At 73.0% G+C, this 55,581-nt stretch carries 60 protein-coding genes (2 of these 60 running past the window's edge); 40 read left to right on the forward strand and 20 right to left on the reverse strand.

All coding sequences use genetic code 11. The features are described 5' to 3' along the window. The 3 genes from CKY47_RS33025 to zapE form a co-directional block, all read right to left on the reverse strand. Positions 1-809, reverse strand: partial view of an ABC-F family ATP-binding cassette domain-containing protein gene (locus CKY47_RS33025; RefSeq protein WP_306750275.1) — the start only. It extends 811 nt beyond the left edge of the window; the window shows 809 of its 1,620 coding nt (coding positions 1-809); the start codon lies at positions 807-809; its stop codon lies off the left edge, out of view. Between the two features lie 162 nt (positions 810-971). Then, positions 972-1,214 (reverse strand): DUF3040 domain-containing protein, encoded by a 243-nt coding sequence (locus CKY47_RS33030; RefSeq protein ID WP_306750276.1) that lies wholly within the window; start codon positions 1,212-1,214, stop codon positions 972-974. 100 nt (positions 1,215-1,314) lie between these two features. Beyond that, on the reverse strand, positions 1,315-2,325 hold the full coding sequence (zapE, locus tag CKY47_RS33035) for a cell division protein ZapE (RefSeq protein ID WP_306750277.1): 1,011 nt from the start codon (positions 2,323-2,325) through the stop codon (positions 1,315-1,317). A gap of 39 nt (positions 2,326-2,364) precedes the next feature. Here zapE and CKY47_RS33040 point away from each other — a divergent pair, with 39 nt between their 5' ends. From CKY47_RS33040 to CKY47_RS33050, 3 genes are all read left to right on the forward strand, one after another. Further along, complete coding sequence (locus CKY47_RS33040; protein ID WP_306750278.1) at positions 2,365-3,108, forward strand: pyrimidine reductase family protein; 744 nt, start codon at positions 2,365-2,367, stop codon at positions 3,106-3,108. Positions 3,109-3,201: 93 nt separating this feature from the next. Beyond that, the gene (locus tag CKY47_RS33045; RefSeq protein WP_306750279.1) at positions 3,202-4,275 is read left to right on the forward strand and encodes an ATP-dependent DNA ligase; all 1,074 of its coding nucleotides are present in this window, start codon (positions 3,202-3,204) and stop codon (positions 4,273-4,275) included. An 11-nt stretch (positions 4,276-4,286) separates the two neighbouring features. Next, positions 4,287-4,754: a hypothetical protein gene (locus CKY47_RS33050; protein WP_306750280.1), complete on the forward strand. Its 468-nt coding sequence runs from the start codon at positions 4,287-4,289 to the stop codon at positions 4,752-4,754. A gap of 19 nt (positions 4,755-4,773) precedes the next feature. Here CKY47_RS33050 and CKY47_RS33055 read toward each other — a convergent pair whose 3' ends face one another. Then, positions 4,774-5,679, reverse strand: coding sequence for an EamA family transporter (locus CKY47_RS33055; RefSeq protein WP_306750345.1), 906 nt, complete (start codon positions 5,677-5,679; stop codon positions 4,774-4,776). Between the two features lie 359 nt (positions 5,680-6,038). On the opposite strand from CKY47_RS33055, the gene CKY47_RS33060 reads away from it, so the two are divergent. Beyond that, entirely contained in the window at positions 6,039-7,556 is a 1,518-nt protein-coding gene (locus CKY47_RS33060) for an alpha/beta hydrolase (protein ID WP_306750281.1), read from the forward strand. A gap of 340 nt (positions 7,557-7,896) precedes the next feature. Here the strand turns inward: CKY47_RS33060 and CKY47_RS33065 are convergent, their stop codons facing one another. From CKY47_RS33065 to CKY47_RS33080, 4 genes are all read right to left on the reverse strand, one after another. Beyond that, positions 7,897-8,580, reverse strand: coding sequence for a DUF6319 family protein (locus CKY47_RS33065; RefSeq protein ID WP_306750282.1), 684 nt, complete (start codon positions 8,578-8,580; stop codon positions 7,897-7,899). Between the two features lie 245 nt (positions 8,581-8,825). Next, a complete protein-coding gene (locus tag CKY47_RS33070; RefSeq protein WP_306750283.1) occupies positions 8,826-9,770 on the reverse strand; it encodes a DUF1996 domain-containing protein in 945 nt (314 codons plus the stop codon). A 42-nt stretch (positions 9,771-9,812) separates the two neighbouring features. Beyond that, positions 9,813-12,539 carry a glycosyl hydrolase gene (locus tag CKY47_RS33075; protein WP_306750284.1) on the reverse strand — a complete coding sequence of 909 codons (2,727 nt, stop codon included), beginning with the start codon at positions 12,537-12,539 and terminating at the stop codon, positions 9,813-9,815. A 163-nt stretch (positions 12,540-12,702) separates the two neighbouring features. Beyond that, the gene (locus CKY47_RS33080) at positions 12,703-12,906 is read right to left on the reverse strand and encodes a DUF8847 domain-containing protein (protein ID WP_306750285.1); all 204 of its coding nucleotides are present in this window, start codon (positions 12,904-12,906) and stop codon (positions 12,703-12,705) included. Positions 12,907-13,190: 284 nt separating this feature from the next. On the opposite strand from CKY47_RS33080, the gene CKY47_RS33085 reads away from it, so the two are divergent. Both CKY47_RS33085 and CKY47_RS33090 read left to right on the forward strand, forming a co-directional pair. Beyond that, entirely contained in the window at positions 13,191-13,775 is a 585-nt protein-coding gene (locus tag CKY47_RS33085) for a hypothetical protein (RefSeq protein WP_306750286.1), read from the forward strand. Continuing rightward, complete coding sequence (locus tag CKY47_RS33090) at positions 13,772-14,062, forward strand: hypothetical protein (protein WP_306750287.1); 291 nt, start codon at positions 13,772-13,774, stop codon at positions 14,060-14,062. Before CKY47_RS33085 ends, CKY47_RS33090 begins: the two co-directional genes overlap by 4 nt. 2 nt (positions 14,063-14,064) lie before the next feature. Here CKY47_RS33090 and ligD read toward each other — a convergent pair whose 3' ends face one another. Then, positions 14,065-15,057 carry a non-homologous end-joining DNA ligase gene (ligD, locus tag CKY47_RS33095; protein WP_306750288.1) on the reverse strand — a complete coding sequence of 331 codons (993 nt, stop codon included), beginning with the start codon at positions 15,055-15,057 and terminating at the stop codon, positions 14,065-14,067. 478 nt (positions 15,058-15,535) lie between these two features. Here ligD and CKY47_RS33100 point away from each other — a divergent pair, with 478 nt between their 5' ends. Next, a complete protein-coding gene (locus CKY47_RS33100; RefSeq protein ID WP_306750289.1) occupies positions 15,536-15,886 on the forward strand; it encodes a hypothetical protein in 351 nt (116 codons plus the stop codon). Positions 15,887-15,895: 9 nt separating this feature from the next. Here the strand turns inward: CKY47_RS33100 and CKY47_RS33105 are convergent, their stop codons facing one another. Then, positions 15,896-16,522: a TetR/AcrR family transcriptional regulator C-terminal domain-containing protein gene (locus tag CKY47_RS33105; RefSeq protein WP_306750290.1), complete on the reverse strand. Its 627-nt coding sequence runs from the start codon at positions 16,520-16,522 to the stop codon at positions 15,896-15,898. Positions 16,523-16,597: 75 nt separating this feature from the next. Here CKY47_RS33105 and CKY47_RS33110 point away from each other — a divergent pair, with 75 nt between their 5' ends. Together CKY47_RS33110 and CKY47_RS33115 are read left to right on the forward strand one after the other, a co-directional pair. After that, entirely contained in the window at positions 16,598-17,752 is a 1,155-nt protein-coding gene (locus CKY47_RS33110; RefSeq protein ID WP_306750291.1) for an acyl-CoA dehydrogenase family protein, read from the forward strand. A 35-nt stretch (positions 17,753-17,787) separates the two neighbouring features. Continuing rightward, on the forward strand, positions 17,788-18,957 hold the full coding sequence (locus CKY47_RS33115; protein WP_306750292.1) for an acyl-CoA dehydrogenase family protein: 1,170 nt from the start codon (positions 17,788-17,790) through the stop codon (positions 18,955-18,957). Positions 18,958-19,053: 96 nt separating this feature from the next. Here CKY47_RS33115 and CKY47_RS33120 read toward each other — a convergent pair whose 3' ends face one another. Together CKY47_RS33120 and CKY47_RS33125 are read right to left on the reverse strand one after the other, a co-directional pair. Further along, a complete protein-coding gene (locus CKY47_RS33120) occupies positions 19,054-19,386 on the reverse strand; it encodes a nitroreductase/quinone reductase family protein (RefSeq protein ID WP_306750346.1) in 333 nt (110 codons plus the stop codon). 219 nt (positions 19,387-19,605) lie between these two features. Continuing rightward, a complete protein-coding gene (locus CKY47_RS33125; RefSeq protein WP_306750293.1) occupies positions 19,606-20,250 on the reverse strand; it encodes a GntR family transcriptional regulator in 645 nt (214 codons plus the stop codon). Between the two features lie 77 nt (positions 20,251-20,327). Between CKY47_RS33125 and CKY47_RS33130 the strand changes: the two genes are divergently transcribed. The 10 genes from CKY47_RS33130 (at position 20,328) to CKY47_RS33175 (ending at position 30,500) form a co-directional block, all read left to right on the forward strand. After that, the gene (locus CKY47_RS33130) at positions 20,328-21,275 is read left to right on the forward strand and encodes an asparaginase (protein WP_306750294.1); all 948 of its coding nucleotides are present in this window, start codon (positions 20,328-20,330) and stop codon (positions 21,273-21,275) included. Positions 21,276-21,297: 22 nt separating this feature from the next. Continuing rightward, positions 21,298-21,642, forward strand: coding sequence for a hypothetical protein (locus tag CKY47_RS33135; protein WP_306750295.1), 345 nt, complete (start codon positions 21,298-21,300; stop codon positions 21,640-21,642). A 20-nt stretch (positions 21,643-21,662) separates the two neighbouring features. Next, positions 21,663-22,100, forward strand: coding sequence for a peptide-methionine (R)-S-oxide reductase MsrB (gene msrB, locus CKY47_RS33140; protein ID WP_306750296.1), 438 nt, complete (start codon positions 21,663-21,665; stop codon positions 22,098-22,100). 258 nt (positions 22,101-22,358) lie between these two features. Beyond that, the gene (locus tag CKY47_RS33145; protein ID WP_306750297.1) at positions 22,359-23,234 is read left to right on the forward strand and encodes a TIGR04222 domain-containing membrane protein; all 876 of its coding nucleotides are present in this window, start codon (positions 22,359-22,361) and stop codon (positions 23,232-23,234) included. Positions 23,235-23,255: 21 nt separating this feature from the next. Beyond that, positions 23,256-24,173 (forward strand): TIGR04222 domain-containing membrane protein, encoded by a 918-nt coding sequence (locus CKY47_RS33150; protein ID WP_306750298.1) that lies wholly within the window; start codon positions 23,256-23,258, stop codon positions 24,171-24,173. Continuing rightward, on the forward strand, positions 24,121-24,972 hold the full coding sequence (locus CKY47_RS33155) for a TIGR04222 domain-containing membrane protein (RefSeq protein WP_306750299.1): 852 nt from the start codon (positions 24,121-24,123) through the stop codon (positions 24,970-24,972). Before CKY47_RS33150 ends, CKY47_RS33155 begins: the two co-directional genes overlap by 53 nt. A gap of 38 nt (positions 24,973-25,010) precedes the next feature. Next, positions 25,011-25,841, forward strand: coding sequence for an MbnB/TglH/ChrH family RiPP precursor modification enzyme (locus CKY47_RS33160; RefSeq protein WP_306750300.1), 831 nt, complete (start codon positions 25,011-25,013; stop codon positions 25,839-25,841). Then, the gene (locus tag CKY47_RS33165) at positions 25,838-26,212 is read left to right on the forward strand and encodes an SCO6045 C-terminal-like domain-containing protein (protein ID WP_306750301.1); all 375 of its coding nucleotides are present in this window, start codon (positions 25,838-25,840) and stop codon (positions 26,210-26,212) included. Before CKY47_RS33160 ends, CKY47_RS33165 begins: the two co-directional genes overlap by 4 nt. A gap of 38 nt (positions 26,213-26,250) precedes the next feature. After that, a complete protein-coding gene (locus tag CKY47_RS33170) occupies positions 26,251-26,730 on the forward strand; it encodes a hypothetical protein (protein WP_306750302.1) in 480 nt (159 codons plus the stop codon). Between the two features lie 527 nt (positions 26,731-27,257). After that, positions 27,258-30,500 carry a S8 family serine peptidase gene (locus CKY47_RS33175; RefSeq protein WP_306750303.1) on the forward strand — a complete coding sequence of 1,081 codons (3,243 nt, stop codon included), beginning with the start codon at positions 27,258-27,260 and terminating at the stop codon, positions 30,498-30,500. A 78-nt stretch (positions 30,501-30,578) separates the two neighbouring features. Here CKY47_RS33175 and hemQ read toward each other — a convergent pair whose 3' ends face one another. The 3 genes from hemQ to hemE are packed head-to-tail and all read right to left on the reverse strand — an operon-like array spanning position 30,579 to position 33,768. Next, positions 30,579-31,271, reverse strand: a complete 693-nt coding sequence (gene hemQ, locus CKY47_RS33180) for a hydrogen peroxide-dependent heme synthase (protein ID WP_306750304.1) — start codon at positions 31,269-31,271, stop codon at positions 30,579-30,581. Positions 31,272-31,297: 26 nt separating this feature from the next. Continuing rightward, positions 31,298-32,716 carry a protoporphyrinogen oxidase gene (gene hemG / locus CKY47_RS33185; protein WP_306750305.1) on the reverse strand — a complete coding sequence of 473 codons (1,419 nt, stop codon included), beginning with the start codon at positions 32,714-32,716 and terminating at the stop codon, positions 31,298-31,300. After that, the gene (gene hemE / locus CKY47_RS33190; protein ID WP_306750306.1) at positions 32,713-33,768 is read right to left on the reverse strand and encodes a uroporphyrinogen decarboxylase; all 1,056 of its coding nucleotides are present in this window, start codon (positions 33,766-33,768) and stop codon (positions 32,713-32,715) included. Before hemE ends, hemG begins: the two co-directional genes overlap by 4 nt. 99 nt (positions 33,769-33,867) lie before the next feature. On the opposite strand from hemE, the gene CKY47_RS33195 reads away from it, so the two are divergent. Beyond that, entirely contained in the window at positions 33,868-34,404 is a 537-nt protein-coding gene (locus CKY47_RS33195) for a DUF3000 domain-containing protein (RefSeq protein ID WP_306750307.1), read from the forward strand. A 58-nt stretch (positions 34,405-34,462) separates the two neighbouring features. Here CKY47_RS33195 and CKY47_RS33200 read toward each other — a convergent pair whose 3' ends face one another. Then, positions 34,463-35,620 carry a dipeptidase gene (locus CKY47_RS33200; RefSeq protein WP_306750308.1) on the reverse strand — a complete coding sequence of 386 codons (1,158 nt, stop codon included), beginning with the start codon at positions 35,618-35,620 and terminating at the stop codon, positions 34,463-34,465. Positions 35,621-35,874: 254 nt separating this feature from the next. On the opposite strand from CKY47_RS33200, the gene CKY47_RS33205 reads away from it, so the two are divergent. Next, positions 35,875-36,591 (forward strand): response regulator, encoded by a 717-nt coding sequence (locus CKY47_RS33205; RefSeq protein WP_015099292.1) that lies wholly within the window; start codon positions 35,875-35,877, stop codon positions 36,589-36,591. 68 nt (positions 36,592-36,659) lie between these two features. Beyond that, a complete protein-coding gene (locus tag CKY47_RS33210) occupies positions 36,660-37,907 on the forward strand; it encodes a ribonuclease D (RefSeq protein WP_306750309.1) in 1,248 nt (415 codons plus the stop codon). 131 nt (positions 37,908-38,038) lie between these two features. Here the strand turns inward: CKY47_RS33210 and CKY47_RS33215 are convergent, their stop codons facing one another. Continuing rightward, the gene (locus CKY47_RS33215) at positions 38,039-38,674 is read right to left on the reverse strand and encodes a MerR family transcriptional regulator (RefSeq protein WP_306750310.1); all 636 of its coding nucleotides are present in this window, start codon (positions 38,672-38,674) and stop codon (positions 38,039-38,041) included. A 91-nt stretch (positions 38,675-38,765) separates the two neighbouring features. On the opposite strand from CKY47_RS33215, the gene CKY47_RS33220 reads away from it, so the two are divergent. The 6 genes from CKY47_RS33220 (at position 38,766) to CKY47_RS33245 (ending at position 44,929) form a co-directional block, all read left to right on the forward strand. Next, entirely contained in the window at positions 38,766-39,683 is a 918-nt protein-coding gene (locus tag CKY47_RS33220; RefSeq protein ID WP_306750311.1) for a hypothetical protein, read from the forward strand. Next, positions 39,680-40,129 carry an ABA4-like family protein gene (locus CKY47_RS33225; protein ID WP_306750312.1) on the forward strand — a complete coding sequence of 150 codons (450 nt, stop codon included), beginning with the start codon at positions 39,680-39,682 and terminating at the stop codon, positions 40,127-40,129. Before CKY47_RS33220 ends, CKY47_RS33225 begins: the two co-directional genes overlap by 4 nt. 44 nt (positions 40,130-40,173) lie before the next feature. Then, the gene (locus CKY47_RS33230) at positions 40,174-41,394 is read left to right on the forward strand and encodes a thiolase family protein (protein ID WP_306750313.1); all 1,221 of its coding nucleotides are present in this window, start codon (positions 40,174-40,176) and stop codon (positions 41,392-41,394) included. Then, complete coding sequence (locus tag CKY47_RS33235) at positions 41,391-43,502, forward strand: 3-hydroxyacyl-CoA dehydrogenase NAD-binding domain-containing protein (protein WP_306750314.1); 2,112 nt, start codon at positions 41,391-41,393, stop codon at positions 43,500-43,502. The genes CKY47_RS33230 and CKY47_RS33235 overlap by 4 nt, the downstream gene beginning before the upstream one ends. A gap of 210 nt (positions 43,503-43,712) precedes the next feature. After that, entirely contained in the window at positions 43,713-44,165 is a 453-nt protein-coding gene (locus CKY47_RS33240) for a hypothetical protein (RefSeq protein WP_306750315.1), read from the forward strand. Positions 44,166-44,167: 2 nt separating this feature from the next. After that, on the forward strand, positions 44,168-44,929 hold the full coding sequence (locus tag CKY47_RS33245) for a DUF72 domain-containing protein (protein WP_306750316.1): 762 nt from the start codon (positions 44,168-44,170) through the stop codon (positions 44,927-44,929). Here the strand turns inward: CKY47_RS33245 and CKY47_RS33250 are convergent. Continuing rightward, the gene (locus tag CKY47_RS33250; protein ID WP_306750317.1) at positions 44,914-45,654 is read right to left on the reverse strand and encodes an arylamine N-acetyltransferase family protein; all 741 of its coding nucleotides are present in this window, start codon (positions 45,652-45,654) and stop codon (positions 44,914-44,916) included. The two genes, CKY47_RS33245 and CKY47_RS33250, sit on opposite strands and share 16 nt — an antisense overlap. Positions 45,655-45,687: 33 nt before the next feature. Continuing rightward, a complete protein-coding gene (locus CKY47_RS33255) occupies positions 45,688-46,386 on the reverse strand; it encodes a hypothetical protein (protein WP_306750318.1) in 699 nt (232 codons plus the stop codon). A 28-nt stretch (positions 46,387-46,414) separates the two neighbouring features. On the opposite strand from CKY47_RS33255, the gene CKY47_RS33260 reads away from it, so the two are divergent. From CKY47_RS33260 to CKY47_RS33300, 9 genes are all read left to right on the forward strand, one after another. Continuing rightward, positions 46,415-47,242: a DUF72 domain-containing protein gene (locus CKY47_RS33260; protein ID WP_306750319.1), complete on the forward strand. Its 828-nt coding sequence runs from the start codon at positions 46,415-46,417 to the stop codon at positions 47,240-47,242. Beyond that, entirely contained in the window at positions 47,235-47,615 is a 381-nt protein-coding gene (locus tag CKY47_RS33265; RefSeq protein ID WP_306750320.1) for an HNH endonuclease, read from the forward strand. The genes CKY47_RS33260 and CKY47_RS33265 overlap by 8 nt, the downstream gene beginning before the upstream one ends. 42 nt (positions 47,616-47,657) lie before the next feature. Beyond that, positions 47,658-48,008: a peptidase inhibitor family I36 protein gene (locus tag CKY47_RS33270; RefSeq protein WP_306750321.1), complete on the forward strand. Its 351-nt coding sequence runs from the start codon at positions 47,658-47,660 to the stop codon at positions 48,006-48,008. Between the two features lie 87 nt (positions 48,009-48,095). Beyond that, a complete protein-coding gene (locus CKY47_RS33275; protein WP_306750322.1) occupies positions 48,096-48,587 on the forward strand; it encodes a hypothetical protein in 492 nt (163 codons plus the stop codon). 35 nt (positions 48,588-48,622) lie between these two features. Next, a complete protein-coding gene (locus CKY47_RS33280; protein ID WP_306750323.1) occupies positions 48,623-50,014 on the forward strand; it encodes a plasmid pRiA4b ORF-3 family protein in 1,392 nt (463 codons plus the stop codon). A 558-nt stretch (positions 50,015-50,572) separates the two neighbouring features. Continuing rightward, the gene (locus CKY47_RS33285; RefSeq protein ID WP_306750324.1) at positions 50,573-50,938 is read left to right on the forward strand and encodes a PE domain-containing protein; all 366 of its coding nucleotides are present in this window, start codon (positions 50,573-50,575) and stop codon (positions 50,936-50,938) included. A 5-nt stretch (positions 50,939-50,943) separates the two neighbouring features. After that, positions 50,944-51,507 carry a DUF3558 domain-containing protein gene (locus tag CKY47_RS33290; protein ID WP_306750325.1) on the forward strand — a complete coding sequence of 188 codons (564 nt, stop codon included), beginning with the start codon at positions 50,944-50,946 and terminating at the stop codon, positions 51,505-51,507. Between the two features lie 12 nt (positions 51,508-51,519). Further along, positions 51,520-52,824 (forward strand): PPE family protein, encoded by a 1,305-nt coding sequence (locus CKY47_RS33295; RefSeq protein ID WP_306750326.1) that lies wholly within the window; start codon positions 51,520-51,522, stop codon positions 52,822-52,824. Beyond that, positions 52,821-53,600, forward strand: coding sequence for an ESX secretion-associated protein EspG (locus CKY47_RS33300; protein WP_306750327.1), 780 nt, complete (start codon positions 52,821-52,823; stop codon positions 53,598-53,600). Before CKY47_RS33295 ends, CKY47_RS33300 begins: the two co-directional genes overlap by 4 nt. Positions 53,601-53,693: 93 nt before the next feature. Here the strand turns inward: CKY47_RS33300 and CKY47_RS33305 are convergent, their stop codons facing one another. Continuing rightward, entirely contained in the window at positions 53,694-53,954 is a 261-nt protein-coding gene (locus CKY47_RS33305; protein ID WP_306750328.1) for a hypothetical protein, read from the reverse strand. Positions 53,955-54,102: 148 nt separating this feature from the next. Between CKY47_RS33305 and CKY47_RS33310 the strand changes: the two genes are divergently transcribed. The 3 genes from CKY47_RS33310 to CKY47_RS33320 all read left to right on the forward strand — a co-directional run. Continuing rightward, positions 54,103-54,951, forward strand: a complete 849-nt coding sequence (locus CKY47_RS33310) for a helix-turn-helix domain-containing protein (protein ID WP_306750329.1) — start codon at positions 54,103-54,105, stop codon at positions 54,949-54,951. A 10-nt stretch (positions 54,952-54,961) separates the two neighbouring features. Beyond that, positions 54,962-55,138, forward strand: coding sequence for a DUF397 domain-containing protein (locus CKY47_RS33315; RefSeq protein WP_306750330.1), 177 nt, complete (start codon positions 54,962-54,964; stop codon positions 55,136-55,138). 125 nt (positions 55,139-55,263) lie between these two features. Further along, a protein-coding gene (locus CKY47_RS33320) for a hypothetical protein (RefSeq protein ID WP_306750331.1) crosses the window boundary here: on the forward strand, positions 55,264-55,581 show its start. Its footprint extends 369 nt past the window's final position; only the first 318 of its 687 coding nucleotides appear in the window; it begins with the start codon at positions 55,264-55,266; its stop codon lies beyond the right edge, outside the window.

Below are 55,581 nucleotides of genomic sequence, written 5' to 3' on the forward strand. Positions count from 1 at the left end.
TCGTGCTCCTCGTCCCAGCGGCGGTGCTGCTCGGCGAGGCGGGCGATCCGGGCGGTGCGGGCGGCGTGCCACGTGCCGAACGACCCGGCGTGCGTCCACGCCGAGTGCGCCTCGACCGTCACGACCTGCGTCGCGGCGACGTTCAGCAGCTCCCGGTCGTGGCTGACCAGCAGCACGGCCTTCCCGGCGGACCGCAGCCGCTCCTCCAGCCACCTCTTTCCCGGCACGTCGAGGTAGTTGTCCGGCTCGTCCAGCAGCAGCACCTGCTCGGGGCCGCGCAGCAGCGCCTCCAGCACCAGCCGCTTCTGCTCGCCACCGGAGAGGGTGCGGACCTCGCGGAAGCGCGCCCGGTCGAACGGCACGCCCAGCGCGGCGACCGTCACCGTGTCCCACAGCACCTCGGCGTCGTAGCCGCCGACCTCGCCCCACGCGGTGAGCGCGTCGGCGTAGCGCATCTGGGTGGGCTCGTCGTCGGTCTCCATCATGGCCAGCTCGACGGCGTCCAGTTCGGCGGCGGCGGCGCGCAGCGGCGCCGGGGAGGCCGCGAGCAGCAGGTCGCGCACCAGGGAGGCGTCGCGCACGGAACCGACGAACTGGGGCATCACGCCGAGGCCGCCCTGCACGCGGACGCTGCCCGCCGTCGGGTCCAGCTCGCCGGACAGGATGCGCAGCAGGGTCGTCTTGCCCACGCCGTTCGCGCCCACGAGGGCGACCACGTCGGTGCCGCCCACCTTGAACGACACGTCGCGGAACAGCTCGCGGCCGTCGGGCAGGCGGAAGGCGAGGCCGTTGGCGTCCAGGAATCCCACGGTGGCATGGTGGGTGACGGACGGTCCCGGTGGCCAGCGGGTTTCCGGGTTCGGGGTGAAACGGGTCCGGGTCGTGACCGGCCGCGCGCGGGATGAGCGCCGCCGCGGCGGTCAGGACCGGTGTCGGTGCCGGTGTCGGTGTCGGTGTCGGCGAGGTGCGGGCTAGCGCCAGCTGTAGCCCTTCATGAGCAGCAGCAGTGCGCCGAAGCCGAGCGACGCCAGCGCGGGGCCGAAGGACCCGAGGGTCAACAGCAGCACGCCCAGGCCGGCGAACACGGCCACGAGGGCATGGCTGAGCACGGGGTGCCGGGCCTTCCCGGCGACGAGGGCCGTGGCCAGGGCCGGCTCCTCGACCATCAGTCTGGACTCGATCTCGCTGAGGGTGCGGCGTTCCGCTTCGCTCATCACCAGCACCGGATACCCGGCGCGAACCCCGCAAAACCGGCCCCGAACGGAGTCCGCGATCCTCCCCGTTCGGGCTATCGACCCTGGTCAGGGACGGTGATCAACGGGAGAGGGCGACGAGTCGCGACACCGCCCGCAGGTACTTCTTCCGGTATCCGCCGCGCAGCATCTCGGCGGTGAACAACTCGGAGAGCGGCTCGCCGGAGACGGCCACCGGGATGTCGCGGTCGTAGAGGCGGTCGCCGAGCGCGACGAGGCGCAGCGCGACGGCCTGGTCGGGCGCGGGCCGCACGCCCCGCAGGTGCACGGCGGTGACGCCGTCGACGAGCCGGCCGTAGCTCGACGGGTGGATCTTCGCCAGCGCCGCGCACAGGTCGGCGAAGTCGTCCAGCGTGCTGCCGGGGGTGCCCTCGGACTTGGCGACCAGGTCGTCGTCGCTCATCGGGGGCGGCGCGTCGGGCAGGCCGCGGTGCCGGTAGTCGGGGCCGTCGACCCGGACCACGGTGAACCTCGCCGACATGGCCTGGATCTCGCGCAGGAAGTCGGCGGCGGCGAACCGGCCCTCGCCGAGCTTGTCCGGCAGCGTGTTGGACGTGGCCGCGATCGACACGCCCGCCGCGGTCAGCTCCTTGATCAGGCGGGTCACCAGCATCGTGTCCCCCGGGTCGTCCAGCTCGAACTCGTCGATCGCGAGCAACCGGTGCCCGGACAGCCGGGCGACGGTCTCCGGGAACCCGAGCGCGCCGACGAGGTTGGTCAGCTCGACGAACGTGCCGTACGCCCTGGGGCCGGGCACGGCGTGCCAGATCGAGGCCAGCAGGTGGGTCTTGCCGACGCCGAAGCCGCCGTCGAGGTAGAGGCCGGGCTTGGCGTCGTCCGGCTGCGACCGCTTGAACAGCGACCCGAGCCACCCCCGGTCGCCGCCCCCGGAGACCCGTTCGGCGAACTCCCGGCACGCGGTGACGGCCGCGGCCTGGCTGGGCTCGTCGGGGTTGGGGAGGTAGGTGTCGAACCGCACGCCGTCGAACCTCGGCGGCGGGACCATCGCCCCGACCAGCTCGTCCGCCTCGACGTGCGGGGTGCGGTCGGACAGGCGCGGTGGGGCGGACATGCCCGAAGCCTAACGGCGTGCTGGGATGTGGTGGTGCGGATGTTGTGGCCACCACGCGGGGACGGGATCACCGACGCGGACCTGGAGCGGCTCTACGCCTACCCGGACGACCTCGACCGGCCGTTCGTGCAGGTCAACTTCGTGTCCAGCGCGGACGGGGCGGTGTCCGTCGACGGGCGGTCCGGCGGGTTGGGCAACGCCGCCGACAAGAAGGTGTTCGCGCTGGGCCGCGACCTGTGCGACGTGGTGCTGGTGGGCGCCGGGACGGCCCGCGCGGAGGGCTACCGCGGGGTGAGGGCGACGGAGGTGCGCGCCGAGCGGCGGTCCCGGCTGGGGCTCTCGCCCGTGCCGCCGATCGCGGTGGTCACCGCGCGGTGCTCGATCGAGCCGTCGTCGCCGCTGGTCGCGGACACCGCCGTGCCGACGATCGTGCTGACCGCAGGGTCCGCGCCCCGGGAACGGCGCGACGCGCTGGCCGACGCGGGCGCGGACGTGGTGGTCGCGGGCGACGGGTCGGTGGACCCGGCGGCGGCGCTGCGGGCGCTGGACGAGCGGGGCCTGCGCCGCGTCGACTGCGAGGGCGGGCCCGGCCTGTTCGGCTCGCTGATCGCGGCGGACCTGGTGGACGTGCTGTGCGTGACGTTCTCGCCGCTGCTCGTCGGCGGCGACGCGGGGCGCATCGCGCACGGCCCGCTGCCGGAGGCGCCCCGGTCGCTGGAGCTGGCGTCGGTGCTGCACGCCGACAGCGCGCTGCTGCTGCGCTACCGCCGGACGCGCGCGTGACCCCGGGCCGGGACCGCGCCGGACCCGTCCCCGCTGGACCCGTCCCCGCCGAACCGGGTGCGCCGACCGGGGTCGACGGGGCAGGATGACCGCGTGGCGCTCCCGCTGACCCCTCCCGTGCAGCCGATGCTGGCCAACACCGCGGACACGATCCCCACCGGCTCCGACCTGCTGTTCGAGCCCAAGTTCGACGGCTACCGCGTCCTGGTGTTCCGCGACGGGGACGAGGTGCTCCTCCAGTCGCGCAGCGGCAAGCCGCTCAACCGCTACTTCCCCGAGGCCGAGGCGGCGCTGCGGCGCACCCTGCCGCCGAGGGTCGTGCTGGACGGCGAGCTGGTCGTCGCCAAGGACGGCAAGCTCGACTTCGACGCGCTGTCCGAGCGCATCCACCCGGCCGCCAGCCGCATCGCCCTGCTGTCCGAGCGGACGCCCGCCGGGTTCGTGGCGTTCGACCTGCTCGCGCTGGGCGACGACGTGCTGATGGAGGAGCCGACGACCGCGCGCCGGGCACGCCTCGAAGCCCTGGTCACGCCCGGTGACGGGCTGTACCTGACGCCCGCGACGGCCGACGCGTCGCTGGCCGGGCAGTGGTTCGAGCTGTTCGAGGGCGCGGGCCTGGACGGCGTGATCGGCAAGCCCGCCGACGCGGCGTACGAGCCGGGCAAGCGCGTCATGGTGAAGGTGAAGCACCAGCGCACCGCCGACTGCGTCGTCGCGGGCCTGCGCTGGCACAAGGACACCGAGCCCGGCACCGCCGTCGGCTCGCTGCTGCTCGGCCTGCACGACGAGCGGGGCGTGCTGCACCACGTGGGCGTCGTCGGCTCGTTCAAGGCCGCCGAACGGCGCAAGCTGGCCGAGGAGTTCGCGCCGCTGATCACGTCCGGGGACCACCCGTGGCTGGTGGAGCCGGACGGCCGCCGGCTGCCCGGCGAGATCAACCGGTGGCGCGGCAAGCACGCCGAGTGGGTGCCGCTGCGCCCGGAGCGGGTGCTGGAGATCGCCTACTCGCAGACCGAGGGCGCGGCGCCGGCCCGGCTGCGGCACAACGGCCAGTTCCGCCGCTGGCGACCCGACCGCGAACCCTCCTCGTGCGGCTACGACCAGCTGGAGCAGCCCGCCCGCTACGACGTGGAGTCGGTCCTGCGCGGCGAGGTGCGGCCCGCGTAGCCTGCTCGGTCGTGGGGGACGTGGAGAAGCTGGTCCAAGAGCTGGACGACCGGATGCTGCGCGACTGCCGGCGGCTGTCGCTGTGGCGGGTGGTGCACCGCGGCACCGGCATGGCCTACACGGTCGTGCTGATCCTCGTGCCCGCCGTGCTGGCGGTGGGGTTCACCTCGTCGGAGACGGTGCTCGGCAAGGTGCTGCTGCTCGCGGCGGCCGTGGTGGGCGGGCTGAACGTGACGTTCAAGCCGTACCTGCACAGCCGCAAGCGCCGCAACGACGTGAACGCCGTGCGGTTGATGCGCGACGAGTTCCGGGCCGAGGTGGCGGCGGGCGGCGACGTGCTCGCCACGTACCGGCGGTACTCGGCCGCCTACGCGGCGGAGTTCGAGAAGCGCGGCGGCGAGCTGCTCGACGGCACGCTGGGCGTCGAGCAGCCGGCACCGGCACCCGGTGCCCCCGGTTCCCCGCCCGAGCGGTCCTGACCGCCGCCCGACACCGCGGCTACCCCTCCGGTCTCGCCGTGCGGGTCGCCCCGACCGAGGCCAGGACGACGCAGAACACCGCGGCCCACTGCGCCGGGTGCAGGGCCTCGTGGAGCACCACCAGACCGGCCAGCGCGGCGACCGCCGGTTCGAGGCTCATCAGGATGCCGAACACGCGCGGCGGGATGCGGCGCAGCGCCTCCAGCTCCAGCGAGTAGGGCACCACCGACGACAGCAGCGCCACCGCGCCGCCCACGACCAGCACCGCCGGGTCGAGCAGCGCCGTGCCCGCCTCGGCCACGCCGAACGGCAGTGCGAGCACCGCGCCGAACACCATCGCGAGCGCGAGCCCGCCGCCGTCGGAGGTCCGGCTGCCCAGGGCCGCGGCCATCAGGATGTACCCGGCCCAGCACGCCGCCGCGCACAGCGCGAACAGCACGCCGGGCAGCGCGAGGCCACCGTCCACCCTGGTCAGCAGCAGCACGCCGGCCGCGGCGAGCAGCGCCCACGCGCCGTCCAGCCAGCGCCGGGAACCGAGCACGGCCACCGCCAGCGGCCCGAGGAACTCGATCGTGACGGCCGCGCCCAGCGGGATGTGCTTGATCGCCTGGTAGAAGGTGAGGTTCATCGCGCCCAGCACCAGGCCGTAGCCGGCGACGACGAGCCACGTCCGGGCGTCCATGCGCAGCGAGGGCCGCCAGATGAGCAGCAGCACCGCCGCGGCCAGCACCAGCCGCAACGTCACCGTGCCCGCGGCCCCGGCGGTGGCGAACAGCTGCTTGGCCACGGCCGCGCCCACCTGCACGCTCACGATGCCGAGCAGGACCAGCGCCGGCGGGGGTATGGCCCCGTACGCCCGGGCCGCTGCCGAGAGCGGAGCCGCCCACCGGCCCTGGCCGCGTTCCGGGAAACCTTCGACGTGCACCGTCACCACGGGGCCATCCTGCACGCCGGTGCCGCCGCGAACCGCACGCCGACCGGCCCCGGTGACCCACGTCTCACCACTCGTGCCCGACGGCGGGCACGCCCGCGGTCACGGCTCCCGCCGCCGCGACCGGTCGCCTGCCGCCCCGATCCCCCGCACGCGCACGCCGCCCACGCTCCGCCGCGAACCCGTCGCACGCTGCGCGGAGGTCCCCGCCAGGGGGTCCCCTGCTTTCATTCTGCCGGACATCACCGACACTCCCCGCTCACCGAAGTCTCACCTGGACTGTGTGAGGCTGGGCCAACGCTGTTGGGAGAGAGCGAGGGACCGCTGTGCCGCGTCGGCGTCACGCCGCCTTGATGCTGGTGGCTTTGAGCGCGCTGGCCGCGTGCAGCGCGGGCCCGTCGACCCGTCCGGTGATCGCCGTGCACGGCGACGGCGGCGACCAGCCCCCCGTCGTGGTGCCGTCCGGCCCCCGCGAGGTGCCGCCGCTGGCGGAGGGCGACGAGGTCGGTCTGTCGTGGAGCGGCTGCACGGGTTCGACCCTCGACCGGATGGGTGACACGGCCCCCGCCGGCAACCGGGAGTACGAGTGCGCCCAGCTGACCGTGCGGCTGGACGCGCCGAACCGGCCCGGCCGGGGCAGCCTCGGCCTCGGGTTGCTGCGCGTCGGCACGGGTGGCAGCCCGCTCGTGGTGGTGGGTGACGCGGACGGCGAGCCGGGCAGCCTCAAGGCGGCGCGGTTGGCCGCGTCGCTGCCCGCGGACGTGCTGAGCACCTTCACCCTGATCGGCGTGGACCGGCGCGGCACCGGGCAGTCCGACGGGGTGCAGTGCGTGCCGGACGTCGCGCGCGCCGGGATCGTCGAGTCCGACCCGGCCGAGGAGACGCAGGACGACCTGCTGGAGGCCGTCGGCCGGGCCAGCCAGGAGTGCGTGCTCGACCTGGAGAACCGGCTGCCGGCGGTCGACTCGTGGCGCGCCTCCGCCGACCTGGAGCAGCTGCGCGAGGCGTTGGGCGTGCCCCACCTCAACGCGATCGGGGTGGGCGACGGCTCGAAGGTGCTGACCCTGTACGCGAGCCGCTTCCCGGACCGGATCGGCCGGATGGTGTTCGACGGCGCACCGGACCCGACGCTGGACGTGCAGGGCGTGACCGAGGCGCGCGCGGTGGCGGCGGAGGCCGCGTTCGCCGCGTTCCAGGCCGACTGCGCGGTGCGCGGCTGCCCGCTGGGCGCGGCGGCGACGGACCGGTTCAAGGCCCTGCTGGGGACGTTGCGCACCGCCCCGATCCGCGGTGAGGACGTCGACCTGACGCCGGGCACGGCGACGGTGGCCGTGCTGGCGGGCCTCGCGGACCGCCCGCGGTGGCCCGCGCTGGCCGACGCGCTGGTGGCGGCGGAGGGCGGTGACGGGACGAAGCTCACGTCGTTCGTCGAACCGCTGCTGCTGGACTCGGACGACAACCCGCCGTGGCTGGACGCGGGCATCGTCACGGGCTGCAACGACACCACGACCCGCATCCCGCCCGAGCGGGTGGCGGGGTTGACCGAGGACTGGCGCGGCAAGCACCCGCTGTTCGGCGCCTACTTCGCCCGCAAGCTGCTCACCTGCGGCCCGTTCCCGGTGCCGCAGCCGGCGACGGTGCCGAAGCTCGTCGGCGCTCCCCCGATCGTGGTGCTGACGTCGGCGGCCGACCCGGTGACGCCTGCGGCCGGTGGCGAGCGGGCGGCGCAGGCCCTCCCGGCGGGTGTGCTCATCGGGTGGCAGGGCGCCGGGCACGGCGCGCTGGGCAACTCGTCGTGCGCGACGACGGCGGCGCGGGACTTCCTGGTGGACGCGAAGGTCCCGACGTCCGGGACCGTCTGCCCGCCCTGAGCCGCCCGACTTGGGCCTGCCCGACCCCGCGGCCTGCCCGACCCCGGCGCGCTGGGGCGGCCGGGGCCGGGGCTACCGGCGTGGTCTAGCAGCTCGAACAGCAGCCGCAGCCCGGCCCCGTGCAGCCGGTGCAGCAACTGCAGCCGTCGAGCCGGACCTGCTCCGCAGTCGTGACCTCTACCGCCATGGTGTGCCTCCCCGTGGTCGAACGCGGACAATCGAACGCGGACATCCGAACCGAACCTAGGTCGACCTCACCGTCCGCCCTACCGCTGGGCGTGGGAAGTCCCTTCACTCGATCGCGGAACACCAATCATCAAGATGTTGCAATACGTGGTTGTCAGCCCGTGAGCTCGTCCAACGCGCGCTGCGCGGCCTCCAGCTCGGCGCGCAACTGCTCCACCCGTGCGAGGTGGCGTTCCCGCGCCGCGCTGAGCACGCTCTCCACCGCCTCGTCGACCTCGGCGGGCAGCAGCTTCGCCGCCGCGGCCACCGCCGACGCGGCCACGGGCGCGGCCTTCAGCGTCCGCTTCGCGCCCCACTGCACGTCGACGGTCCACTCGCCCTCGGCCGTGGACACCAGCGTCACGGTCACCTCGGCCGGCTTGGCCTGCTTGCGCGACGCCGACGGCTTGGCGGCGGGCTTGGCCGCGGCGGCCGCGGGGGGCGCCGGGGCGACCTTGGGCTTCGCGGGAGGTGGCGCGGGCGTGTAGATGTGCTCGACCGGCGCGGGCGCGGGCGGTTCGGGCTCCTTCGCGGGCGGGGGCGTCCGCTTGCGCGGCGCGGGCTTCTCCACGGTGAGCTCGGCGGGCGAGAACGACAGCTCGTCCTTGTCCCCCGTCGGCCGCACCTGGATGAAGTCGCCCTCGGCGGGCTCGGTGAACGCCACGACCTTCGCCGAGCGCCCCGCCTCCACGCCGACCGCGGCGGAGGTGAACCAGACCTGGGCCGGGCGGCCCGCGGCCAGCTCCCCGCGCAAAAAGTCGATGTCCTCCTCGGACAACGAGTTCTTCGCCTTCGCCATCTCGGTTACCTCCACGACTTGCACAAGACCTGTCGGGGTGAAGCTTGCCCTACGGCACCGACATTCCCGCGAGCCGCCGGTCGTGGAGGCTGCGCGGCGTCCCCGCGCGGCGGCGGAACAGGCGGTCGCGGTCGTCGCGGTCCTGGTGGTCGTGGTCGTCCCGCGACGGCGTGCCCCGGCAGGCGACAGGGAGTCCACAGAGGACGGACGCCGGGCGGTGGGGACACCACCGCCCGGCGCGTCGATCAGATCGGCCGGCCGTTCGTGCCGCAGATGCGGCCGGCGTTCACGCAGTCGCGCACCCGCTGTTGCAGGTCCGGCTGGTTCCACGCGTTCATGAAGTCACCGTGGAAGGTGTACCCCGGCGCGGTGGTCACGTTGACCCCGTTCACCGTCCCGCCGAGCGACAGGCCGCCGCCGTTGACCGGGTAGGTGATCAGGAACTCCAGCCTGGGCAGGACCGTGTTGTGCGTCGACGGGCACGACCCGTTCCAGAACACGACGTGGTCCTTGTGGTTGGCGCTGTCCAGGTCCCGACCGTTCCAGCAGGTCGGGAAGTCCAGGTAGGTCTCCAGCTTCGTGCCCGCCGGGCAGTTCATGAAGTCCCGGCTGGACGGCGACTGCGTGGTGCACGACCACCGCGCGGACGGGTTCTGGTCCGGGCTCGTCGCCCGCGCGTTGCCGACCACGTACCGGAAGTCCGGCGGGTGCGGCACCGCGCGCTGCATGTCGTGGATGCCCTGGTAGTACACCGTGACGCTCTCCGGGGCGACCGGCTGCCCGTTCTTGTAGAGGGTGGGCACCCAGTAGGCGGACAGGTCGATCGCCGGGTCGCAGGTGGTGCTCGCGGCCTTGAGCGAGGTGTAGGTGGACGAGGCGTTGGTCGACCGGTTGCCGAAGAACTCGTGCACGTGCGAGGCGCCGGTCCGGTCGGGGTAGATGATGGGGTCGTCGCCGCTCCGGTGGCTGGCGCGGCAGTTGGCGCGGAACTCCGAGGCGGCCCGGATGCCGGGTTGCGCCTCGATGGCCTCCGCTTGCCGCGCGTCGGGCGCGGCGGGGTGGTTGCCGTGGTCGACGTGGTTTTCCTGTGGGCCCGCGCCCGCCGGCTGGTGGCTGACCACCGACCCGATCAGGGCCAGTGCCAGCGCGGCGGACGCGGCTCCGATGACACCTCTCATCCTCGCGTTCATCTCGCAGTCTCCTTTGACTGGCGTGATGCGGCGGCGGGAGTTCTAGGACCCGAAGGTGATCCAGTTGACGTTGACGAAGTCGGCGGGCTGGCCGCTGGTGAACGTCAGGTAGACGTCCTGGCGGCCGGTGAGGCCGGTGATGTTGGCGGGCACGGTGCGCCACGACTGCCAGCCGCCGGTGTTGGCGAGGGCGAAGCTGCCGACGGGGGTGGCGGTGGGGCTGCCGACGCGGACCTCGACGAGGCCGCTGACGCCGCCGCCGGCGCCGCTGGCGACCCGGGCGGTGAACTGGCGGCCGGTGCGGCTGCCGAAGTCGACGCCCCGGTACAGCGCCCAGTCGCCGTTGCGGATGGCCGCGATGTTCTGCCCGCCGCCGGTGTCGGTGGTGGTCTCCTTGATCAGGCCGTTGTGCTGGTCGTAGGACTCGGCCTGGATGGTGGAGAACGCGTCGCGGCTGGTCGGCGGCGGCGTGGTCGTCGTGGTCGTGGTGGTGGTCGTCGTCGTGGACGTGGTCGTGGTGGTCGTCGGGGTGACGCCACCGGTACCCGAGTCGACGCCGCTGCCCGCCGGGCCACGCCACGCCGTGGACGACGCCGGGACGTTCAGCGTCTGGCCGTCGGAGAACGTGACGGTGGCCGCCGCGGCTCCCGGGTTGTAGGCGACGTAGGTGCGGGCGCCGTTCTTGCTCAGCACGGCGTGCGTGGGCACGTTCGCCGTCACCGAGGTGTCGGGCGTGCCGTAGGTGTCGAGCGAGGTGAGCCAGTGGTAGGCGTGCGCCCGGGAGTCACCGCTCTCCGGCTCCAGGCCCGAGCCGTACTGGGCGAGTGCCTGCGCCGGGTCGGCCAGCGCCAGGAACTGGGTGATGACGTCCTTCCACTCGACCTCGGTGCCGCCGTTGTTGGCCCGCAGCTCGTTGATGTTCTGGAGGATGTCGGCCTTGTAGTCGGCGTGGTAGAGCGAGCCGCCGGTGATCGGCAGCATGTTGATGCCGTGGATCTCCTCCGGGTTGGCGGTCCACCACGTGCTGTAGCTGGCGCCCGCGCCCCACACCATGCCGACGGTGCCGTGCCGGAAGTTCGACGGGAACACCGCGTCGTCCTTGTCGAACCAGTACTGGGCGATCGTGCTCTCCTGCGTGGTGTGCAGGTAGATGCCCATGTCGCGCATCGCGGTGTCGCCGGTCGCCTGGCCGAGCAGCACGGCGGCGGTGGCGAACATCATGCCCTCGGAGGAGGACTCCTCGTTGTTGCCGTGCGCGAAGCCCGCGTGGCCGGACGCCCAGCCGTGGCCCGCGTAGGCGTCGAAGTTGCGCAGGAACGGGAAGCGCGTCTCGCCGCGGTCGTAGTTGTTGGCGTCCTTCACCAGCAGCTTGAGCATGCCGCCGTAGCGGGCGTCGGACGCCCACGCCGGGTCGTGCTGGGCGACGATCGCCGCGGCCAGCGCGTAGTAGCCGTAGTGGAAGTGGTGGTCGTTCAGCTCGGCGTCGGTGCCGTAACCCGCCGGGTAGCCGATCAGCGTGCCCCACGCCGAGTCGTAGGCGAAGTGCCGGCCGGCCTCGCCCGGCGACGCGGTGAGCCAGTCGGTGAGCCGGTCGCGCACCAGGGCGATGAGCCGGTCGCGGCCCGCCGTGTAGTTGATCTGGTTCGCGACGCGGACCAGCGCGGCGAGCCGCCACAGCGCCTTGCCCGTCCAGTACGTGTCGTTCGCGCCCTTCCACGGGTCGGCCGCGTTCAGCTCCTGGTCGATCTCCGCGCGCAGGCGGTTCCGGTCGGCTGCCGACGACAGGGGCAGGGCCGGCAGGACGCCGTTGAAGGTGCTGCGCGTGGTGAACGACGCGCCTTCGCGCAACCGCATCTCGCCGCGTGGCGAGGCGTAGCGGTAGGCGGTGGTCGTGTCGGTGGAGTTGAGCCACTGGTGCCGGTACAGCGCCTGGAGCGTGCCGGTCTGCGTCCCCTGGCGGGGGGTCGTCGTCGCCGTGTACGTGGCGACGAGCTGCGCGTTGGCCGCGTTGTAGGTCCAGGAGACCTTCGTGTCGGTGACGAACGAGAACGCGTACTTCTGGAACAGGCCCAGCGCGTCGCGCGACGGCAGGACGGCGACCGAGAAGAACGCCGCGTTCGACGTCGCCTCGGCGGTGCCCACGACGTTCCAGTTGCTCGGCGAGAACAGGGCGTAGTCGCGGCCGTTGACCGAGACGCCGAGCGTGCTGCCGGTGTTGCTCCAGATCGTCGTGGAGCCGTTGAACCCGACGCGCGCCGCGCCGCCGGTGGCCTCCGCGTAGACGTAGGGCGAGCCGTGGCCGATGGTCGTGCGCAGGGTGCGCGCCCCGTCGGTCCACAGAGGACTCACGGTCCAGTCGGACCAGCCGTCGACCTGGGTGCGCGGCGCGTTGAGTCCGCTGACGCCCACGAACAGGTCGTCCTGGTGCATGAACTCGTAGAAGCGCCCGTCGGGCGTGATGTTCGGGCTCGTCGGGTAGCCGACGCCCAGGCCCTGACCCGCCGCGTGGAACGTGAACGGGTGGGCGTACATGTTCTCGGAGTACGGGTTGCCGGGGTAGCGCTGGAAGGCCAGCGACGACCACCAGTCGTTGGTCGGGACCGGCTTGCCGGCCATCCGGGAGGTGACCTTGGGCGTCAGGGGTGCGCCGTTCTGGTCTGACGGGCCGACGGTGCCGGCCGGCCGGGTGGCGGCGTAACTCCCGGCTCCGACCGTGACGGCGTTGGCCGTCCCGGGCAGGGCGAGGGGTATCGCGGCAACCGCGGCCACGGCGACCACGGCGGTCGCCACATGGGGGCGGATCGAACGCACAGGGACCTCCAGCAGGGACTCACAGCAGTGTGAGAGCGCTCTCACGGAGACGGTAAACCGGACATCGCCCGGATGTCTACAGGTGAGGGCTTCTGACCCTGTCAAGAAGCGTCGAAGACGGCTACGCGCCGTCCTCGACGCGCAGGTGGTACTCGCAGCCGTACTCGACGGCGTACTGGAGGTCGTAGTGGTGCACGATCTTGGGACCGCCGTGCAGGTGGACGTGGGTGACGGTCGGCCTGGGCGCCTCGGGCGCCCGCGCGTGCGAGTCGACCCTCCCGTCGAGGGGGCCGCCGACGAACCGCACCACGTACGTCTGGGTCATCGCCTGCTCCCTCTCTTCGGCGTCGGCCCCCATGGTACGAGCAGCCCAGCGGGTTCGCGGTTGGTCCGGGGCCCGGACCAACCGGTTGCACTAGTGGAACAACGGCACGGGCGGTCGGCCGGTCCGATCCGCGGCGGCACTTCTCGCGAGCACGGGGTTCGCTCGATCGGGCGAACGAATTGCGACTCGCTCCATGTACTTCCTGAATATTCCAATGCGATCGACCGGATTGAACTTCGCACGTTTCCCCGGTTCGGTGCGGAACACCGGCGAAAGGAGCCGCGGTGCCCACCGGATTCGTCTCGTTCCTCGACGACCACCTGGCCGATCGAGGTGTCCGCGGCCTGCTCGACAGCGCCCTGGGCATCCTGGCCTTCGGCGGAGTGCTCGGCGCGGCAATCGGTTCCACCGGCCTGAAGACGGCTGGGCTGACCATCACGGCGCTGTACGTCCTCGGCACCCTCGTGATCCTGGCGCGTCGACACGTGGCATTGCGCCGGCAGGTGCAAGAGCACGAGGCGCTACTCGCGCGGTACCCGGACCTCATCCACGAGAAGTACGGGCCGCTGTGGCGCATCGACCGCTGGGAAGAAGAACTCGACATCGCCCAGAACGGCGACACCATCGGCAGCATCACCGTGCACGTGGTGGCCCAGGAGGAAGAATTGTGGTTCGTCCGCCCGCGCATCGGCCCGAGGTGGGACCAACCGATCCGGATGCGGCGAAAAGTGCGCGTCCGCGTCGGCAGCGTCGAGACCGACGGCGTCGGGGCACCCGGTACCGGCACACGTCCACGTGGCTGCCCGACGGCAGGGTGGACATCGTCGTCCACTTCACGCACCCCCCGCTCCGCAGAGGTGACGGGGTGAGGCTCCGCCTGGACGTCGACTGGCCCGGCAAGGCGGCCCCGCTGATGCGCTTCGGCGAGCCGGACGAGTTCATCATGCGCATGGTGAACCCCTTGGTCTACGCCGGTTACCGCGTGGTCCTCCCCTCCGGGCTCAAGGCTCGGTACGACCCGATCGGGCTGCACTGCGGCGTCGACCGGTTCACCCTGACGACGTCCACCGCCGGCGGCGGCAGGTCGGTGGTCCACCTCCAGGCGCACGACATCCCCGCCGACCGCCGGTTCGGCATGCGCCTCGACCTGAAGTGAGGTCAGCCCCGCTTCCGCGACGGCTGCACGCGCGGCGGCTCGCCGGGCATCTTCGGGTAGTCGGGCGGGTACGGCAGCTCGCCCCGCTCGTCGTTCGCGTACCAGTCGAGCAGCGTCTCCAACCCGAACGCCTCGCCGTCGAGGTCCGCGTGCGGGTCGCCGTGCTCGGCCAGGTACCCCGGTACGGTCAGCACGTCGAAGTCGTCCGGGTCCACCGCGGACAGCCGCTCCCACGTGACCGGCGTGGAGACCGTCGCGCGCGGGGTGCCGCGGACCGACCACGCGGACGCGATGGTGCGGTCGCGGGCGGCCTGGTTGAAGTCGAGGAACACGCGTTCGCCGCGCTCCTCCTTCCACCACGACGTGGTCGCCCGGTCCGGCACGCGCCGCTCCACCTCGCGGGCGAGCGCGATCACCGCGTGCCGCACGTCGACGAAGTCCCACTCCGGGCGGATGCGGACGGCGACGTGCACGCCGCGCCCGCCCGACGTCTTCGGGTAGCCCGTCATGCCCAGCTCGTCGAGGACCCCGCGCAGCACCAGCGCCACCTCGACGGCGTCGCGGAAGTCGGTGCCCGGCTGCGGGTCGAGGTCGACGCGCAGCTCGTCCGGGTGGTCGGTGTCGGCCCGCCGCACGGGCCACGGGTGGAAGTCGAACGTGCCGAGGTTCGCCGCCCACGCCAGCACCGCCGGCTCCGTCGGGCACACCTCGTCCGCGGGCCGCCCCGACGGGAACCTCACCCGCGCCGTGCCCACCCACTCGGGCGCGCCCTTGGGCAGCCGCTTCTGGTAGAACGCCTCACCGGTGACGCCGTCCACGTACCGCTTCAGCGTCGTCGGCCGGTCCCGCAGCACGCCCAGCAGCGGCTCGGCGACCGCCAGGTAGTACTCGACGACCTGGAGCTTGGTGATCCCCCGTTCCGGGAAGTAGACCTTGCCCGGGTTCGACACCCGCACCGCGCGTTCGCCCACCGTGAGTTCCACCGCTTCGGCCACGCGGGCGAGCCTACCGACACCCACCGACACGCGACGCGATCGTGTTTGCCGGGGTCGCACCCCCTGTTCCCCGAGGCTGCCTCGCGGCACGAGCGACGAGGACCTGGACCGGATCGGGGCGGACGTCGTGGAACCGGCCGCGTGGTGGCCCGACGACACGACCCGTGCCGCGCTCGCGGAGGTGGGGACGTTCGCCCGCGGGTTGAGCCGATCGGCTTTTCCGCCACCGCAAGACGTCCCACCGTCGGGTGGTCGCCGGGCTGCTCGCCGATCACACCGGGCTGGTGCGCCGGCTCGGTCAGGCGCTCGCGTCGCGAGGTCGGTGACGGACGGGGCGCCACGCCCCCGCGGCTCCGCGGCGGTGCGGATCGTGTTGGTCCGATGGGGTTGGAGTGGTCCCGGCGATCTCCCCCGGTCACGCCCCCGCGCTACTGTCCTCGATCGATACGCACAGCGCACCGGGGAGGGTTCGCCTGTGGTGGACGACGACGAGGACGCACCCGCGGAGGACCCCGCGTCGCCGGGGTCGGGGTGGTGGGGTCTCTTCGGGGCCGGGGTGGTCGACCTGGTGGCGGCCACCAGGGCGCTGGCCGCCTCCGACGACGCACGCGGGCCGCGCGTCGACCCGGCCGTGGTCGAGTCGATGGCGCGCAAGCTCGGCGACGTGCGGGTCGCGCTGGACGAGGCCGGCCCGGAGATCTGCGGGCTCGTGGGCACCGACGTCGTGCCCGGTCTGGACCGGGCGCTGCGGGACCTGGAGGCCCAGTTGCGCCGCACGTGCGCGCTGCGCGGCGGGCTCGCCGACACCCGCGGCCCGGACCTGCCGTGACCGGTTCCCTCAGTCGACCGCGCCGGCGCGCTCCCGCACGGCCAGGCCGGTGACGAACGCCTCCAGCGCCAGCTCGAAGCTGTCGCGGTCCAGCTCGCGCGCCACCGACGGCAGCAGGTGCGCCTTGTCCAGGTTCGGGTAGCGGTCGCGGTAGAGGGCCTGGTCCTCGGAGAACCCGCTGGAGAACGAGCTGAGCGCCGCGCCGAACACCAGGTACATGAGGGACGCGGCGATCATCGTCGCCTCGCGCCGCGACCAGCCGGCCGACACCAGCCCGCCGTGCACGAGGTCCAGCCGGCGCAGCGACGCCTCGCGGTGCGCGGGGCCGTAGGCGAGGAACGGCACGATGTTCGGGTGCGCGGCCAGCGCCGCGCGGTACGAGCGGGCCGCGCTGACCAGGCCGTGCCGCCAGTCGCCGCCCGCGAACCCGGACACGTCGACCTCCGCCAGGATCTCGGCGGCCACCTCGTGCAGCAGGTCGTCCTTCGTGTCCACGTGCCCGTAGAGGGAGGCGGCCTGAACGCCCAGCTCAGCGGCCAGCTTGCGCATCGAGAGGCCGTCGAGGCCGTCACGGTCGATGATGTGGAGGGCGACGGTCCTGATGCGCGAGGCACTCAGGATCGGGTTCCTCGGCATGTCGTCCCCTTGCCTGTGGTCGAATCCGCGCCTAGGTTAGATAACCTAACAGCGTTCGGTTAGGAGGTCACCCCGGTGGATCTGCGCATCTCCGACGAGCACCGGCAGCTCCGGGAGCTGGCACACAGGTTCACCGAGGAGCGGATCATCCCGCACGCCGCGCGGTGGGACCGGGAGGAGGCCATCGACCGCGACCTCGTGCCCGCGCTCGGCGACGTGGGCTTCCTCGGCCTCGGCGTCGACGAGGAGCACGGCGGTTCCGGCGGCGACAACCTCGCGTACTGCCTCGTGCTGGAGGAGGTCGCCCGCGGCGACTCGGCCGTGCGCGGCATCATCTCCGTCTCCCTCGGGCTCGTCGCCAAGACCATCGCCAAGCACGGCTCCGACGAGCAGAAGCGGCGGTGGCTGCCCGGCCTGTGCTCCGGGCGGCAGGTCGGGTGCTTCGGGCTCACCGAACCCGGCACCGGCTCCGACGCCGCGTCCCTCACCACCCGCGCCGAGCGCGTCGGCGACTCCGACTGGCTCATCACCGGCGACAAGGTGTTCATCACCAACGGAACGTGGGCCGACGTCGCCCTCGTCTTCGCACGAACGGGTGGTCCCGGGCCGCGTGGCATCACCGCGTTCCTCGTGCCCACCGACACGCCAGGCTTCACCGCCACCGAGATCCGCGGCAAGCTCGGCATGCGCGGGCAGGCCACCGCCTCGCTGAGGTTCGACGGCGTGCGCGTCCCCGACTCCGCCCGCCTCGGCGACCCGGGCACCGGCTTCACGCTGGCGATGGCCGCCCTCGACCGCGGCCGCATGTCGGTGGCCGCCGGGTGCGTCGGCGCGGCCCGCGGCGCGCTGGAGGCGGCCCTGGAGTACGCGGGTGAGCGCGAGCAGTTCGGCAAGCCCATCGCCGGGTTCCAGCTCGTGCAGGAACTGCTGGCGGACATGGCCGTCGAGACCGACGCCGCGCGCCTGCTCACGTGGCGCTGCGCCGACCTCGCCGACCGCGGCGAGCCGTTCGGGACCGAGGCGTCCATGGCGAAGCTGTACGCCTCCGAGGCCGCCGTGCGGGTCGCCAACAACGCCATCCAGGTGTTCGGCGGGTACGGCTACGTCGACGAGTACCCCGTCGGGAAGTACCTGCGCGACACCCGCGTGACCACCCTCTACGAGGGCACCAGCCAGATCCAGAAGTTGCTCATCGGCCGGGCGCTGACGGGCGTCAACGCGTTCGCGTAGCCCGCGGGCGCGGTTCGCAGAGGGAGGACACGGACATGGACTTCACGCTCGACGACGAGCAGAAGGAGATCCGCGAGTGGGTGCGGACCTTCGTGCGCAAGGAGGTCACCCCGCTCGAACCCGAGGTGCTGCGCCGCGAGCGCGAGGGCCTGCCCGGCCTGGCCCGCGACGAGCTCAAGGAACTCCAGGACAAGGCCAAGGCCGCCGGGTTCTTCGGCGTCCTCACACCCCAGGAGTACGGCGGCATGGGGCTGGGCGCGCTGATGACGGCCCTGGTCGAGGCCGAGCTGGGCCGCAGCTTCGTGCCGTTCCGGTTCGGCGGGTACGCCGACAACATCCTGTTCCACGGCAACGAGGAGCAGAAGCGGCGGTACCTGCTGCCGACGATCTCCGGTGAGCGCGTGTCGTGCTTCGCGATCACCGAGCCGGGCGCCGGGTCCGACGCGAAGGCGATCCGCACGTCCGCCCGCAAGGACGGCGGCGACTGGGTCGTCAACGGCGAGAAGACGTTCATCACGCAGGGCAACGAGGCCGACTTCGTGATGGTGTTCGCCGTGACCGACCGCGAGAAGGGCGCCGACGGCGGCGTCACGTGCTTCCTCGTCGACCGCGACATGGGCTGGAAGTCCGAGCCCATCCCGACGATGGGCCAGTGGGGGCCGGCCGCGCTCGTGTTCGACGACGTGCGCGTGCCCGAGGAGAACGTGCTCGGCGAGGTCGGCCGCGGTTTCCACCTCGCCATGCAGTGGATCGGCCAGGGCCGCTACCTGCTCCCGGCGCGGGCGCTCGGGTCGTGCGAGCGGCTGGTCGAGATGGCGGTGGAGCAGGCGAAGAACCGGGTGACGTTCGGGCAGCCGATCGCCGAGTACCAGGCCATCCAGTGGATGCTCGCCGACTCGGCGGTCGAGATCGAGGCGCTGCGCTGGCTGGTCCTGCACGCCGCGTGGTTGGTGGACCAGGGCGCCGACTCCCGGCAGGCCCAGTCGATGGCCAAGCTGTACGGCGGGATCAAGGCCAACGAGATCGTCGACCGGGTGCTCCAGATCCACGGCGGCATGGGGTACACGCGCGAACTGCCGATCGAGCGCTGGTACCGCGAACTCCGCCTGCTGCGCATCTACGAGGGGACGGACGAGATCCAGCGCCGCACCATCGCCCGCAACCTGCTCAAGGGCCACGCGAAGGTGACCGGCACGCTGGGCTGACCCCCCGCCGCCCGGCTGCCCCGTCGCACGCCGCACTCCGGTCGCACGCCCACCCGCGGCGCCGGCCGGAGTGCGGTACCGGTCACGCGCGGCCCGTCAGCCGGATTCGCCGTCCAGTCGCACGGTGACGGTGACCCGCCCCTTGCCGTCCCGCCGCGCGACGGCGTGACCGGAGCGGTCGACGCCGCCCAAGCGCAACGACAAGGCTCCACCGGCACCGGTGAAGTTCCGCCACCACGTCTTGGCTTCGGGCAGCACCACCCTGATCGTGACGTCGTCCCCCTTCCGCCGGTAGCCGACGGGCGTGCTGAACGTCCGTCCCGAACGCCGCCCCGTGTAGGTGACGACGGTGAGGTACCGGCTGACCACCCGCCCCCACCGAGGGGACGACCACAACGCCACGACCCGGCCGTTGAAGACCTTCACCATCCGCTTCGCCGGCGTCCCCGCCCCTGCACGTCGCACGGAACCTCCCTGACCTCGTCCGGTCCCGACACTAACCAGCCGAGTGGGCGCGGCCGGCCGCCCGGCTCGAAGTGAGGGAGAACCACACCCCGGCGTCTCGCATCGGACACCTCGGAACGCCTCGCACGGGCATCGCGCACCGGCCGGCGCGCGCGGCGGCGGACGCGGGCAAGAGCCCGGCGGTCAGGCGAGGCTGGTCAGCATCTGCGCGCACACCCGTGCCAGGTGCTTGCGCATCACCTCCGACGCCCGCGCCGGTTCTCCCGCCGCCACGGCCGCGACCAGCTTGTCGTGGTCGTCCAGCGAGGCGTGCTGGTGCGGTGGGTCGTCGCGCAGCCCGCTCCTGAGGAGCACCACGCGCTGCTGCACCAACCTGACCTGCTCGGCGATCCGCGGGCTCCGCGCCGCGTCCAGCAACGCCTGGTGGAAGGCCAGGTCCAGCCGGTACGGGAAGGGCTCCCCCGCCGAGTAGGCCCTGCGCGACTCCTCGCACACCGCGCGCAGGCGCACGACGTCCGCTTCCGTGCGCCGCGACGCGGCCAGGTCGGCCGCCGCGCACTCCAGGGCCGCGCGCAGCTCGAACAGCGCCTGCACGTCGGCCGCGTCGGCGGTGGGCACGGACGCGCCGCGGTGGGGCACCAGGACCAGCAGACCCTCGGACGCCAGGTGGCGGATCGCTTCGCGCAGCGGCCCCCGGGAAATGCCCAGGCGCTGGGCCAGCTCCACCTCGTTCACGCGGGCGCCCGCCGGGATCTCCCCCGTCAGCACCAGCTCGCGCAGCGCGTCCACGGCCTGACCGGCCAGGCTCATGTGCAGCGGTGGTGTCACGAACGTCTCCTAGCGCCGGACGACAGCCGCCATGTTAACTGTCGACAGTCGACAGCGGACGGGGAGGAGCCCGGGACATGGCCCACGAACTGGTCGCCGAGGTGTGGCGGGGCGACTTCCTCGAATCGGTCCACCACGGTTCGGTGGTCGCGCTCGCCGCCGACGGCCGCCGGGTGCTCGCGGTGGGCCGCCCGGACGACACCACCTACCCGCGCTCGTCGAACAAGCCGGTGCAGGCGCTGGCCATGCTCCGCCACGGGCTGGACCTCGACGGCGAGCTGCTCGCGCTGGCCTGCGCCAGCCACTCCGGCGAGGACTTCCACGTCGAGGGCGTGACCGCGATCCTCGAACGGCACGGCCTGCCGCTCTCCGCGCTCCAGTGCACGCCCGACCTGCCGATCGGCGAGGACGCCCTCAAGGCCCACCTGGCCCGGGGCCTCGGCAAGGCCCCCCGGTACATGAACTGCTCGGGCAAGCACGCCGCGATGCTGGCGACCTGCGTCGTCAACGGCTGGTCGACGCACGACTACCTCGACCCGGCCCACCCGCTCCAGGGCGCGATCCGCGACACCCTGGAGGAGCTGGCGGGCGAGCGGATCGGCGCGGAGGGGGTCGACGGGTGCGGCGCGCCGCTGCTCGGTATCAGCCTCACCGGCCTGGCCAGGGCTTTCGGTTCCCTCGCGAACGCGCGCGACGGCCACGAGCTGCGCGTCGCCCGGGCGATGAGCGCCCACCCGGAGTGGGTCGGCGGCACGGACCGCGACGTCACGAAGCTCATGCGGGCGATCCCCGGCGCGGTGGCGAAGGACGGGGCGGAGGGCGTGTACGCGATCGGCCTGCCGTCGGGCGAGGCGGTGGCGTGCAAGATCGCGGACGGGTCGAGCCGGGCGCGGGCGGTCGTGCTGGTGGCGGCCCTGCGGCGGCTGGGGGTGGCGGGCGCGCCGGACGAGCTGGCGACGTTCCCGGTGCTGGGGCACGGTCGGGCGGTGGGCGCGATCCGGCCTTCTCCCGTGCTCGCGGGTTGAACCGCCCATTACGCTTCGTGGCATGGCCAGTGCCGGTGCCGCAGACCTCCCGGACGACCGTTCGCGCGACGGGCGCGACCGGGGTGACGACGACCTCGTCGACCTCGACGACGAACTGATCGGGCTCGACCCGGACGACCCGGAGACGCGGGCGTTCGCCGAGCACCTCGACCGCATGAAGCGACACCCGCCGAACTTCACGGTGGAGGGGTCGCTGGCGGCGGTCGAGCAGTTCGCCGACTCGGCGAACCGGGCGGCCGGGTTGCGCAGGCTCACGGCGGTGATCCTGGTGTCGCTGATCCTGCTGGGCGTGGGTGTGAGCCTGTGGTACTACCTCGGCGACCTGCTGACCGTCTTCTTCGATTAGTTTCGACTAACGTGGAAGGCATGGAACCTGTCGTCGGCGCCACCCCGAAGGTGGTCCACTCCGAGCTCGAGTGGCGGGAGATCCTCACGCCCAAGGAGTACGCGGTGCTGCGCGGTGCGGGCACCGAGCCCGCGTGGACGGGCGAGTACACCGACACCAAGAGCGAGGGCGTGTACGAGTGCCGCGCCTGCGGCGCCGAGCTGTTCCGCAGTGACACGAAGTTCGACTCGCACTGCGGTTGGCCGTCGTTCTTCTCGCCGCTCGCGGGTGACGCGGTGATCCTCCGGGAGGACCGGACCCTCGGGATGGTGCGCACGGAGGTGCTGTGCGCCACGTGCCACAGCCACCTCGGGCACGTCTTCGAGGGCGAGGGCTACGACAACCCCACGGATCAGCGCTACTGCATCAACTCCATCAGCTTGCGCCTGGTCGAGGACGGCACCCGTCGAGCAGACTGAGGGTGCTGCTCCGAACGACGACGTAGTCCACACCGGGAGGAAACATGCGCAGGATCAAGGGCACGGACGGCGAGGGCTCCGGCGGCGTCGACGGCGCTTCGTCGTCCTGACGGGGGCCCGCCGGCGGGGCTCGGGGGCCGATGGGGTGTCGCAACCCTAAGGTTTGCCCAAGCCCCCTTGCCGGGGTGTGGCCCGGAGCACACGATGAGCTCCTGTTGGCGGGACCCGGTTCCCGCCGAGGCCCGCAGGGGGTGGACCGTGGAGCGACCGTGGGGGCTTTCGGGCCCGGAATTCCTGGAGTTGTACTGGATCGCGCTGGCGTTGTCGTCGGCGTTCGCGATCCTCGTCCGAGTGCGCCTGCGGGGGTCGCGGGGAGGCGTCCCCGCAGGCGTGCTCGGCGTGGCGGAGATCGCCTACCTGACCGGTGGTCCGCGGCGCGTGGTCGAGGCGTCGCTGGCCGGCCTGCTGGCCGCGGGCGCCCTGGTGCCCGCGCGCAACGGCTCGGTGCGGTTGAACGGGTCGCCGAACGCCGACCACCCGGTGGACCGGGCGGTGCTGGCCGACGCCGGGCGCCACCGCTACCGGACGATGACGTTGCTCGTGACCGCGGTGTCCGAGCAGGACGCGCCGCGCGAGGTCGGCCGTCGGCTGTCCCACGAGGGCTACGTGGTGCCCGCCGACGTGGTGCGCTCCCGCCTGCGGCTGGGTGTCGTGCCGCTGGCGCTGCTGTTCGCGGTCGGCGTGGCGCGGTGGGTGAACGGGATCGCGATCGGCGCGCCCGTGGGGTGGTTGACGTTGCAACTGGTGCTGACCGGGGTGCTGGTGTGGCCGCTGCTCAAGGCGCGCGAGGTGACGCGCACCGCCAAGGGGGACGCGGCGGTGGCGGGCGCCCGCGCGAGCCGGTCGGGCCGCGACGAGGAACTGGTCGCGCTCGACGGGTTCGCCGTCCACCCGAACGTGGTGCTGCGGGCCGCGGTGCGCCCCGCCGGGGCGGGGCGGCGCGGGTCGGGCGGGCCGTACGTGGCGGGGTACGCGACCACGGGTTCGGTCGGGGGCTGCGGGGGTTCCTCGTCGTCGGACGGCGGGGGCGGCGGGTCGAGCTGCGGCGGCGGCTGCGGCGGCGGTGGCGGCTGAGTCCCGTCTAGGTTGGCGGCCATGGGGTTCCTGTGGTGGTACGGCGCGGCGCTGCTGGCCGCGGTGGTCGTGGGCCTGCGCCTGAAGCGGGTGACGGGTGCCGCGCCGTCCCGTCCGCTGTCGTTCGAGGAGGTCGGCTACCTCGGGGGTGGGCCGGTGCGGGCGGTCGAGGTGGCGCTGTCGGGGCTGGTGGCGGAGAACCTGGCCCGCGTGTCGGGGTCGCTGGTCAGCGCGGTCCCGGAGCAGGAGGGGCGGCCTTCGTCGGCGTTGCAGGCCGTGCTGCTGGCGGGGCTGCGCGGGCCGCGCGACCTGGACGAGCTGGTGGTGTCGGCGTCGACCGCCGGTCCCGCCCGGCAGCTCGGGCGGCGGCTGGTCGCCGAGGGGTTGCTGGTGGCGCCGGGGCGCCGGTTGGCGCGGGCGGCGCTCGCCGTCGCGCCGTTGGCGCCGGTCGCGGCGTTGGCCGTGGTCGCGGGTCCGGGCGGGTGGGAGTCGGTCGCCGCGCTGTCCGTCACCGGCGCGCTCGCGGTCCTGCTGCTGCTGGGTCCGCCGCCCGTCCTGACCGGGTGGGGCGCGCGGGCGTTCGCGGGGGCCACCGCGGGTCTCGCGCCGGTCGACCCGGCCGAGATCACCGCGCGGTACGGCCTCGCGCGGGCCGCCGTCGTCCCGTCCGCGCCGCGCGAGGGGGCGGCGCGGGCGGAGACGGCGGTGTTCGACGGCGAACGCGCGGAACCGATCGCACCTGCGGAAACGTCCCAGGGTCCGCTACCGCGGCGCAGGCGCGCCGCGGTGGTCGAGCCGCAGCGCTGGCAGCGCCGCAACGGGTGGCTGGTGGCCGGTGGGTGGTTCGCGGGTGGGTGGTTGGCCGCGCAGTGGTTGGAGGGTGATGATGGCGAGTTCCTGGACGCCGACTTCGGCGGGTACGGCGGGTTCGACGCCTGAGCTCCGGCCCGAGGAGCAGGCGTTCCTGGCCGGTGGGCCGGGGCGGGCCGCCGAGGTGGCGGTGGTGTCGCTGGTCGAGGCGGGCGCGGTGCGGGTCTCGCGCGGCGGCCTGGTCAGCGCGGTGCGCCTGCCGGGGCGCGCGTGGAGCCCGTTGCAGGCGAACGTGCTGCACGCGCTGCCGCAGCCGCTCGGTGGCGTGATCGGGCAGGCGGCGGGGAGCGCCGAGGCGCGGGCGTTGCGGGAGCAGCTGGTCTCGCGGGGGTTCATCACGTCGCCGCGACGGCGTTCGGCGTGGTCGGCGGTGCGGCTGGTGGGGTTCGCGGTGTTCGTGGGCAGCCTGTTCGCGGTCGGTTTCGCGGGGTGGTCGGTGGCGCTGCCGGTCCTGCTCGTGCCGCTGCTCGTGGTGCTGACCGTGGTCGCGGCGCTCGCGCGGCGACCGCTGACGCGGGCCGGGCGGCGGGCGGTGCGGCGGCTGCGCCGCGGGGTGACCACGTCCGACCGGCTGGGCCTGGTGGCGTGCCACGGGTTGCTGGGCCGCGCGCACGGACGGGTCGTGTGGTCGGACTGGTTGGGGATCGCGCCCGCGGCGGGTGCCACGTTGCGCCGGCGGCCGCGGCGCCGCGGGTCGTCCGGGTCGTCCGGGTCGAGCGGCGCGGGGGGCTGCGGCAGCGGGTGCGGGAGCTGCGGGAGCAGCTGCGGCGGCGGCGGGTCGAGCTCGGGCTCGTCGTGCGGGGGCGGCAGCAGTAGCAGCAGCTGTGGCGGGGGCGGCGGCGGTTGCGGCGGGGGCGGCGGGGACTGAGTCGGGCGGGTCGACGGCGGACGGAGGCGGGTGGCGCGGTGTTCGGGTTGGGCGTGGGGATCGGGTGGCGGGCGGAGATCGACCTGACCGTCGAGGGGCTGCCGGTCGACTTCGTGGAGGTCGTGGCCGAGAACCTGCACGTGGGGTCGCTGCCGGAGTCGGTGACGGTCCTCCGGGAACGCGGGACGCCCGTCCTGCCGCACGCGGTGTCCCTGTCGCTGGGCGGCGCCGAGCCCGTCGACGCGGCCCGGGTGGCGCACCTGGGCGCGTTGGCGGAGGCGCTCGACGCGCCCTTCGTGAGCGACCACGTGTGCTTCGTGCGGGCGGGCGGGTTGGACTCCGGGCACCTGATGCCGCTGCCGCGCACCCGGGACGCGCTGGACGTGCTGGTGGCCAACGTGAAGGCCGTGCAGGCCGACCTGCCGGTGCCGCTGGCGCTGGAGAACGTGGCCGCCCTGCTGGAGTGGCCGGACGGGGAGCTGACCGAGGGGCGGTTCCTGGCCGAACTGGTCGAGCGCACCGACTGCCACCTGCTCGTGGACGTCGCCAACCTCTACGCCAACGCCCGCAACCTCGGCACCGACGTGGACCGCTTCCTCGACGAGATCCCGCTGGAGCGCCTCGCCTACGTGCACGTCGCGGGCGGCGTGGAGCAGCAGGGCGTCTACCACGACACGCACGCCCACGCCGTGCTGCCGGAGGTCCTGGAGGTCCTGGACCGGCTGTGCGAGCGGACCGACCCACCCGGCGTGCTGCTGGAACGGGACGACGACTACCCCTCCGACGACGAACTGCGGGCCGAGCTCGCCGCGATCCGCGAGGTCGTCGGGAAGCGGAGGGCGGCGCGGGCGGCGGGGGCGCGGAGGTGACGGGGCCGCAGCGCGAGCGGTTGGGGGCGGCGCAGGCGGAGCTGCTCCGGGCGCTGCTGGCGGACGGCGCGGCGCCCGCCGGGTTCGACGAGCGCATGGTGCGGGCGGAGAAGCGGGCGCTGCTGAACAAGCGGCGCGGGATCGTGGGGTCGCTGCGGCCGGACGTGGCCGCGGAGCTGGGCGAGCGGTTCCGGCCGCTGTTCGACGAGTACGCCGCGGGCAACCCCCGGCGGGCGGGCAGCCGGTTCCGGGAGGACGCCGCCGCGTTCGCCGCGTGGGCGGTCGAACGCGGCGAGCTGGAGCCGCCCCGACAGGGGAAGTGGTTCATGGGGAAGTGGTTCCCGAAGCCGTGGCGGCGGCGGGCAACCTGAGGCGTGCCGGTTTCCGTCACCGGGGCATGTGGAGACGGATGGTGCCGCTGACCGCCCTGCTGCTCGCGACGGCGTGCGGCGCGGTCACCGCGGGCGGGCACGCGGAGTGCACGGAGATCGGCACGCCGGTGGGCATCCGCGTGGACGTCGGGCACCCCGACGTGACCGCGGTCGAGATCGAGGTTTGCCGGGACGGCTCCTGTGCGACCCCGGCGGTGGAGCTGCGCCCGGCGAGCCGGGCGGTCGAGTCGACGTGCACCGGCACCGGGCGGGACGACTCGTGCAGCGCGAGGTCGGAGCCGACGGGTGGCAGGCACGGGTTCGCCGACGTCCCCGGGTTGCCGACCACGCCGGTCGCGGTGACCGCGCGCCTGCTGGACCAATCCGGATCCGTGCTGGTCGAGCGCGAAATCCGGGTCACCCCCGACATGGCCTACCCCAACGGTCCGGACTGCCCAGCGGGTGGGCCGCAAGCAGGCATCTCAGTTGGTGCCGACGGGTCAATCACCGAGCAGTAGGGAACCGCTCACTCGGCTGGATTGGTCAAGAACCAACCGACCACTCAGCGGCTGCCCACCCCTCCCGCCCCCTTCACCGTCGGCGGGGTCGAGGGCGACGTCACTCCCGGTACACCGGCCGCCCCCGGGTAGCACAGCCCTTCCGGCCGTGCGCCCCCGCGGTGCGCGGCACCCCATCGGGAGGTACGGCCTGTGAAGAGCACACGTTGGCGCGGCACGACGTGGGGAGCCGCGCTGGTCGCGGTGACCGTGACGGCGAGCGGCCTGGCACCGGGCGCGGGTGGAGGCCGTCGACAGCGACGGCAACGAGGTGGAGCACACCGTCGTCCGGGCCTTCAAGGTCGCCTGACGCGGCGCGTGGGCGGGGCTCGCGACCGCCCCGCCCACGCGGCACCGGCCACCTGAGACGAATCGCCGCCCGCTGGGCCGCACGGCGGCGAACCGCGCGGCGTTCCAGTGGCTGAACCGGTCCTCCGCCCTGGTTAGCGTCAGGAGCACGCAACCAGATCAGGGAGGTATCTGTGTTGATGTCCCGATCACGCACGCGCTGGGGGGTCGCGCTGGCCGTCGCGGGCCTCGTGGCCGGCGGCACGTCCGCCACCGCCGCTCCGGCACCCACCGCCGCACCACCCACCACCGCCGCCTTACCCACCGCTCCACCGCCCACCACCGGGACGCCGGGCGGCGACCTGCCCCGCACCGTCACCCTCGTCACCGGCGACCGGGTCGTCGTGGCCGGCGACCGGCTCGTGTCGGTGACCCCCGGCCCCGGCCGGGAAGACCTCGTGTTCCACCGGTTCCACCGCGACGGGCACCTGCACGTGGTGCCGCGCGACGCCGCCCGGCCGCTCGCCGAGGACCGGCTCGACCTGCGCCTGTTCGACGTCACCGGCCTGGTGGAGGCCGGCTACGACGACGCGCGGCGCGACACCGTGCCGCTGATCGTCACCGGGACCTCCGCGTCCGGCGCGCGGGTCACCCGCTCGCTGGCCGCGCTGGGCGCGGTGGCCGCCGAGGCGCCCAAGTCCGCGACCGCGCTGCCCGCGCTGCTCGCCGACCCCGGCGTCACCAAGGTGTGGCTGGACGGCAAGCGCGAGCCGACGCTGGACCGCTCCACCGCGCAGATCGGCGCGCCCACCGCGTGGGCCGCCGGGTACACCGGCGCCGGCGTGAAGGTCGCCGTGGTGGACAGCGGCGTCGACCAGGACCACCCGGACCTGGTGGGCAGGCAGGTCGCCGAGCGCAACTTCACCGGCGACCCGGACGCCACCGACCTGGTGGGCCACGGCACGCACGTCGCCTCGACCGTCGCGAGCACCCGCGCGCCCCACCGGGGCGTCGCGCCGGACGCGCAGATCATCGACGCCAAGGTGTGCTCGGTGGCGGCCTGCCAGGAGTCCTGGATCGTCGACGGCATGACGTGGGCGGTCGAGCAGGGCGCGGACGTCCTCAACGTGAGCCTCGGCGGCACCGACGCCCCCGGCCTGGACCCGCTGGAACAGGCCGTGGAGGCGCTGTCCGCGAGCAGCGGCGCGCTGTTCGTCATCGCCGCGGGCAACTCCGGCCGGCCCGGCACGATCGGTTCGCCGGGCAGCGCCGAGTCCGCGCTCACCGTGGGCGCGGTGGACCGCGACGACAGCATCGCGCCGTTCTCCAGCCGCGGCCCGCGCGTCGGCGACGGCGCGCCCAAGCCGGACGTCACCGCGCCCGGCGTGGGCATCGTGGCCGCCGAGGCGAACAGCGGCGGCGACCACGTCGCCGCCTCCGGCACGTCCATGGCCACCCCGCACGTCGCGGGCGCCGCCGCGCTGCTCGCCCAGCAGCACCCCGACTGGACCGGCGCGCGGATCAAGGCCGCCCTCATGGCGTCCGCCGAGGCCAACCCCGAGCTGACCGCGTTCGACCAGGGCGCGGGCCGCGTGGACCTCGCGCAGGCGATCACCGCCGCCGTCGTCGCAGACCCGCCGTCGCTGTCGTTCGGCTCGCAGCCGTGGCCGCACGACGACGACACCCCCGTGACGAAGCAGCTGACCCTGCACAACACGGGCCCGCGGGCGGTCACCGCACCGGTGACCGTCGAGGCGACCGGCCCCGACGGGAAGCCCGCGCCGGCCGGCCTGTTCACCGCCGAACCCGCCACCGCCGCCATCCCGGCGGGCGGGCGGACCACCGTCACCGTCACCGCCGACACCCGCGCCGGCACGCTCGACGGCGCGTACTCGGGCGCCGTCGTCGTCGGCGACGCGCTGCGGGCGCCGATCGGCGTCGACCGCGAGCAGGAGAGCTACGACATCACCGCGCGGTTCGTCGACGCGACCGGCGGGAAGCCCTTCTCCCACTCCGGCGTGATCATCGGCCTGGACAACGCCGTGTTCACGTTCCTCGACGGCGACAGCGGCGCCGTCACCACCCGCCTGCCCAAGGGCGAGTACACCGCGCAGGTCACCGTGGTCACCGGGGACGAGGAGAACCCGGCGCACGCGCTGCTGCCGCGGCCGAGCCTGTCGGTCACCAAGGCCGAGACCGTGGTGTTCGACGCGCGCGCCGCGAAACCGGTGGAGGTCACCGCGCCGGACCCCGGCGCCACGCCGTCCATCGCGGACATCGGCGTCACCCGCACCCGCGGGGACCGCAGGACCAGCGTCGGCTCGGCGTTCATCGGCGGGTTCCCGGAATCGCTGACCCTCGCCCACACCGGTCCCGCGCTGCCCGACGACGAACTGGCCGTGTCGGTCGGCGCCCAGTACGAGGGCGTCCCGGTCGGTGACACCCCGGTGAACTACCGGTTCGCCTGGATCGAACGCGGCGAGGTGCCCACCGGGTTCGTCCGGGCGCCCGCCAGGCGCGACCTCGCCGAGGTGCGCACCGCGCTCGGGCCCGTGCCCGGGGGCAGGCGGGTGCTGCACGGCGGCATGGCGGTGAACCCGGACAGCGGCGGCGGCTGGGCCACCCTGTTCCCGGTGCCCCCCGGCGGCGAGGTGGTCGACCTCGTCACCGTCGAGGACTTCACCTGGACGTGGGTGGTCCTCCAGGTCTCGGGGGACTTCACGGTCGAGGCCGACTACGAGGCGGCGGGCGACCGCCCGTACCGCGCGGGCCGCACCTACCGGGAGCGGTTCCTGTCCCCGGTGTTCGGGCCCGGCCTGCCCGGGGAGCGGTACACCTACGCGGGTCGCCTCGGCGACGAGGTCCAGGTCGGCATCCCGCTGCTGAACGACTCCGCGAACCACCTCGGCGGCTCCGCCTACGCCACCGCGCGCACCGCGCTGTACCGCGACGGCGTGGAGGTCGGTTCGACGGCCCGCCCCAACGGCGTGTTCACCGTGCCCACCGGCCCGGCCGGCTACCGGATCGAGGCCGACCTCACCCGCGCGCCGGGCGTCTCCGAGTTCGCCACGCGGGTCAGCGGCCGGTGGACGTTCCGCTCGGACACCGTGACCGGTGAGCGGGTGAAGCCCCTGCCGCTGTCGGTGGTGCGGTTCACGCCGGAACTGGACGCGACCGGCGGCACGCCCGCCGGGCGGGTGCTGCGCGTGCCGCTGACCGTCGAGCAGCAGCACGGGGCCGACGCCGGCCGCGTGCGCGGCGTCCGGGTCGAGGTGTCGTTCGACGACGGGGAGTCGTGGTCGGCGGTGCCCGTGGTCGGGAACTCCGCGCTCGTGCGCAACCCCGCCGGGGCGGGGTTCGCGGCGCTGCGCGCCAAGGGCACCGACAGCAGGGGCAACACGTTCGAGCACTCCGTGCTCCGGGCCTACCGGATCACCGGCTGAGCCGGTGGGAGGGGCGTCCGCGCCGGAGCCCCTCCCACCGCCCCTGCGTCAGGGCGGGCTCCGTCAGGGCGGGCTCCGTCAGGGCAGGTTGGCGACCAGCTCCGCCGCCGGCACGCGGGTGCCGGTGTAGAACGGCACCTCCTCGCGCACGTGGCGGCGCGCCTCGGTGCCGCGCAGGTGCCGCATCAGGTCCACGATGCGGTGCAGCTCGTCCGCCTCGAAGGCGAGGATCCACTCGTAGTCGCCCAGCGCGAACGACGCGACCGTGTTCGCGCGCACGTCCGGGTAGTCCCGCGCCTCCTTGCCGTGGTCGGCGAGCATGCGGCGCCGGTCCTCGTCGGGCAGCAGGTACCACTCGTAGGACCGCACGAACGGGTACACGCAGACGTACTTGCGGGGGTCCTCGCCGGCCAGGAACGCCGGGATGTGGCTGCGGTTGAACTCGGCGGGCCGGTGCAGCGCCACCTGGCTCCACACCGGGGTCGAGGCGCGGCCCACCGCGGTGCGGCGGAACCCGGTGTACGCCTGCTGGACCTGCTCGATCTCCTCGGCGTGCCACCAGATCAGGTAGTCGGCGTCCGCGCGCAGACCGGCCACGTCGTACACCCCGCGCACCACGACGCCCTTGCCCTCCAGGCCGTCCAGGTACTCCTGGGCCTCCGCCGCGGCCGGGCCGCGGTCATCGGGCAGGCGGCCGGGCTCCACCCGGAAGACCGACCACATGGTGTAGCGGATGGTGTCGTTGAGCTCGGTGTAGTTCAAGCGGGACATGCCGTCAATCCTCTCACTGCGGGTGGTCAGCGGACCCTGCCGAGCACGTGAGCGGCGACACGGGCCGCGGCCGCGTCGGCGGTCGCGACGCACGCCGGGATGCCCACGCCGTGCAGCGTCGCGCCCGCCACGGCCAGGCCGGGCACCTCCGCCACCGCGTCCTCGACGGCCCGGACCAGGTCGAGGTGGCCCACGCCGTACTGCGGCAGACCACCGCCCCACCGGGTGACGACGGCGTCGACGGGCACGGCAGTGACGCCGGCCAGCAGGGCCAGGTCGCGCCGGACCGCGGCGACCAGGTCCTCGTCGTCGCGCTGGAGCAGGTGCTCCTCGCCGTGCCTGCCGACGCTGCCGCGCACCAGCACCGGCTCGCCGGCCAGGTGCGCCCACTTGCGGCTGGAGAACGTGAACGCCTTCGCCGTGTACGGCACGCCGTCCGGGCCGCGCTCGCCCTCGGCCAGCAGCACGCCGGACCGCTCGGGCAGCGCCGTGCCGGGCGGCAGCGCCAGCGCCACCACGGCCATGGACGCCAGTTCCACCTCGGCGTAGCGGCGCGACGCGGCGGGCGCGACGTCGGCGAGCAGCTTGCGGGCCGACGGGGCGGGCACGGCGAGCACCACGCCGTCCACGTCGAGGGCCTCGGGCGCGGCGGGCGTGCCGATCTCCAGGCGCCAGCCGCGCTCGCGGCGCAGCAGCGCGCGGACCGGCAGGCCGAGCCTCGTGCGGACGCCCGCCACCTCGGCCAAGCGGTGCACCAGGCTCGCCAGGCCGTCGCTGAGCGTGCCGAAGACCGGCGGCCGGGCGACCCTCGGCTGGGGCGGGGCGGGCATCGTCGTCGCGGCGGCGGCCACCAGCGAGCCCACGCCCGAGTCGAGCGCGGTGGCCAGCTGCGGCATGGTCGCGCGCAGCCCGAGCGAGTCGGCGCGGCCCGCGTACACGCCGCCCAGCAGCGGCCCCACCAGGCGGTCCCCCACCTCCGGGCCGAACCGCTCGGCCAGCAGCGCGCCGACCGCGACGTCCGCGCCGTCGAGGCGGATCGGCGGCAGCTCCGGTTCGGCGGCGACCCGGCGCACGCCCTCGTCGGACAGCACCTGGCGCACCGCCTCCACCGACGCGGGGACACCCATCAGGGTGTGCACGGGGATCGGGCGGGTGCGGCCGGCGGCGTGGATGGTCGAGGGCGCGCCCGTGGGGTGCACGAGCCGGTCGGCCAGGCCCAGCTCGGTGACCAGCTCGGCCGCCTCGGGCCTGCGGTGCAGGAACGCCTCCGTGCCCACGTCGTAGGCGCGACCGCCGACCTCGGCGGTGCGCAGCTTGCCGCCCAGCCGGTCGGCCTGCTCGACGACGGTGATCTCCGCGTCCGGGCCGAGCAGGTGCCGCAACCGGTGCGCGGCGGCCAGGCCGGAGATCCCACCGCCGACCACCGCGACCCGCGACGGCCTCACCGCGCGGACCCGTGCACCATCTCGACGGCCCGGGTGATGACGTCCGGATCGGTGTCGGGCAGCACGCCGTGGCCGAGGTTGAAGATGTGCCCGGCGGCGGCCCGGCCCTCCCGCTTGATGCGCTCGACCTCGCGCTCCAGCGCGGGCAGGCCCGCGAACAGCAGCGCCGGGTCCAGGTTGCCCTGCACGACCGGCTTGGGCAGGTGCGGCGCGGCCCGTTCGAGGCGCTCGACGGCCACGTCCAGCGGGGTGCGCCAGTCGACGCCCACCACGTCCGCGCCCGCCTCGCGCATCGCGGGCAGCAGCTCGGAGGTGCCGACGCCGAAGTGGATGCGCGGCACCGACGTGACGCTGCCGAGGACCCGCGTGGAGTGCGGCAGCACGAACTCGCGGTAGTCGCGCTCGGACAGCGCGCCCGCCCACGAGTCGAACAGCTGCACCGCCTTCACGCCGGCCGCGACCTGCACGCGCAGGAACTCGGCGGTGATGTCCGCGAGGTGGCCGAGCAGGGCGTGCCACAGCTCGGGGTCGCCGTGCATGAGCGCCTTCGTGCGCTCGTGGTTCTTGCTGGGGCCGCCCTCGACGAGGTAGGAGGCGAGCGTGAACGGCGCGCCCGCGAACCCGATCAGCGGGACGCCGCCCAGGTTGTCGTTGAGCAGCCCGACGGCCTCGGCGACCGGCCGCACCTGCTCCTCGTGCAGCCGGGGCAGCGCGTCGACGTCCTGCCTGGTCCGCACCGGCTTCGCGACGACCGGCCCCGTGCCGGGCACGATGTCCAGGTCGATGCCCGCGGCCTTGAGCGGCACGACGATGTCGGAGAAGAGGATCGCGCCGTCCACGTCGTGGCGGCGGACCGGCTGGAGCGTGATCTCGCAGACCATCTCCGGGTCCAGGCACGCGTCCAGCATCGCGGTGCCTTCGCGCAGCTTGCGGTACTCGGGCAGCGAGCGACCCGCCTGCCGCATGAACCAGACCGGGGTTCGGGACGGCCGGCCGCCGCGCGCGGCGACGAGCAACGGGGCTTCGGTGATGTCGTTCATCTCGCCCCCCATCGTCCCACGTGGTGGTCGGCCGGCGTCGTCAGGTCCGGCGTCGTCGGGCCCGGCGTGCCGCACGCGCCCCGGGGCGTTCGGGGGCCTAAGGTCCGAGGTGTGACGGAGCCCGAACTCTTCCAGCGGGCGGTGGCGACGCTGCGGTCGGTGCGGACCCGGCCGGAGCTGGAGTTGACCGAGGTCCGGCCGCCGCAGCGGCTCGCGCCTTGGGCCTTCGCGCTGACCGCGGAGGTGACCGGGCCCGCGGACGAGCTGTCCACCGGCCGCCTGGTGCTGCTGCACGACCCGGACGGCGTCGACGCCTGGTCCGGCGTGTTCCGGCTGGTCGCCTACGTGCGCGTCGAGCTGGACGCGGAACTGGCGGCCGACCCCCTGCTGCCCGAGGTCGGCTGGTCGTGGCTGGTCGAGGCCCTGGACGTCGCCGGGGCCCCCTACCTTGCGCTGGGCGGCACCGTGACCCAGACGTCGTCGGCCCGCTTCGGCGACATCGCCGGCCCGGCCCGCACCGACGACCTGGAGCTGCGCGCCTCCTGGACGGCCCGCGACGCCGACCTGAGCGCCCACGGCACCGCGTTCTACGACCTGATGGCCACCGCCGTGGGCCTCCCCCCGGTAGGCGTGACCACCCTCCGCTGACCCGCGAGTCGTACGTCCAAGCCCCGGGAGTCCGACACCCGGGGGTCGGACTCCCGGGTCAGTCGTTGTCGCGCAGGACGCGCAGGGCGTTGCGGCCGGCGAGCTTGGCGCAGTCGTCCTCGCTCCACCCGCGGTCGAGCAGGGCGGCGAAGAGGTCGGGGTAGCAGGCGACGTCCTCCATCCCCTCGGGGAGCTGCCGCGTGCCGTCGTAGTCGCCGCCCAGGCCGATGTGGTCGATGCCGGCGACCTCGCGGGCGTGGTCCAGGTGCGCCAGGACGTCGTCCATGGTCACGCGTGGCGTCGGCTCGGGCCACGCGTCGGCGAAGCGGTGGCGGGCGTCGAGGTCGTTGTGGTTCTCACCGGCGGCCGTCATGGCCGCCTTGAGCCTCGCGTCCCACTCCACGTAGGGCTGCGACACGAAGTGCGGCACGAACGTCACCATGCACACGCCGCCGTTGCCGGCGAGGCGTTCGAGCACGTCGTCGGGCACGTTGCGCGGGTGGTCGGCCACCGCGCGGCACGACGAGTGGCTGAACACGACCGGCTTGGTGCTGACGTCGAGCGCGTCGCGCATGGTGGTGGCGGCGACGTGCGACAGGTCGACCAGCATGCCGATGCGGTTCATCTCCCGCACGACCTCGCGCCCGAACCCGGTCAGCCCGCCGTGCACGGCCTCGTCGGTGGCCGAGTCGGCCCACGGGGTGTTCTCGTTGTGCGTGAGGGTCATGTAGCGCACGCCGAGCCGCCGCAGGGCCCGCAGGACGCCCAGCGACCCGTTGATGGAGTGCCCGCCCTCCGCGCCGATCAGCGAGGCTATCCGCCCGTCCTCGAACGCCCGTTCGGCCTCATCGGCCGTCCTGGCGATCCTCAGGTGTTCCGGGTAGCGGGCGGCGAGGTCGTGGACCAGCTCCACCTGTTCCAGGACGGCGGTCACCGCTGCGTCGCCCGCCAGCTTGCAGGGGATCCACACGGACCAGAACTGCATGCCCAGTCGGCCCTCGCGGGCGCGCACCAGGTCGGTCTGGAGCGCGGGCTGGCGCGTCGTCAGGTCGACGACGGATGCGCTCGCGGCGGGATGACCCGCCGTTGACTTTTCACCGAATTGCCCTCCGTCGACCAGGTCGCGCAGGGCCCACGGCAGGTCGTTGTGCCCGTCGACCAGTGGCACGCGGGCCAGCAGTTCCTCGGCCCTACCCCGACTCGTGGTCCTCGACACGGGCAACTCCTAGATGTCGTCATGAGAACGGTTCGCGTTACACGACCTTCGCAGTTGTCCACCGATCGTGTGACAACGGGGGCCAACAGTGACAACTCGTTCGCGATAGATACCCGATTGATCGTCCCGTAGACCCGCTTGGGCGGCTACGCTGCCCCAGACGACACCACTTTCGGTCGATCAGTGGCGCGGCTGATTGGACGAAAGTCCCGGTGCCGGTCGGGGGGCACGACCGACTCCAGGGAGGTAGTGACGTGGCTGCCGTCGGCTTAGGTCAGGCCGTTCGTACCACGCCAGCCGGCTCGTTGCCGGCGAACATGGTCCCGCACCCGCGGGAGGAGCTTTTTTCAGTGCTGGTGGTCGACGACCACCCACTGCTGAGGGAGGCGATATCGGCTCGGCTCACCCAGATGGGAGCCGGGACAGTGCATGAGGCGGCTTCGGTCGCGGAAGCTCGGGCGCGGGCTCTCGCAACCGGACCGTGCGATCTCGCGATCCTCGATCTGGGCCTGCCGGATGGCACCGGCATCGACCTGGTCACGGAACTCCGTGCCCAGGGCTGGCCCCGCATCGTGGTCCTCGCGTCCTCCGACGACCCCTACGCGGTCAGGTCGGCCTTCCAGGCGGGCGCCCAGGCGTACCTCCTGAAGTCCGCCTCTCCGATGGTGGTCACCGACGGGGTGCGCAGGGTCCTCGACGGCGGCGTCTACGCAGATCCGAGCGTCGCGCCCGTGCTCGCCGCGGGCACGAGGGTGCCGGGCACCGACAACACGCCGCGGGAACTGTCCGCGCGTGAGGTCGAGGTCCTCCAGCTGGTCGCCGATGGCCAGAGCAACAAGGAGATCGGCGAAGCGCTCAGCCTTTCCGCGTTGACGGTGAAGTCCCACCTCTCGCGGATCGGGCGCAAGCTGGGCACCGGGGATCGGGCTCAGATGGTCGCGCTGGCCATGCGTGCCGGCGTGATCCGCTGAGGCGGGTCGCCACACTGAACCGGCCGAACACACCCGCGAGTGGTGCGTTCGTCGTAGGGTCATCCGCCGTGGACGTACCCTCCGACGAGCCAACCGAACCAACCGGAGCTGATCCGGTGCCGCTGGTGGAACCTGCTGACGGGGTTCCACCCGTCGTCGCCGACGCTCCGTCGCTCCGGCGTGCCGCTGATGCGCTCGCCGGGGCGACGGGTCCGGTCGCGGTGGACACCGAGCGCGCCTCGGGCTACCGCTACTCGCAACGTGCCTACCTGGTGCAACTGCGCCGGGCAGGCGCCGGGACCGTGCTGGTCGACCCGATCGCCCTGGGCGGTCGGCTCGATCCGCTGGTCGAGGCGCTGGACGGGACCGAGTGGGTGTTGCACGCGGCGTCGCAAGACCTGCCGTGCCTCGCCGAACTCGGGCTGCGCCCGAGCACGTTGTTCGACACCGAGCTGGCGGGCAGGCTGGCCGGTTTCGAGCGGGTGGCGCTGGGCACGCTCGTCGAGCGGTTGTTGGGCTACAGGCTGGAGAAGGGGCACGGTGCGGCCGACTGGTCGCGCCGGCCCCTTCCCGCCGACTGGCTCAACTACGCCGCTCTCGACGTGGAACTGCTGGTCGAGCTGCGTGACGTGCTCGAACAGGAATTGAAGCGGCAGGGGAAGCTGGAGTGGGCCCTCGAGGAGTTCGAGGCAGCCCGCACGGCACCCCTGCCGCGTCCGCGCGCGGAGCCGTGGCGCCGCACGTCGGGCATCCACCGCATCCGCAGCCCGCGGCAGCTCGCCGCCGTGCGGGCTCTGTGGGAGGCGCGTGACGCGCTGGCGCGGGAGCGCGACATCGCACCGGGTCGGGTGCTGCCGGACAGCGCCCTGGTCGAGGCGTCCGTGCGCGGTCCGGCCGACGAGGCCGCACTGCTCGCGCTCCCCGTGTTCCGGGGTCGGGCGCAGCGGCGCCTGGTGTCGGTCTGGCTCGGCGCCCTCCAGAAGGCCGCCGCCCTGCCGCGCGCCGAACTGCCCGAGCCCTCGCAGCAGCACGACGGCCCGCCGCCGGCCAACCGCTGGTCCGACAAGGACCCGGCCGCCGCCGCCCGGCTCGCCGCCGCGCGCACCGCGCTCAACGCCATCGCCGAGGCCAACACCCTGCCGGTGGAGAACCTGCTGCTGCCGGACCTGGTGCGCCGCACCTGCTGGCGGCCGCCGGCCGACCTCTCCCCCGCCGGCGTGGCCGCCACCCTCCGGGAGGGCGGCGCGCGCTCCTGGCAGGTGGACCTGACCGCGACGGCCCTGGCCGAAGCACTGGCCACCCCACCGCCCGCCTGACCGCACCGGGTTCACGAACGCACGACACGCGGGTCCCGAACGCACGACACGCGCGGGTCGGACTTACGACTCGCGCGTGTCGTGCGTTCGTGCCGGGCGTGTCGTGCGTTCGCGGCCCTCGAGTCCCACGTTCAGGGACAGGGCGGTGGGGGGGCGGTGCGGCGTTGGGCCGCGTGGCGGCGGGCCAGCCTGCGCACGGCCGCCAGGGCCGCGTCGCCCAGCACCGTGCCCACGGCGACCATCTCCAGGGCCGCGTCCTGCGACGGCGCCGTCATGACCCAGTCCAGGTCTCGCTCGGAGATGTCGACGCACGCCCGCGCGTAGTCGTCCAGCACGTCGACGAACGTGTCCTGACCGACCTGCCGGGCCGTGGTGAGCACGTTGACCAGCGTCGCGTAGACGCCCGAGTCCTCCTCCAGCTCCCACCCGTGCCGCGTCACGAACTCGCGCACCCACTCGTGGGCCACCTCGTCCGACGACGGTTCGCCGTCCAGCGCCACGACGGCCTTCTCGACCGTGCCCATGGCCTTGTAGAGCGACTTGTCCGGGTCGTCGAGCGCCCCGAGCACGTCGCGCGCGGCCGAGATCGACAGCCCGCCCACCTCCACGAGCGCGCGCACGAGCCGCAGCCGGTGCAGGTGCTCCTCCGAGTAGCGGGCCTGGTTCGGACTGGTCCGCTCACCCGCCGGGAGCAGCCCCTCCCGCAGGTAGTACTTGATCGTCGGCACCGGCACACCGCTGCGGTTGCTCAACTCGGCTACGCGCACGCTCCGAAACCCCTTCCCGAGATGGCCCCAGGTATGGATACTGTAGCTATCCGATAGTAGAAAGTGCCACTATCCATACGAGGAGTCGACCGTGACCCGCCTGCTGCGCCGGCACCCACCCCTGATGCTGTTCTCCCTGCTCATGACCGCCTTGACGCTGCTCTGCGCGGGCGGCCTGCTCGTGGACGACCGCATTCTGGCGGGGTCCCCCATCTGGTTCAAGCCGTTCAAGTTCAGCGTCTCCCTGGTCGTCTACGGCGTGACGCTGGCCTGGATGCTCACCTTCGTCACCCGCTTCCGGCGGCTCGCGTGGTGGGCGGGCACCACGATCGCCGTCGCCGGCAGCGTCGAGATGACGATCATCATCACGCAGGTGCTGCGCGGCAGGCGCAGCCACTTCAACGTGGCCACGGCACTGGACGCCACCCTGTACTCGGTCATGGCCACGACGATCGTGACGCTCTGGGCGATGCACGCCATCATCGCGGTCGCCCTGGTGTTCACGCGCTTCGAGGACCGCGCCGCGGGCCTGGCGATCCGCCTCGGCCTGGGTCTCGCGCTGGTCGGCCTCGCGGTCGGCTTCCTCATGACGCAGCCCGCCCCCGGCCAGGACCCGGCGGCCGGAGTCGTGGGCGCGCACAGCGTCGGCGTGCCGGACGGCGGTCCCTACCTGGCGGCCACGGGCTGGAGCACGACGGGCGGGGACCTGCGCGTCCCGCACTTCGTGGGCATCCACGCCCTCCAGGTGCTGCCGCTGGTGGTGCTGCTGCTCCGCCGGCGCGCGAACACGGCGCTGGTCTGGGGCGCCGCGATCGGCTACGCGGGGTTGATGGCCCTGGTCACCTGGCAGGCGCTGCGCGGCCAGCCGCTGCTGCGGCCGGACGCGGCGACGTGGGCGGGCGCGGCGGCCGTGCTGGCGTGGACGGGCGCCTCGACGACGTGGGCGCTGCGCCGCCGACCGACCCCGCCCGCGCCGAGCACGCCCGAGCGGGAGGCGGTGCCGGCATGACCGGGTTCCTGTTCGAGATCACGTTCTGGCTGGTGGCGCCGTTCTGGGCGCTGATGGTGTTCGCCCCGAAGTGGTCATGGACTCACCGGATCGTGTCATCGCCGCTGATCACCGTGCCGGCGCTCGCGGTCTACACCGCCCTGGTCGCCGGGCACCTGCCCGAGTTGTGGGCGACGATGAGCGACCCGGACCTGGGCACGCTCCGCGAGTTCGCCGGCTCCTCGTGGGGAGCGGCGGCGATCTGGGCGCAGGTGCTCGCGTGGGACCTGCTGATCGGGGTGTGGATGTTCCGGGAGAGCCGCCGGCTGAACCTGCACCCGCTGCTCATGGGCCCCCTGCTGGTGTTCACGATCATCTTCTCGCCGTTCGGGTTCGCGATCTTCCTGGCGGTCAGGTACGCCTGTGACGGACCTGACAGGGCCACCACTGTGGTTACCGGTCAGTAACAGGGGCTAGAGTTGTGTTACCGATCGGTAGGAGAGGAGACGCCGTGGCCGCACCAGTAGCGCCGGCACGCGTTCGCAACGTGGTCTTCGTGGATGGCGTGCGCACGCCGTTCGGCAAGGCCGGCCCCAAGGGAATCTTCGCGGAGACGCGTGCCGACGACCTGGTGGTCAAGGTCATCCGCGAGCTGCTGCGCCGCCACCCCGAGCTGCCCCCGGAGCGGGTCGACGAGGTGGCCATCGCGGCCACCACGCAGATCGGCGACCAGGGCCTGACCATCGGCCGCACCGCGGCGCTGCTCGCGGGCCTGCCGAAGTCCGTGCCCGGCTACGCCGTGGACCGCATGTGCGCGGGCGCCATGACGGCCGTGACGACGTCGGCCAGCGGCATCGCGTTCGGCGCGTACGACGTGGTCATCGCGGGCGGCGTCGAGCACATGGGCCGGCACCCGATGGGCGAGGGCGTCGACCCGAACCCGCGGTTCCTGTCCGACCGGATCGTCGACCCGTCGGCGCTGGTCATGGGCTCGACGGCGGAGAACCTGCACGACCGGTTCCCGCACATCACCAAGGAGCGGACGGACGCCTACGCGGCCGCCTCGCAGGCCAAGTACGCCGACGCGGTGAAGAACGGCAAGATCGGCCCCGAGTTCGTGCCGGTCGCGACCCGTTCCGCCGAGCACGGCTGGGGCCTGGCCACGGCCGACGAGCCGCCGCGCCCCGGCACCACCGTCGAGGACCTGGCGAAGCTCAAGACGCCGTTCCGCCCGCACGGCCGGGTCACCGCGGGCAACGCGGCCGGCCTGAACGACGGTGCGACCGGCTGCATCCTGGCCGAGGAGGAGACCGCCCGCGAACTGGGCCTGCCGATCGGCATGCGCCTGGTGGGCTACTCGTTCCTGGGCGTCGAGCCCGACGTCATGGGCATCGGCCCGGTCCCGGCGACGGAGAAGGCGCTCAAGCGCGCCGGCCTGACCATCGAGGACATCGGCCTGTTCGAGATCAACGAGGCGTTCGCCGTGCAGGTGCTCGCCTTCCTCGACCACTTCGGCATCGCCGACGACGACCCGCGCGTCAACCAGTGGGGTGGCGCGATCGCCACCGGCCACCCGCTCGCCTCCTCGGGCGTGCGGCTGATGACGCAGCTGTCGCGGCAGTTCGCCGAGCGCCCCGACGTGCGCTACGGCATCACCACCATGTGCATCGGCATCGGCATGGGCGGCACCGTGATCTGGGAGAACCCCCACTGGAACGGAGAGGCCAAGTGACCACGTTGACCGCCGACGAGGCCAAGGCCCTGTTCCCGGACGAGGTCGTGACCGTCGCGAAGACCCGGCTGGTGTCCGTGCCCGGCGTGGCCGGGCAGGTCGCCCTCATCACCATCGACAACGGCCACGACCACACGCGGCCGTCCACGTTCGGCCCGCAGTCCCTGGTCAGCCTGAGCGCGGCGTTCGACGAGGCCGCGGCCGCGAAGCCGGCGGCCATCGCGGTCACCGGCAAGCCGTTCGTGTTCGCCGTGGGCGCCGACCTGACCGCGGTGGAGGGCGCGTCGCGGCGCGAGCAGGCCGTGACCATCGGTCGGCTCGGGCACGACGTGTTCCGCAAGTTCACCGAGTCGACCATCCCGACCTTCGCGTTCGTCAACGGCGCGGTCATGGGCGGCGGCCTGGAGCTGGCGCTGTCGTGCCACTACCGGACGCTGGCGTCCAACGCGGCGGCCATCGCGCTGCCCGAGGTGTTCCTGGGCCTGTTCCCGGGCTGGGGTGGCACGCAGCTGCTGCCGAACCTGATCGGCGCGAACGACGCGGTCACCGTGATCTTCGAGAACGCGCTGAACCAGAACCGCATGCTCAAGCCGAAGCAGGCGCTGGACCTGGGCATCGTCGACGTGCTGTTCGACTCGGCGGACTACCTGGAGCAGTCGCTGCTGTGGCTGTCCTCCGTGGTGCGCGGCGACGTGACGCCGGCCCGCGGGGAGATCGACCGCGGTGAGGCGTGGGACGCGGCCGTGGCCCGCGCCCGCGCGATCGTCGAGGGGAAGACCAAGGGCGCGGCGCCCGGCGCGCTCAAGGCGCTGGAGCTGCTGGAGCTGGCCCGGGAGAACGACCTCGACCGCGGCTACGCGGCCGAGACCGAGGCGCTGGCCGACGTCGTGATGAGCGACGAGCTGCGCGCGGGCCTGTACTCCTTCGACCTGGTGCAGAAGCGGGCCAAGCGGCCGGCGGGCGCGCCGGACAAGTCCCTGGCGCGCAAGGTCACCAAGGTCGGCATCGTCGGCGCGGGCCTGATGGCCTCGCAGATGGCGCTGCTGTTCGCCCGCCGGCTGGAGGTGCCCGTCGTGCTGACGGACGTCGACCAGGCGCGCGTGGACAAGGGCGTCGGCTACGTGCACGCCGAGATCGACAAGCTGCTGGGCAAGAAGCGGGTGTCGCCGGACAAGGCGAACCGGCTCAAGGCCCTGGTCACCGGCTCGCTCGACAAGGCGGCGTTCGCCGACGCGGACTTCGTCATCGAGGCCGTGTTCGAGGACCTGGCCGTCAAGCAGAAGGTGTTCGCCGAGGTCGAGGAGCACGTCTCCGCCGAGGCGGTGCTGGCGACCAACACGTCGTCGCTGTCGATCACCGACATGGCGGCGGGCCTGAAGCACCCCGAGCGGGTCGTGGGCTTCCACTTCTTCAACCCGGTCGCGGTCATGCCGCTGCTGGAGATCGTGCGCGCCGGGCGGACCGACGACGCGACGCTCGCCACCGCGTTCGCCGTGGGCAAGCAGCTGAAGAAGTCGTCGGTGCTGGTCAAGGACGCCCCGGCGTTCGTGGTGAACCGGCTGCTGACCCGCTTCATGGGCGAGGTCGTGAAGTCGATCGACGAGGGCACCCCGTTCGAGGTGGCGGACAAGGCCACCGAGCCGCTGGGCCTGCCCATGTCGCCGCTGGTGCTGCTCCAGCTCGTCGGCCCCGCCGTGGCGCTGCACGTGGCCGGCACGATGCACGGCGCGTTCCCGGACCGCTTCGGCGTCTCGGAGAACATGAAGCGCTTCGTCGAGGCCGGCAAGACCGCCGTCTGGCAGTGGGACGCCACCGGCAAGCAGACCGTGGACCCCGAGGTCCAGGAGCTGTGGGAGTTCGGCGACAAGCCGCTCACCGGTGACGAGGTCTTCAACCGGGCCCTGGAGGCCCTGGCCGAGGAGATCCGCATCATGCTCGACGAGGGCGTGGTGGCCGAGGCGCAGGACATCGACCTGTGCATGATCCTCGGCGCGGGCTGGCCGTTCTGGCTGGGCGGCATCACCCCGTACCTGGACCGCTCGGGCATCTCGGAGAAGGTGACGGGCAAGCGGTTCCTCGCCCCCGGCGTCGCCTCCGTGCCGGCCTGACCTCCGTCCACAGCGCACCCCGTCATCCGCAAGGGTGACGGGGTGCGCTCGTTCCCGCACCGGCCGGTGGTCGACGTCCGGGTGGCGTGCCGCGCGGCGGTCGTCCGCCTCTGACACCGTGTGGTCGCCCGTTGGTGCTGCCGGTTACCGCCGGCGCGCAGCCGGGTGAGCGGCCCTCACAACCCGTTGCCAAGACCCGATCTTGGTGGCATGAGCCCTCAACGCCGAAGAGCCCGCGCCCGCCGCCCGCACCCCGACCCCGTGCGGGTGGAGGAACTGGTCGCGTTCCTGCGGTCCGACCGCGGCTGGCGCGACGAGGTGGCGCACCGCCTCGTCGCCAAGCTGGACCAGCGTCTCGTGCGGTCGGTGCGCGCGTGCGGGTGCCGGCCCATCGCGCACGTCGCCGAGCAGCTCGACAGCCAGGCGTGCGTCGACCTCGGCCCCGGCGCCCCCTACCAGCTGGCCAAGGCCGTGTACGGGCAGGTGAGGCTGCGCGGTGCCGCCCGGCTGCGCCAGACCGCGCGCAGCCTCCGCGTGCTCGGCGTCTACCTGTGCGGCAGCGACCTGGCGCACTGCCCCTGCACCGAGGCCCTCGCCCGCGACCCGCAGCAGGCGCGCGTGGACCGCGTCGTCACGGGTGCCCTGGACGGTGCGGGCTTCTAGCGATGAGTTTCACCCGTGTGGTTCAGGGCAACTCGGTCACCGTGGGCAAGATCCGGATAGGCACCTCGGGCTGGCACTACCCGCAGTGGCGCGGGGACTTCTACCCGCGCGGCCTCCAGCAGCGCCTGGAGCTCCAGTTCCTGTCCCGGCGGTTCGACACCGTCGAGGTCAACGGCTCGTTCTACGGCCTGCGCAAGCCGACCGACTACACGTCGTGGTCCGCGCGCACGCCCGACGACTTCGTGTTCGCCGTGAAGGGCCACCGCGAGGTCACGCACCACAAGCGGCTGCGCGACGTCGGCGACGACCTGCGCGAGTTCTACGACTCCGGCGTGCTCGACCTGGGCCCCAAGCTCGGCCCCGTCCTGTGGCAGCTGCCGCCGACGCTGCCGTGGCTGCCCGAGCGGCTCGCGGCGTTCCTCGACCAACTCCCGCCGGTCCGCCACGCCCTGGAGATCCGCCACCCCACGTGGGACAACCCCGAGCTGGTCGAGATGCTGACCGAGCACGGGGTGGCGCTGTGCGCGGCGGAGTCGGCGGGCCGCTTCCCCGAACCGGTCGAGCCGACCGCCGACTTCGCCTACGTGCGCCTGCACGGCGACCGCGAGCTGTACAAGAGCGCCTACTCGGACGAGGCGCTGGACAAGTGGGCGTCCCGCGTCCGCGAGTGGGCGAAGTCCCGCGACGTCTACGTCTACTTCGACAACACCATGGACAACGCCGCGCCGCACGACGCCCTCGCGCTGGCTCAGCGGCTGAGCTGAGGCACCCGGTCCAGCACGATGCCGAAGTGCTCGGCGTAGGCGGCGAGCAGCGCGTCGTCGTCCAGGTCCTCCACGAGCTTCTCGTCGCCCCTCGTGGTGATCAGCTTCGAGCCGGCGACGGTCACCCGCCCCTCGGCGGTGGGCAGCGAGCAGGTCGCGCCGCGCCGGAACGGCGACCCCGGCCACGTCTGCTGGTACCAGCACGTGGCCCGGAACTCCGCCAGCTCCCGGGGCCGCTGCTCGAACCGGTACTGCGGCACCCCGTCGAACAGCACGTCCACGTCGCCCTCGGGGGTGTCGACGAGCCGGAACACGCCGCTCGGGTCGTGCTGGTCCTCCCGGCTCGTGATGTCCAGCGGTCGCAGCGCGAACCGGCCGAACCCCACGTCGACCAGCAGGTCCCCGACGCGCAGCGCCAGGTGGTCGAACGGCGGCCCGTACGCGCCGTCGCCGAACACCTTCGCCGACAGCAGCGCCACGTCGTGCCCGAGCGCGCGGAGCAGCGCGGCGAACGCCCCGTTGAGCTCGTAGCAGAACCCGCCGCGCCGCCGGTTCACGACCTTGTCCACCAACGCGTCCTCGTCGAGGTTGATCTCCTCCCCGAGGTGGATGGACAGGTTCTCGAAGGGCACGGTCGCGAGGTGGCGTTCGTGCAGTTCGACCAGGGTGGAGGTGCGGGTCGCGCCGATGCGGTCGAGGTAGGCGTCCAGCGTGCGTTCGTCCATGTGATCACCGTGCCCCCTCAGGTGCGCTGGAGGTCAAGCGGGATTCCACCACGCCTCCACGGAGCCGCCGTTCACGGAGCCGCCGTCGTCGACGAGGAACACGGACAACCGCATCGCCACCAGCGTCGTGTCGATGCTCCGCAGCAGGGCGCGGTAGGTCCGCACGTCGGGCAACGCCACGGCGACCCGGTCCTCGCCGTGTTCCCTCCGCAGTTGGAGCACCTTCACCACGGCCCCGGCGAACCACTGCCGGGCCTGGGTCGCCGGGTGGGTGGGCTTGGTCTCGTGCGCCCGCCGCAGGTCGGCGTACGAGGTGGACGGGTAGCCCTTGACCTCGACGTGCAGCAACATCCCACCACGCTCGGCCACGACGTCGGTGCCGTGCTCGCGGGACGCGGTGTCGGCGATTCGCCGCGGGTTCCACCCCTCCGCCGCCAACCAGGCGGCGACGCGTGACTGGGTCGACGCCTCGTCGCGGTCGGTCCCAGCCGGCGTCGGCGTCACGGCCGGGGTGGACGGTGCGGGGGCGTCGAGCACGCGGCGGTCGTCGGGCAAGCGATTGCGGATGGGCTTGGCCGCGTCGTCCCGGACGATCCGGCCGTTCGCCGCCAACGCCCGACAGCACTGGTCGACCTGCTGGTGGACCACGTGCAGCGCACCAGCGACCTCGGCATACGACAGACCGCCGGGGTGGTCGGCGAGCAGGGCCAGGACGCGGTCCGGGAGCTTCACACCGGACATCATCGGGTACCCGCGCCACATGGCTGGACAAGTGCGGATCGGCACGTCGGGCTGGGTGTACCCGACGTGGCGGCGCGGCGCGTTCTACCCCGAGGGGCTGGTGCAGCGCCGGGAGCTGGAGCACATCTCGCGCCTGATGACCTCCGTCGAGCTGAACGGCTCGTTCTACTCGCTGCAACGGCCCTCCAGCTACCGGGCGTGGGTCGCGCAGACACCCGACGACTTCGTGTTCGCGGTCAAGGGCGGCCGGTTCATCACGCACCTCAAGCAGCTGCGCGACGTGGAGGTGCCGCTGGCGAACTTCTTCGCCAGCGGCGTGCTGGCGCTGGAGCACAAGCTGGGTCCGTTCCTGTGGCAGCTGCCGCCGCGGACGGCCTACGACCCCGACCGGCTGGCCACGTTCTTCGACCTGCTCCCCCGCACCACCGGGGAAGCCGCCAAGCTCGCGGAGAACCACGACGAGCGCCTGCCCGACGAGCGCGCCCTCGTGACCACCGAGGTCGACCTGCCCCTGAGGCACGCCCTGGAGGTCCGCCACGAGACGTTCCTGACCGGCGAGTTCCACGACCTCCTGCGGGCGCACGGCATCGCCCTGGTCGTCTCCCACAGCGCCGGCCGGTTCCCGTACCTCGACGACGTCACCGCCGACTTCGCCTACCTGCGCCTGCACGGCAACCAGGCCCTCTACGTGGGCAGCTACACCGACGCCGAACTGGACCACTGGGCGGACCGCGTGCGCGAGTGGGCGGCGACCCGCGACGTGTACGCGTACTTCGACAACGACACCGACGCGGCGGCCCCGCACGACGCGGTCCGCCTGGCCGCCCGCCTGGGGCGCGATGCCTGACCCCGCACTCGACCGGGCCGCCCGCCTCACCCTGGCCATCGCCCGGGACGGCCCCGACTGCACCTGGTGCCGCCGCCCGTTCACCGGCCACGTCACCCCCACCACCGACCACCTGGTGCCCAAGGTCAAGGGCGGTCCGTCGTGGCTGGAGAACGAGGTGGCCGCCTGCCGGCGCTGCAACCGCGAACGCGGCCACCTCTCCCCCGCCGACTGGCTCGCCGAGTGCGAACGCCGGGGGTGGCGCCCCGACGCCGACCGCGTGGCCCGCGTCCTCGACTCCCTGGCCGGAGCCATCGCAGCCCGGGGCGGCCAACGCCGCGCACGTCCCTACCTGGCAGGCCAGCAACGCCGCCTGAACCACACCAACAGGTGAAGGCCCGGGACAACGGCCCCGTCCCGCTGCAACCTGGGTCACATGAAGATCACCGCGCTCGCCGCCGCCCTCACCCTCCTCACCACCGGCACCGCCGCCGCGACCCCCTCCACACCGGCCTGCGACCGGGGCGAGTTCTGCGTCTGGTCGGCCAAGGACTACGCCGACAAGTCGCACCGCCTGGACCTGGAGACCGCGAACCCGCGCGAGTGCATACCCCTGCCGGACGGCTTCACGGCCCGCTCGTTCGCCAACCTCCTCAACCGCGACACGTCGGTGTTCCAGAGCGCGACGTGCTCGACGGAGGCCGACTTCACCACCTACCCGGGCCGGGGCACCTACGTGCCCGACGCCCCGTTCGTCGTGAGGGCGGTCCAGGTCTGGGAACCGTGAGCCGTCGATTCCGGACGAAGACGACCACGCGGAGGTCGTCTTCGTCCAGAATCGACCACCCGCACCCACGAGGAAGGCCCACCACCAGTGACCACCCGCTCCGCCGAGCCGACCAGGCACCTGCCCATCACGACCGAGCAGGCCGAGACGATCACCAGCAGGTCCGCGGCCCGGGGCAGGCTCCTGTTAGCCGCGGGCCTGGTCCTGGGCATCGCCGCCACGTTCCTGACCCCGCTCCTCGTGGGCGGCTACCCGCCCCTGGCCGCCTTCGCCCGGGTGTCGAACAGCGTCGCCGTCGTCATGGTCCTGGCGGCCGGCACCGTCATGCTGCTGGGCAGACGCGCCCTGGACGGCACACGCCTGGTCCTGCGCCGAACACGCCAACTCCGCAGCGGCATCGGCCTGGCGTGGGCGTTCGCCCTGCTCGGCTCGCTCCTCGCCTGCGCTGCCCAGGGCTACGCCCTCACCAGGGCCACCGGTGACGCCGGCGCGGCGTGGCTCCTGCTCCCCCTGTACGGCCTCCCGATCCTTCCCACCTCGGCGGCGGTCGTCACCGGCAGGCGCCTGTTCCCCGTGTAGCGGACCGCCGCACCGGCCATGGCACGATGAGCCGGGTGTCGGACCCCACCCTCGCTGATCTCCGTGCCTCCCTCGCGGCCGACGGCGCGCCGGAACACGTGCTCGAACTGGTCGACGACTCGACCGACATCGACGACGCCCTGGAGCGACTGGCCGCGGCGGGCGTCACCGGACCGCCGGTGAGCGCGCTGCTGGACGGCTTCACCCCGCTGCTCGAACAGGGCTGCGGCCCGCTGGACGCCGAGCTGTCGGGTTCCGACTTCCTCGGCGTGGTGATCGACAGCGTCGCGCCCGAAGACCTGCACCGGGCGCTGACCGCCGTGGTGAGCGACGGCGAGGCGACCGGCAGCCCCGAAGCGCTGGCGATGGCGCGCGTCCTCGCCGTGCTCGCCCCCGCCCCGGTCCGGGACCTCGCGCGGGCCGCCGCCGACCGGCTCGTCGCCGGCGGGCTGCGCGATCCGAGGTGGGTGAAGGCGGTCGGGAAACCGGCGGTCGGCGAGTGCTTCGGCTACACCGACCCGCACGGCGCGCAGCAGGGCGTCGCGCTCACCTTCTCCTACGGCCGCAAGGTCCACGTGCTGGTGGTGCTGATCGACCACGACCTCGGCGGCGGGGTGAAGGACTGCTTCGTCACCGACCGCCCGAAGGAGATCAGGGCGGGGTACGAGCAGGCCGCCGAGCAGCACGGCATGGTGTTCCGGGTCTACCCGCCCGAACAGGCGCGCGCGATCGTGGCGGACGCCCTGGACCGCGAGCCCTGCCCGGTCGAGCCGGACCAGGTCGAGGACGTCCGCGCGCACGTGACCCTGCTGCGGCAGCGGGTCGAACTGCTCCCCGAGGCGCCCCGCACGCCCGCCGACACCTCCGTCCACCGCCTCAAGATCACGCTGAGCGGCTCGAAGCCGCCGATCTGGCGGCGCTTGGAGGTCCCGTCGACCATCCCGCTGGTCCACCTGCACCGCGCCGTGCAGGACGCGTTCGAGTGGGAGGACTGCCACCTCTGGGTGTTCCACACCCCCGCCGGCGACTACGGCGTGCACGACCCGGAACTGGGCCACGGGGACGCCACGGCCGTGACGCTCGCCGACGTCGCACCGACCCCGAAGACCCGCCTGACCTACCTGTACGACTTCGGCGACGACTGGGACCACGACATCCTCGTGGAGGACGTGGCGCAGGCCGAACCCGGCGCGGCGTACCCCCGCTGCCTCACCGGTCGGCGCGCGGCCCCACCGGAGGACTGCGGCGGCATCCCGGGTTACGACCACCTGTGCGAGGTGCTCGCCGACCCGTTCCACCCCGAGCACGCCGAACTGCTGGAGTGGCTGGAACTCGACGACCCCGCCGACTTCGACCCCGCCGCGTTCGACCGCGACGAGCTGAACGACTACCTGGCCGCGTGGGCGAAGGTGCTCGTGAAGCCGTAACCGCGGGGACAACGGCCTGCGGCAGTCGATCCTCCTTGGTCCGATGACCACACCCTGCCGAACACGGCGACTCTTCCTGCGTCTTCACCGCCGACGCCGCCGATTCCGGAAGCAGGGACCACCTGAACCCGCACCGGGTGGTGGAGCAGGCGTGTGGCGCGCTGGAGCGGGAGTGGACGCGGCAGCCCGTGTTGGCGCTGGACGGCCTGACACCACTCGGCAGGTACCCGGCCGGGCAGGCTCTGCCGGACCGCCTCGTCCACCGCGTCCGTTACGGCGCGGTGGACGGTGGACCGATTGGACCGGACGCACTGGTGCTGTTGTGCCCAATGGGTGATGAAACGACGGTTCCTCGCATCAACGACTACATCGTCCGAGTGAACACGCTCGAAGAGCGCATTATTGCCCGGTCTCCGTGGCCCGCAGCCGGGATACTTCACTCGCTCGTAGGTTGAGTCGACCGGTTTCACCCCGGTGACTTTGTCATGCCCGGACTCGAACACGCACAGCGACGACTCACGTGCAGTTAGTGATCAAGGCAGGAGAAGGGGAGGTCTCATGCCGTTCATGGCGAGTGGCAGCGAAGCCGGCACTCCAGTACCCGCCCGACCGGTCACCATGCAAGTCGAGCCAGACCAGATCCTGGCCCTCAAAGCCCGCTACGAAGCCGTCCGCGACACGATCCAGGACTTCCTCGATACCAATAGACGATCTCTGCGCGCCTCACCGCTGGCCGATGACGAGGTGTCCACCGACGCCGCTTCGATGTTCGCGGAGAACGCGGGACTCGCCATCGACGTAACCGAGCGCTTCCTGGACGAACTGAACCTGAACATCGATCAACTCGACCAGGCCGCCAGGACGTACGACTTGGCCGAGGACACGAACGAGAACCGCATGCAGCAGCAGAACAGGGGAAGCTGAACGCGATGCGTCGATCTCTGCTCGCAATTGCTGCGGCACTCGCCCTGACTACAGCCTGCGCGGCCCAGGACGGCACTCCGAAGCCGGCTACCACCACCGCGACGAGCGTACCGGCCTCGACCGCACCATCGAGCGCTCGGCCGAAGGAAGTTCTGCTCGACGGCGAAGACCCATGTCAGATGGTCACCGCCGAGCAACTTGCGACGATGCAGTTCGAAGGTCCCGGCCGGACGGGCACGGATTCCACCTACAAGTCGCCGTACTGCTCATGGACCGCCACCGGCCAGTCCATCCAACTGATTCCCGTCACCACCGAAGGCATAGAGGAGTGGACTGACGGAAAACGCCAGGGGCAATCCACCGAAGCCGACCCGGTCGAAGGGTTTCCAGCCATCACGGTCATCTTGCCGGATGACCTCAACCAATGCGACCTCTTCGTGGACACGGCCGAGGGCCAGTACCTGTCGACCACGTACTCGGTCAGTCCGAGTTTCAAGGACCGCTTTCCCGAGCCGTGTGACGGGGCACGAAAGCTCGCGGAAGCAGCCATGCAGAACTTGTTGAAGTGAGGGGGAGCATCGATGGGTGGGATCGGTAACCACAACTTCGACGCGCAGTCGCACGAGCAGCTCTACGAGAAGATCCACGGCGGGCCGGGCCACTCGGCGGCCCAGGCCGTGGACGACGCCTGGAACAGCTTCCGCGCGGTGATGGGCAACGCCAAGAGCGAGCTGGAGTCGGCGATCCGGGACGCGGGGGCGGTCTGGGTCGGCGCGGCGGGCGAGCGGTTCACCGGCAGCGCGGCTCCGCTGGTGCAGTGGGCCGAGGACGCCCGCGTCGCCGGCGTCGAGACGCACAACGCCTTCTCCGCCCAGACCTCCCACTACAGCGGTGCGAAGACGCGGATGCCGGAACCGCTCGAGGTCACCTCCACGGCGAACGACGACTTCTTCGGCATCCCGGCCGGTTTCACCCACCTGGTCGGGGGTCAGACCGACCAGGACGTCCAGGAGCAGCAGGCGAACGAGGCCAAGCGCGAAGCGGTCCGGGTCATGAACGGCTACCGCGACGGCGCGTCCTCGGCGGTGAGCCTCCTGGGCACGTTCACGCCGCCGCCCCAGGTGACGACCCAGGTCACCGAGCCGACGTTCGAGCGGTCCGAGGCGCAGAGCCGGTACTCCCAGCAGTTCTCGGACGGCCAGTGGAGTTCGACCACCTCCACCGACACCGGCCGCACCACCTCGCCCCAGCCGCAGCAGCCGGTGAGCGCTCCCCCGGCCGTCGCGCCCACCGGCGGCGAAACCAACACCTCGGCAGTCGGGACGACACCGGACGTCGTGCCCCGACCGGGCCCCACGCCGATCACTCCCCCGCCCTACACGCCCGGACCGCCGCAGCCACCGGTCGCGGTGCCGCCGCCCGGCATGATCAGGCCGAACCCGGTCCCGGGCTTCTACGACCGGCGGACCCCGTCCGGCGGCAACCCACCCAACAGCAACCCGCCCGGCAAGGGCACCGGCCCGGGAGTTCCCAAGGGATTCGGCGGCAGCCCCCAGGGTGGCGCGCCCAGGTTCGGCGGCGGGCTGCCCGGCGTTCCGGGCCGGCCCGGTCACGGCGGCCTGCCGTTCGGCCCCGGCTCGTCCTCCGGCATCGCCGGAGACCAGCACGCCAGCCGCGCCGGCACGAGCAGCGCTGCTGCGGCAGGCGCGAAGGGCGCGGCGGGCAACCCGATGGTGGGCGGCACGGCCGGCGCACCACAAGGCGGTCAGGGCGAGGACGACATCGAGCACAAGGCCGCGCCGTACCTGGAAGAACTGGACGACGTGTGGGGCCAGGACTCCATGCCCAGGGTCGCGCCGCCGGTGATCGGGGACGACGGCCCGTGAGGTTCACCCTGTCCCGGCTGGAGTTCGAGCTGTGCTGGGACCACCTGAAGCTGGGCGAGTACCCGACGATCCTGTCGATCCCCTCCCACGGCGCGACGCTGGACGAGCGCCGCGCGTTGTTCGACGACGCGTGGCGCTCGCTGGAGGCACGCGGGCTGGCCGAGCGCGGCGGACTGGATGCCCGCCTGGCCGGTTCGCTGGAGCTGTTGGCACGTCCGGACCGCGAGGTCGACGCCCGGCTGCGACTGGACTCCGGCCCACGGGTCCGCGCGGTCGCGGCGGCCCGGCGCGGGCACGCGGTGTCGGCCGTGCTGACCGCGGACGCACTGGTGTTGAGCCGGATCGACGAGAGCACGCTCGCCGCGTCGCTGGTGTCGCTGCTGCCTCCGCACCCGACTCCCCGGTCACGGTCCATCAGCCTCCTCGCGGCGGACCTGGAACGGGCGGCGGCTGCCGCCGGTGAATCCGCCACCCGCCTGGAGAACGCGCTGCGGGACGCGGGCGTGCCCCGGCCCGACGCGCAGAAGATCGGCTCGGTGCTCGGCAACGTGCAGCGGATGGGCCAGTTCGGCGCGGCGGTCCGTCCGCCCCTGCACGGCGGGCCGGGGCCGAGGAAGCGCGGCCCGTACGCGGTGTCGTTCTACGACACGCCGGAAGGGCGGTGGCAGTTCACCCGCCGCCCGTCCGGCGACGGGAGGGAGTGGTCCACCCTGAGCCCGGCCGACCCCCAGCGGCTCGTTCACGCCGTGTCGGAGTTGCTGGGTCTGACCGGCTGATCGGCTTCGACGGACTCCTGATCGACCTGGTTGGTCAGGAGTTCCGCCATCGTCATGTCCTCGACGGGCTTCTCGGGTGTCATCGGGACGGCCTCAGGACGACAGTCGATGACGGCCGGCCTGGTCCACGACGCGGTCGAACGGCAGCAGCGCCAGCCGCACGTCCCGCCGCAGCCCGCAGTCCGCCGAATCGCACGCCGGGCACCACCCCTTCTCGTCGAGCGGGTGGGCGTTCAGGCACGTCAGCACCGCGCCGATCAAGCGGAACGTCTCCGCCCGCGCCATTTGCAGCGCCGCACCGTCGGGCTTGCGCAGCACGCCCACCAGCACTTCCTTCATGTGCAACCGGACCACACGGTCGTCCTCAACACTGTTCACACACGGAGGGTTGCAGTGAAATAGATACGCCTGCAACCATCACATGCAACCCGATGAGGTGACTTTTTCCAACCCAGTCCTCGCTTTCTGCTTCGATGCTTGCAAACATCGCAAGGAGCGGAACATGTCATTGCCGAAAGCGGGCGTCACCACCAGGGGAATCGGGTTCGAGTTGGAGCGCCTGCGCACAAAAGCGCAGCTCACCCTGCAAGACGTGGGCAAAGGGCTCGGTGTCTCGGCCAGCACGATCAGCAGGCTGGAGAACGGCAAGCGGCAGCCGACCCCGGAAGAGGTCTCCGCGATGCTCGCCGTCATCGGCGTGATCGGCCCGGAGCGCAACCGCCTGCTCGACCGGGCGCGCGGCGGCGACGGCTCCGGTCTGGTCGAGGCGAGCAACCCGACCGTGCAGAGCCGCACCTACCTGAACTTCGAGACCAGGGCGACGGTCATCACCGACTTCGAGCTGATGCTCATCCCCGGTCTCGCCCAGACACCGGAGTACGCCTACGCGATCATCTCCGCGATCCAGGTGGACGAGGAGGAGTCGAGCATCGAGGTGCGGGTGGGCCGCCGCATGGCACGCCAGGCGATCCTCGCCCGCCGCAGGCCCCCGGAGCTGAACCTCATCCTCACCGAGGCGGCGCTGCGCCTGCCGATCGGTGGCCCCGGGGTGATGACCCGACAGCTCAGGCACCTGGTCGACCTGGCCGGACGGGCGAACACCACCATCCGCGTCATCCCGGCGGACGTGGTCGGCCACGCCGGCCTGCTCGGCCAGTTCGTGATCCTCGACTTCGCCAACGACAAGCCCGTCGTGCACGTCGAGGACCGCACCACGGGCCTCTTTTTGGACGAACCGGCGAGGGTCGCGCTCTATAGGCTCACGGTGGAGAAGTTGGCGGCCGTGGCGCTGGACGAGGAGGACTCGGTCCGGCTGATGAAGTCCATCGCGCGTGAGTTCGATGGCGAGTGAGGTGACGCACATGACTACGCCTGCATGGCGGACGAGCAGCTACAGCGGCAACGACAGCAACTGCGTCGAAGTCGCCCTGGGAGAGCACACGGTCGGCATCCGCGACTCGAAGCGCCCCGACGCCGGGGACTTCACGATCAGCACCGAGTCGTTCCGCGCCTTCGTGCGCTCGCTCCGGCACGACTGAACCGCACGTCGGGACCACTGGTCCGCCCTACCCGCAAGCGGGTGAACCCGCTGGAAGCACCGCCGCCCACCCTCCCCGCGTCGATACAGTCCGGAGCCGACCGGCTACCGAACGCAGGGGGGCACGTGGGCGGCACATTCAAGTTCGGGTTCGAGGAGGACGACGGGGAGGACCACCGGCCGGCCCGGCGCCCGGCGCTCGCACCGGACATCACCGCGGTGCTGTCCGGGAGCGACGTCGACAACGCCGTCACCGTGACCGTCGACGAGTCCGCGGCGGTGCTGTCGGTGGCGTTGTCGGCGCGGTGGCAGGCGTCGGTGGACCCGCGGGCGCTCGGTCCGGCCGTCGTCGCGGCGGCGAACGCGGCGACCGCGCGCGCCCTGGCCGAGCAGGTCGAACTGGTGGCGCGGAGGCCGGTGACGACGGCTCCCGCCCCCACCGGG

The sequence above is a fragment of the Saccharothrix longispora genome, assembly GCF_030852425.1.
GTDB classification, from domain to species: Bacteria; Actinomycetota; Actinomycetes; order Mycobacteriales; family Pseudonocardiaceae; genus Actinosynnema; species Actinosynnema longispora.

Bases quoted from the DNA above. Each gene is read 5' to 3' on its own strand.
- CKY47_RS33060 (WP_306750281.1), top strand. From the start codon at position 6,039: ATGCTGGTGGCTTTGAGCGCGCTGGCCGCGTGCAGCGCGGGCCCGTCG.
- CKY47_RS33105 (WP_306750290.1), bottom strand. From the start codon at position 16,522: ATGCCGAGGAACCCGATCCTGAGTGCCTCGCGCATCAGGACCGTCGCC.
- CKY47_RS33080 (WP_306750285.1), bottom strand. From the start codon at position 12,906: ATGACCCAGACGTACGTGGTGCGGTTCGTCGGCGGCCCCCTCGACGGG.
- CKY47_RS33270 (WP_306750321.1), top strand. From the start codon at position 47,658: ATGAAGATCACCGCGCTCGCCGCCGCCCTCACCCTCCTCACCACCGGC.
- CKY47_RS33120 (WP_306750346.1), bottom strand. From the start codon at position 19,386: ATGGTGAAGGTCTTCAACGGCCGGGTCGTGGCGTTGTGGTCGTCCCCT.
- CKY47_RS33040 (WP_306750278.1), top strand. From the start codon at position 2,365: ATGTTGTGGCCACCACGCGGGGACGGGATCACCGACGCGGACCTGGAG.
- CKY47_RS33115 (WP_306750292.1), top strand. From the start codon at position 17,788: ATGGACTTCACGCTCGACGACGAGCAGAAGGAGATCCGCGAGTGGGTG.
- hemE (WP_306750306.1), bottom strand. From the start codon at position 33,768: ATGGGGGGCGAGATGAACGACATCACCGAAGCCCCGTTGCTCGTCGCC.
- msrB (WP_306750296.1), top strand. From the start codon at position 21,663: ATGGAACCTGTCGTCGGCGCCACCCCGAAGGTGGTCCACTCCGAGCTC.
- CKY47_RS33260 (WP_306750319.1), top strand. From the start codon at position 46,415: ATGGCTGGACAAGTGCGGATCGGCACGTCGGGCTGGGTGTACCCGACG.
- CKY47_RS33175 (WP_306750303.1), top strand. From the start codon at position 27,258: ATGTCCCGATCACGCACGCGCTGGGGGGTCGCGCTGGCCGTCGCGGGC.
- CKY47_RS33065 (WP_306750282.1), bottom strand. From the start codon at position 8,580: ATGGCGAAGGCGAAGAACTCGTTGTCCGAGGAGGACATCGACTTTTTG.
- CKY47_RS33135 (WP_306750295.1), top strand. From the start codon at position 21,298: ATGGCCAGTGCCGGTGCCGCAGACCTCCCGGACGACCGTTCGCGCGAC.
- CKY47_RS33225 (WP_306750312.1), top strand. From the start codon at position 39,680: ATGACCGGGTTCCTGTTCGAGATCACGTTCTGGCTGGTGGCGCCGTTC.
- CKY47_RS33150 (WP_306750298.1), top strand. From the start codon at position 23,256: ATGGGGTTCCTGTGGTGGTACGGCGCGGCGCTGCTGGCCGCGGTGGTC.
- CKY47_RS33070 (WP_306750283.1), bottom strand. From the start codon at position 9,770: ATGAACGCGAGGATGAGAGGTGTCATCGGAGCCGCGTCCGCCGCGCTG.
- CKY47_RS33265 (WP_306750320.1), top strand. From the start codon at position 47,235: ATGCCTGACCCCGCACTCGACCGGGCCGCCCGCCTCACCCTGGCCATC.
- CKY47_RS33290 (WP_306750325.1), top strand. From the start codon at position 50,944: ATGCGTCGATCTCTGCTCGCAATTGCTGCGGCACTCGCCCTGACTACA.
- CKY47_RS33130 (WP_306750294.1), top strand. From the start codon at position 20,328: ATGGCCCACGAACTGGTCGCCGAGGTGTGGCGGGGCGACTTCCTCGAA.
- CKY47_RS33250 (WP_306750317.1), bottom strand. From the start codon at position 45,654: ATGGACGAACGCACGCTGGACGCCTACCTCGACCGCATCGGCGCGACC.
- CKY47_RS33245 (WP_306750316.1), top strand. From the start codon at position 44,168: ATGAGTTTCACCCGTGTGGTTCAGGGCAACTCGGTCACCGTGGGCAAG.
- CKY47_RS33315 (WP_306750330.1), top strand. From the start codon at position 54,962: ATGACTACGCCTGCATGGCGGACGAGCAGCTACAGCGGCAACGACAGC.
- hemQ (WP_306750304.1), bottom strand. From the start codon at position 31,271: ATGTCCCGCTTGAACTACACCGAGCTCAACGACACCATCCGCTACACC.
- CKY47_RS33285 (WP_306750324.1), top strand. From the start codon at position 50,573: ATGCCGTTCATGGCGAGTGGCAGCGAAGCCGGCACTCCAGTACCCGCC.
- CKY47_RS33030 (WP_306750276.1), bottom strand. From the start codon at position 1,214: ATGAGCGAAGCGGAACGCCGCACCCTCAGCGAGATCGAGTCCAGACTG.
- CKY47_RS33170 (WP_306750302.1), top strand. From the start codon at position 26,251: ATGGTGCCGCTGACCGCCCTGCTGCTCGCGACGGCGTGCGGCGCGGTC.
- CKY47_RS33155 (WP_306750299.1), top strand. From the start codon at position 24,121: ATGGCGAGTTCCTGGACGCCGACTTCGGCGGGTACGGCGGGTTCGACG.
- zapE (WP_306750277.1), bottom strand. From the start codon at position 2,325: ATGTCCGCCCCACCGCGCCTGTCCGACCGCACCCCGCACGTCGAGGCG.
- CKY47_RS33310 (WP_306750329.1), top strand. From the start codon at position 54,103: ATGTCATTGCCGAAAGCGGGCGTCACCACCAGGGGAATCGGGTTCGAG.
- CKY47_RS33295 (WP_306750326.1), top strand. From the start codon at position 51,520: ATGGGTGGGATCGGTAACCACAACTTCGACGCGCAGTCGCACGAGCAG.
- CKY47_RS33240 (WP_306750315.1), top strand. From the start codon at position 43,713: ATGAGCCCTCAACGCCGAAGAGCCCGCGCCCGCCGCCCGCACCCCGAC.